Source organism: Actinoallomurus sp. CA-150999, assembly GCF_050942425.1.
Lineage (GTDB): Bacteria > Actinomycetota > Actinomycetes > Streptosporangiales > Streptosporangiaceae > Actinoallomurus.
Genome location: NZ_CP192063.1, coordinates 9,144,443 through 9,202,113 on the forward strand (window position 1 = coordinate 9,144,443; position 57,671 = coordinate 9,202,113).

The window sequence follows — 57,671 nt, forward strand, 5'->3', positions numbered from 1 at the left end:
GTGAGAGTGGTCGTGCGGCTGCGCTCGGAGCGGTTACCGGAGCGCTCCCCGGCCATCGGCATCAAGGGCATGCCCTCCTCCGCGGCCGCCGCTTCGCTCGCCTGGATGGCAGCCGCCTCGCGCGCCTGGATGAGGCCCGCTTCCTCGGCCGACCCGATCACACCCGCCATGAAGGGATTGAGGGCTGGAATGCCGTTACTCGGTCCGAGCGGCACCGCGCCGGTGAGGGCCGGATTGCTCGTGAGGCCACCAAGCAAATTCGCGGGATTCAGCGCACCGGCCAGGACCGTACCATTGCCCGCAGTGGTGCTGTGTTCCGAGGTGGCGGACTTGGCCGAGGTGCCGTGCTTGGCCGAGGTGCCGTGCTTGGCCGATGAGCTCGCCCCTTGTTTCGCGATCGGCATCATCTTGAGTACGGCAGCGCCGATCTCAAGGGCCGCGACGGCAGAGGCGGCCCCCGTGATCGCCAGGTCCGCAGCCGCCTCGGGATCGCGCGACCCCGGCACAGGAGTGGGATACACCTTTCCCTGGAAGGGCTTCAGCGCCGCACCGTACGTGACGAGAGTGTCGCCAATGGTATTGAGTGCACTCTGAATACTGCCGCTGGACACCGTCAGATCGGACATGGTGTTCTTGGCTTTGCTCGCCGCGACCCCGCTCCACGTCGTGTCACCCGTAAACAACTGCTGGTGGGCGGTATCGATGGTGGAGCCCAGGGTTCCGTACAGGCTTGATATTTCCTTGATGGCGCTACCACACCCGATGATCGCGTCCGAGTTGATCGCCGCGAATAGCGACTCCGCGACTTCCGCGATTGGCACGAGCGAACCTCCTTGGAATCGTTCGTCTTACGGGTTGGGGATAATGGACTCCAGATGAGATATAATGGCGCAGTTCTCGGCCTCGGTCGCGTGGTACCGTTTCCCGGCCTCGGAAATATTGTCGGCGGCGGTCTGAACGCTTTTGGCGTGATTCTCATGCGCTGCGGCCGCGACTCCAAGCGCCATTCCGATAGCGGCTGCGAGCTCTATTCCGGTGGGCCACATGCCGACGAGGGCTTCGGAAACTCCGAGACCTGCCAGCTGATTCGAGGTGCCGGAAAGAGGTTCGAGGCCGTCTGACACGGTGCTCGCCGCACCGTTGAAGACCGACCGATCCGGAAACTGCAGTTTTTCGCGTTCACTCATCGCGTCATCCTCGGGTGATCATCAGCTCCCGCTGAGACTGTGCCTGCGTTCCAGGGACCATCGTAGTCTCTAACACACAGTCTTGTCTGTAAGAGGGTGGCCGACACGGGCCTTCGAGTGCCGGCCCACGCCACGCTTGGGCTGACTCTGAGGCGCGAGTCACGGCGGGACTGCCCGCTCCGGTCACACCGAAGATCGCCGGCTTCGTGCCGTAGGTGCCCGAGTAGGAGATCCCGGCCGCCTGGTCGAGATCCTGACCTGCCTCGACCGCCGCCCGCTCAACACTCACCTTCGGTGCCGCGTCGGACCGGCGAACTCGACGGCCGTCCGGTCAGGGAAGGTTTCCGCGAACGGTATCGCTCGACCGCGGATTCACCTGTTGGTGTTGGTCGCCCATGTCACATTGTGGCCGTTGTAGATCACCATGTTGTCGTCGGCCTGGAGCACCAGCGTCGCGCCATCGTGGCCGGACGTTCCCGACGCCCAGACCGCCTGTCTGCCGTTGACGTAGACGACCAGATTGCCGTCGCTCTGGAACTCGGCGTACGCACCGGCGTGATGCGTCCCGCTGGACCAGATGATCTTGCTGCTCGTGTCGCGCAGCACGAGGTCGCCGCCCGTCTGCATGGTCAACGCGAGGCGGTTCGTGCGCAGGGTCTTACCCACGTTGAGGTCGTACGGCGCATGCACTTCGAGTGCAAACGGATTCCCGCCCGACATCGGCTTCTCACTCGCCGGAACGCCCTTGCGGGCGGCTTTACCCGAGGGACCGCCCTTGTTGGCCGCATGGGCGCGAGGTGAGGGTTTGCCGGAGGCCTTGGGCTCGGCGCTCTTGGGGGCCGCCGACTTGTCCGTCGCGTGTGCTGAGGGTGTCGGGGTCGGGGTGGCCGACGGGGACATGGAGGTGTACGCGCCCGGCGGAGGCTGCTGGCCGTTACCGGCCAGCACCCTGTCGGCAGTCCCCGAGGCGGGGTGCTTCTTGGCGTGGCGCGAGCCCGTGCCGATCAGCAGGATCGGGACCGCGAGCAGGACGGCCCCGCCGATCGCGACCGCGGCCAGCACGGGTTTCTTCGGCCGGTCCGGCGGCATCTCGTCGGCGTTCGCCGCACCGGTCTGCGGGGCGACCTCCACCGCGACGTCCGTCGCCGGGGCGGGGTCCTCCTGCTCCTTCGCCGCCGACGGTGTGTCCTTCGGCCGCTCTTCGGTCTCGTCGGCCTTCTTCTCGTCGGCCTTCTTCTCGGCGGGCTTCTTCTCCTCGACGGCCTTCTTCTCCTCGGTGGCGGACCGGTCGCCGTCGTGGGCCGACTCGGCGCCGCCGGCCGGCGCCAGGTCTCCTGCCTCCTCGATGTCCGCCTTGGGCAGTTCCACCGGCCGGCGGATACCGAGCGACTCCACGCGTTCGCCGGGTCCTGACTGCGAAGACAAGATCGCTCTCCTTAGGTCTGAATCAGATCGCGGGCGGCATCGGGTCCAGCGGCGCGCCGACCGGGTGCTGCGGGACGTCCCTCCCGATGAGGGCACGTGCCGGCGCAGCGCTTCGTCGAGCCGCTCCAGCGTGGCTCGGTCGGCGTGGTCCAGAGCCCCGGCCCGGCCGGTCCCCGGTCCGCATCCTCCGGCGGGTCACGATCTACCTCCGGTGACGGATTCGGTCGCGGCGAGAGAGAGGGCGGTCGTCCGTGCACCTCCTCCACGCGACGGCGCGGCGGTCCAATGTCGGCCCCTCGCCCCGTACGCAGGCGGTATCGGCGGTAGGCCGACCCCTCGGTAAGGCATACGAATCCCACCGTGTTCGGGTTCACCAACGGACGGCTCCATTTTCGGGCGAATACCACCGATCTTTCCCGAGTACGCCCGGCGGCTTCGCGCTGCTCGACGACGCCGTCGCGGCGTACGGGTGCGCGTCTTCGGTCGAGACGACCTGGTTCAGGAGCCGCGAGTATCGGGGGCGACGGGGATTGGTACGCTCGCGGCCGGCATGGAATGACGCGAGGTGCCCCTACGAGGGGAGAATCGGGAAGCCGGTGAAATTCCGGCACGGGCCCGCCGCGGTAACCGGGGAGCCGCCGTCCACGCGCGCACGCGCAGCCACTGGCCGCCAGGCCGGGAAGGCGGATGGTCAGGCATCGATCCGGAAGTCCGAAGACCGGCCTCGCTCCACCGGCCACCGCCACGGTGGCCTGACGCAGCGGGAGCCTGCCCATGAACGCCGGCATCTACGACGTGGTCCACCGTCGCCGTGACGTGCGCGCCCAGTTCACCGGCGCGCCGATACCAGAAGACGTCCTCCACCGGATCTTGACGGCTGCGCACGCCGCGCCCAGTGTCGGGCTCTCCCAACCCTGGGACTTCATCATCGTGGAGGACCCGGCCGTACGGCGCGCCTTCCATGACCACGTCCAGCACGAACGCACCACGTTCGCCGCCACCCTCACCACGGCCGCCGCCGACCATTTCGCCCGGATAAAGATCGACGGTGTACTGGAGAGCAGCCTGTCGATCGTGGTCACCTACGATCCCGACCGGGGCAGCCCCGCGGTCTTGGGCCGACACGCCATCGCCGACGCGGGACTGTACTCGGTCTGCCTGGCCATCCAGAACCTATGGCTGGCCGCCACCGCCGAGGACCTGGGCGTCGGCTGGGTGTCCTTCTACCGCGAACCGCACCTGCGTCAGCTGCTCGGTATTCCGACCGGAATCCGGCCCGTCGCCTGGCTGTGTGTAGGGCCGGTCACCCATCTGGAGGCCGTGCCGGATCTCGAACGGCACGGCTGGCGCCACCGTCGCCCCGTGGAGGCGGCGATCCATCACAACCGCTGGTGAGCCCCGCAGGGCGTCACCGGAGGTCACCGCAGGTTCGTAGTGCCCCACGCGCATGGGTCATGTCCCTGGATGTGGTGCACGAAGGGAGCGCAAGGCGCGTGGGCTGGACGGCCTTCGGCTCCACGCCGGCTGCCGGTACCGGCGTCGCCGCCCCGTACCGTAGGTCATGCGGCCGGATCGTGGGGTCGTGCTCAGCCCGTTTCGGCCTCGGTCCGTGGTGCTCGAGTCAGGGTGAGAGCGCTACCTGCCACGCCGATAACGATGATCGCGATGGCCACGCTGATCCCGCCCTCATGGTCCCAGTAGACGTCCTTGAGCTCGATCAGCAGGGCGGCCTCGTCGACGACAAGAGCGAGCCCGATGCCGAAGGCCAGGCCCATCCACATGCGCCAGCGAGGGGAGCGCTCGACGAGTCCGCATGCTCCCACGGCGATCAGCGCCAAGATGCCCCAGATGTAGTGGTGGATGTGCACGCCACCGACCCGGACATTCCCCAGGCCGGCGACGTGGACGTGGATCGCCCAAGTCAGCAGGCGCAGCCCGGCGAACGTCGCGGTGAATCCCCACCAGGCCAGCACCAGTCCCCGCCGGGTCGGATGAACGTCCCGCAACCGGCGTGGGCGACGCTGTTCCAAGCGGCGGGCCTTGTGGTCTCGCGGCACCTGTTCGGTCACTCGGCGAGCGTACTTCGACTCATCGGCTCTTCGCGGTCACGGTGGCCGGCTGTACCCGGAATGACGTAGGGCCGGGAAGCTCTCAGTCCTACGGTGCGGGTATGACCTCCGAATCCGGCGTCATCATCCTTGAGATCGATGGCATGAGGCTGATCGGGGGCCAGACTGTAAAGCATCGATCGGCGCGGATTCGGGGAGGCATTGGGTGCGAGACCATCCGGGGCGATGGTTTGTCATCCTGGTCGTGGCTGTCGCCGCGGCGTTCTGGGTGCTGAAACACGGCGGAGATGATTCCGGCGGCATGCGACCAACCGGGTCCGGCAGGTCCGGCGTCGCATCGACACCGAGTGGCAAGGCTCCTGGCCGATCGGATTCGACGTCGGATTCGAACGACCCCTCGCGCTTTGCCGCACAGGTCATCAAGCACGCACGCGAGGCCAGGATCAGCCCGAAACTGCTGATGGCGATCCTGTACAACGAATCGGACAAGCCACACGACCCGGGCTTCGAACGCGCCTGGCAGAAGATCAAGCCAGATGCCGCGTTCGGCATCGCCGACATGCACCGGCCTGCGTTCAATGAGGTCAAACACGGCCGCAGCTTCGCCAACCGGAGCTGGGAGGAACTTCCTGACGACCCCGACCTCGCGATCACTGCCGCGGCCTGGTATCTGCACGACCTGGCTACCGACTTGCCCGCCAAATGGTCCGGGCCGTACACCCGAAATGAGTTGCTGGCTCTCGGCTACAACGCCGGGCCCGGCACCATGAGGGCATTCGCCCGCGGTGCTAAACCTGGTGACGTCGCCCAGTCCTACCTGGACCGCCTACGTCAGAACTGGGCAACGGCCGAACGGGCCCTCCGCCGTTAGCAGCGAGCATTTATAGCCGTGTCCGGTGATGTTCAGGTGGCTCGCACCACTTGCGTCATGCCTTCGTCCTGGATCGGTTGTGGTGCGGGCCGTCGGGCGGTGTCGCTGACGCGGATGAGGATGGCGACGAGCACCCAGTTCGACAGCAGCGCTGAACCACCTTGGGCCAGGAACGGGGTGGTGACGCCGGCCGTCAGGGGAATGAGCCCGGTGACGCTGGCGATGATCAGGAAGACCTGAAGGGCGAAGATGAAGGAGATCCCGCCGGTGAACAGCTTCAGGAACGGATCGCGGGTGGTCAGCGCCGCCTTCATCCCGCGCTCCACGAGTAGCGCGAAGACCAGCAGGATCACCATGAGTCCGGTGAGCCCGAGTTCTTCGCCGAAGGAGTCGAAGATGTAGTCGGCGTAACTGACCGGGGTGAGGTACGGCTGGCCCTGCCCGAGCCCGGTGCCGAGCACGCCCCCTTGGGCGAGGGAGAACATACCCCGCATGGGCTGGCCGCTGTCGGCATAGTGCCCGCCCAGAGCGGCGCATTTGCTCACGAAGTCGCTCGTCTGCGATGTCGCGTGGATGAGGGCGGCCTGGGTCTGCTGGTTGATCACCTTGGCGCCGATGGCGCAGCCGCCGTCGAAGTACGCTTGCGGGTGCGACCACACGGCGAACCGTTGGTTGACATGGCCGAGGAAGGGCAGCTGGGTCGCGGCGTACGCACCGGCCGAGAACAGCCCGCCGCCGATCAGCACCCACGAGATTCGCTCGGTCGCGATGTAGAGCATCGCGATGAAGAGGCCGAAGAACAACACGCCTTGGCCGAGGTCCTTCTCCAGTACGAGGACGCCCACACTGATCAACCAGATGACCAGGATCGGGCCGAGATCCCGGCCGCGCGGCAGCGCCAGGGGGCCGATTCGCCTGCCGACCAGGGACAGCGCGTCGCGCTTGGTGACCAGGTAGCCGGCGAAGAAGGCGATCAGGGCGATCTTGGCGAACTCCCCCGGCTGGATCGAGAACCCGCCGAGCCGAAGCCAGACCTTCGCGCCGCCCGCGCCGCTGATGCTGGACGGCAGCAGACCGGGAAGGACCAGGAAGAACAGGCCGGCCGCACCGATGGTGTACCGGTAGCGCTGCAGCACCCGAAGATCACGCAGGACCAACAGCACCGCCGCGAAGGCGATGATGCTGATGGCGGTCCACATCAGCTGGTTCGCTGCCGAAGCGTTGATCGGGTAGCACTGCTCGCCCGCCGCCTTCGCCGCGACGCAGTTCTTGCTGTGCTGCAGGTCGAGCCGGTAGATCATGGCCAGCCCGAGCCCGTTCAAGAACACCGCGAACGGCAGCAAGAGTGGATCGGCGTACGGCGCGAACCTGGCGATGAGCACATACGCGATCGCCACCAGGGCGGCGAGCCCGCCGCCGTAGCCGAACATCCCGGCCGGCAACTGCCCATCTCGCGCCAGCCCCACCTGCGCGAAAGCGGCCAGCGCGACCGTCACGGCGAATCCCAGCATCACGAGCTGGGCACCACGGCGAGGACGACCCGTTATGTGAACTTCAGGCTCAGCATCCACTAGCACTTCCTCATCTTCCTGGCGGCGCGCCGGCGGAGGGCCGGTAAGCACGGCGGCCTTCATCGCCGACCAGAAGACCGGCCACGATGTACGGCACGCCATCGCCGGCCAGGCCCTGGGCGCCTCGCAACCGTGGTTCTCTCCAAGTGGCGCCCAGCAACTGCCCCATACAGCGACACAAGCCGCATGACAACGGATGTCCGCATCTCGGGGGAAGCTCAGGAGATCATGATCCCGACCCGTCACCGTACCCGAGGGGGTAATTGCCGTATGAATTGCCAACCTTCCTGCTGGATGGCGCGTCGGCGGCATAATTTAGCCGGGCCAGTGTTAACCCCAGGGAAGAGTCGGGTTAGCGAACGGTGACCAGACATCTGCGGATCGGCGGCTCGCGAGGCCGCGTGTTCGCCTTCGATGGTCTTGAGCTGCCATATCGGGTGGGACACTACCTTCTTATCCCGACAAGGTCAGCGACATATCTTAGATCGGCAACGGACGCATAATCCTCCGCTAACCGGGCGCTAATGACCGCTCCCCGAAACTGCCTTGTCATCGACCGCCCCTGATGGTGCGGTCTCCGAATAGATGGAGGACTCGTATGGCATTCGCGAAGAGAGCCGCCCTTGTCGTGACGGTCGGGGCGGGCGCGGCACTGGCGTTCGGCGCGCCGGCGATGGCCGCCGCGAAGCACGGCGTCACTCTCAAGGCGAACAAGGCCACAGTGAAGGCGAGCAAGGAGATCACCCTGCACGGAAAGTTCTCCCCCGAGCGAAAGAAGGTCGCCTACGTCGCCGTACTGAAGACCAAGGACGCCAAGGGACACTGGGTCCTCGCCAAGGGAGTCGCCCCCCGCAGGCTCGGCAAGGCCGGCACCTTCACGTTCGGCGTCAAGGCCGCCAAGCACCGCGGGACGGAGACCTTCGAGGTCGTCATCGACAAGGTCAAAGGCACGAAGCTCATCGCCGTCGCCACGTCCAAACCGGTGACGGTCAAGGTCGTCAAGTAGGCCCCTTATCGTGCGATCGGGGTCACGACCCCGGTCGCACGATCACTTGCGGCATATACCGGCGAGCAGCCATCCCGAGGGTTCGGACACGGCCCGGTCGGGCCGCCAGTGCGCGGGGAGAACCAGCCCAGGCTCGATCAGATCCAGCCCGCCAAGGAGGGCCGCGATCTGGGCTCGGTCGCGCAACGCCACCGGCACCCCGGCACTCTCGGCCAACCCGTTCAAGAACTCCAGGTCCTCCGGCCCCCACCCCTCAGAGGTGAAGTGACAGACCGCCAGGTGACTTCCGGGGGACAGGGCGTCGCTGAACGCGGTCACGATCCCCGCAGGATCGTCCTCATCGAAGACGTAATGCAGGACGGCGACCATCAGCACCCCGACCGGCCGGCTGAAATCGATCAGACCCGTGACGTCCCGGTCGGAGAGGATCTCCGCCGGACGCCGGATGTCGGCCTGAACCGCGGTCGCGGTACGGGAACTGGACAGCAACGCCTGGAAGTGGGTGACAGGAACCGGATCCTGATCGACATAGACGACCGTGGCCTCCGGATCCACCCCGTGCACCACCTCGTGCACGTTGCCGCGTCCGGGCAGCCCACAGCCGAGGTCCAGGAACTGCCGGATCCCGATCGAGAGCATGTAGCGTACGGCCCGCCGCATGAACTTGCGGTTCTCCCGTACCGCGTTGATCGCCACCGGCAACGCCGCCCGGATCTCCTCCGAGACATGCCGGTCAGCCGAATAATTATCCTTCCCACCCAGCGCATAGTTGTACATCCGCGCATCATTCGGCGCGGTGGGATCTACATCCTTCGGCAGAGGCTCACGGTCAGCGATGACAGAGTCCTTCGCGATCCAGAAACGGGATGGAAAGCCTAACGCGACCACGCACACGATGAGCACTCAATGACGATTTGTCCGATATGTCGTTAATCGCGCGGCACCAGCGTGGCGGATGGCGACGCTGCGCTGGAGCGGTGTGACTCAGCGGGCGAGGCCGTGCTGCCAGGCCCAGGCGGCGATCTCGACGCGGTTGCGGGCCTGGAGTTTTTCCTGGACGTGCATGAGGTGCGACTTGACCGTTCCGACGGTGATGGCGAGCTCGGTGGCGATCTCGACGTTCGTCCGTCCTCTGGCCACCTTGGCGACGACCTCTCGCTCCCGGGACGTCAACGCCTCCGCGGTCTGCCCGCCGCGCCCGTCCTCGCGGGCCGACGCCGGCGACCCGAATTCCGATGACGGAACGGCGTGCACGAAGCGTTCCAGCAGCCGTACCGTCACTGAAGGCGAGATGAGTGCGCCGCCGTCCACCGCAGCGCGTACCGCGTCGACGAGGAAGCGCGGACCGGCGTTCTTCAGCACGAACCCCGCGGCGCCCGCACGCAGCGCTTCGTAGACGTACTCCTCGCTGTCGAACGTGGTCACCATGATGATCTTGGTATCCCGGGTCTGCGGGGAGCTCAGCAGGGTACGAGTGGCGGTCAGGCCGTCGATCTTGGGCATCCGGATGTCCATCAGGCACACGTCCGGGCGCAGCCGCTGCACCAGCTCGACCGCCTGCGCGCCATCGGCCGCCTCGCCGACGACCTTGATCCCGTCCTGCGCCTGCAGGATCAGGCAGAACCCGCTGCGGACCATCTCCTGGTCGTCGGCGACCAGCACGCTGATGGGCACGCCGTCAGCTCCTGGGCAGGGACGCCGACAGCTCCCAGCCGCCCTCCGGCTGCGCCCCCCAGTACAGCTCGCCGCCGAGCCCCTCCACGCGCTCGGACAGGCCCAGCAGCCCGAACCCGCTGCTGGCGAACCGGCGTCCGCGGCGTCCATGCGCGGCACCGTCGTTGCGCACGGCCACCCGCACCGTGTCGTGATGCGCCGACAGCAGCACCCGGACACCGGTCGGGTTCCGGACGTGCTTCAGGACGTTGGTCAGCCCCTCCTGCACGACCCGCTGCACCGTGGTGGCCAGCTCAGGCGGCAGGGACGCGAGGTCGAGATCGGGGTCCAGATCCAGATCCGCCCTGGCCCCACCGCGCGCGAACTGCTCCACGTGCGTCTTGATCTGCTCGATCCCCGGGGTCTCGCGGCGCGGTGCCGGACCGGCCCCGTCATCGTGCTCGCGCAGCAGGTGGACCATCCGCCGCATCGCGACCAGTCCGTCCTGGCCCGCCTGCTCGATGTTGGTGAACAGCTTACGGGCCATCTCGTCCCGGACGAGTTCCTGGCCGGTCTGCGCCTGCACCACCACTGCGGTCATGAAGTTGGCGACGTGATCGTGCAGGTCGCGGGCCAGCTCCAGGCGCTCGAAGCGGCGCACGCGGTCGGCCCGCGCGGCCCGCCGGGTGTCCTCGCCGCGCATGTACGCACCCGCGATCACGGCGCCGAGGACGAGCAGCGCAATCGGCAGCTGCGTTGCCGCGCCGACCCACGGGTCGGAGATCCGGTTCTGCAACACCATGATCGTCACACTCAGCGCGGCGCCGACGACGAACGCCTGCACACGGCTCGCGCTCCGGCAGACCCCCACCAGCAACCCCAGCAGCACCGCGAACTCGGTCACCCCGAACGTCCGCTGCGCGACCGTCTCGTGCAGGACGTAGGTGAACGCGCAGGACAGCGCCACGGCGGTCAGCGCCACCCCGATGACCGGGACGTCGTACCGCAAGGCCGCGACCGCCAGTCCGAGCATGATCAGGCCCATGCTCATCAGCGCGATACCGGACGGATCAGTGGTCACCAGGGACGCGTCCAGGAAGAGGAGGCACACGACCCCGAACACGGCGGCGACCATCCGTGGTTGCGGGACGGCGACTCGGCGCAAGGAGAGCATGCGGCAACCTTAGAGCGCCGGTTCGGGATGGCGTATCTGACTTTCGGCCGAGTCGGACCCATCTGACTTTCGGCGGAGTCGACCCCAGCGGAATCCGCCCGGCGACCGATCCGCCCGAGCCCCGATGCGCGGCAGTCTCTTCCCATGCTCTCCCCCAACGCCGAACGCTGAAGGAGCGACCATGCCGACCACCGATTCCACCATTCCCACAAAAGCCGGTCGCGCGAAGTCCGTCGCCGCGAGAACCAGGACCGCCCGGCGGTGGCCCCTGAGGACGGCACTCGCCGCCCTCGTCCTCGCCGCCGCGGCGGTACCGGTCGCCGCCGGATGCTCGTCGCTGTTCGGCAAGACCCACCAGGTACGGATGGAGGTGACCGGCTCCGGATCAGCACAGGTCGCCTACGCCTTCTCCGGGGACAGCCTCCGCCCGCCTCGCCGGGAGAAGCTGACCTGGATCAAGAAGGCCGACGCCGGGTTCGGTTTCAACCGTCTCGACGTCTCCGGCGCGTCACCCGGCACCACCTGCCGGATCCTCGTGGACGGAAAAGAACGCGTCAGGAAGACCGTGGCCGCCGACGGAATCGCCAACTGCTTCGTCAGCGTCCAGAACCACTAGCCGACCGCGTTCGACGGCCGCTGCTTCACGCGGCCGTCCGGTCCGGTCTCGGCGAAGTCGATGACCGGGCGATCTCGGCGCCGAGCACGTCGACCAGCGACCTCACCCCCTACGTCGCGCCCCATCCATTGCCCGTCACGGAGGGGAATCATGGAAATCAGGTCACTTCGTTATGCGATCACGCTCGCGGAGGAGCTGCACTTCGGCCGCGCCGCCCAACGGCACTACATCGGCGCCCAGCCGTTCGGCCGCCACATCCAGAATCTGGAGCGCGAACTGGGCGTCCAGCTATTCGAGCGCACCAGCCGGCGGGTCGCCCTGACCCCTGAGGGTACGCGGGTCCTGGCCGAGGCCCGCGCAATCGTGGACGCGGTTGACGCGCTCACCGACGCGCGCCGCTAGGTGGGCGGAACACGGTCAGCTCCCGACAGAGCCCGCGCGTCATACTGCGAGCCCACTGATGTTGATGCCTCGGCCCCAGCCGCGCTCGATCATCTGGGGTGCGACAGCTCGCACACAGCGCAGGTAGCCCAGAACCCTGGTCTCCATGTCGAAGCGCAGGTCATCGTCGTTGAGGTCCATGAGACCTGTCGGAGGTCCGCCGGCCGCCTTGGCCGCGCCGTTGACCAATATGTCGATGCCACCGAACCGTTCAGTTGCTTCTGCGACCGCGGACTCGACTTTCCCAGGGCTCTCTTGCCGTCCAGTTTCAGGTCCATGATCGCTGCTCCTTTTTCGAGGAGGGTGGAAAGACGGCGATCCGGCCCACGCCGTCGGCGGGCCGGATCGTCATCGCTGTCCGTCTGTCAGATCAGACGTTCCACGTGACACTCTCGTTCTCGTAGAACCAGCGGGTGGCGACGGCCGGGTACTGCCCATTGACTTCCCGGTAGGCCACCGCCTGCCGGTAGGCGGTGCCGGGGGAGAACGAGGTCAGGTAGCACGTACCCGGACTGACCAGGCTTGAGTACAGGCCCCGACTATTCCCGTAGGGAGAAATCTGGAAGTACTCGTTGGTCGAACTGACGTTGCAGAACGCGAAGTATCCGCTCGCCTGCGCTGCCGTCGGCGCGAGCGACGAGGCGGCGATGCCCGCGGCCGTCAGTCCCAGCAGAGCCTTGATTCTGAAGCCCATGTTCGAAGTCTCCATTATTCGGCATCCGCACGATCAGAGGTCCACTCGGGTGAGCGGCCGGTGAAGGCGATGAACCGATCCAGGGGCGAGGCATCGTCGGCGACGACGATCTCCGGACCGAACGGCATGCCCTCCCCCCGGTACTCGGGCTGGACAACCGGCGCCAAGGCCGCGAGCGTCTGTTCACAGATCGCCGCGTCGGGCCGCCAGGGCTGGCCGGTGGCTTTGGCCAGATCCCATCCATGGCCAAGAACCTCGGCGGTGAGCATGCTGATGACCAGGGCACCAGGAAGGACACCACCGAGCTGCGGCACGTTCACCGCACGGCCCTCGACGCCGTTCTCCAACGCGACGCCGACCACGTCGGAGAGGTAATCGATTTCAGCCGCGGCGACCTTCGGATCCGTTGGCCCCTCATAAACCGCAGGATCCGGGCGCTCGTGTCCGTCCGGGTCTGCCAGGGCGACACGGAACAGGTCCAGCCACCCGAGCAGATGCCGCTGAAGAGCGGCGACATCGAACTCAGCGCAAGGGGTGGGCAGCGACGCCTGACCGGGAGCGATATCGCGAACAACCCCCGCGATATCGTCGAGCACAACGAGCACGGCGGCCTCGGCCTTGCTTTCTGTCATGGTCATCTTCCTGTTCTTGGGAGGCTCAACTATGTGATGGGGAAATCAAAATAGGTGTCTGGGTAGGGTTCGTCATTCAGGGTGTAGTGCCACCACTCGCAGTCGTATCGATTAAAATCGCAGGCCTCCATGATGGAGCAGAGGTGTTGGCGGTTTCGCGTTGCGACTGGCGTGATTCCTTTTGCGCCATGGTGTGAGATCGGGTCCATCAGGTCATGGTCGCCGCCCATGGCGGCGAGTTCGCCGGTAGTCAGGTGATAGAGCGTCAGGTCGACGGTGCTGCCTCGGCTGTGGCCGGACTTGGCGGCCACGTATCCCTGTTCGAACATCTCGGGCCTGTCGATGTTCGGGTAGTGCCGCGGCTTCGTCCGGCCGTCTTCCGGCTGTTCCGACCAGCGCAGGAAGCAGTCTACGGCGCGTTGGGGGCGGTATCCGTCCCAGAGAAGCAGGCCGAAGCCAAGGGATGCGGCTTTTTCTTGTGCTCTCTCCAGGGCCGCGCACAAAGCTCTCGTGCCGACGATTCGGTTCACCGCGTATCCGTCGACGGGTTTGCCGGTGAAGTTGTCCCAGGTGGCGTACTTAGCGTCCCACCGTATTCCGGGTACAGCCTCGTCTACGAAGACGAAGTCGTCTTTCATCGGGCTTTCCCCGTCAGTGCCAGCGACACGATCTGGTCGATCACTTCGGTGAGTGACAGCCCGGCGGCTGCCATCATGCGCGGGTAACGGCTGTATGAGGTCAGACCGGGCAGGGTATTGACCTCGTTAAGGACCACTGTCCCGTCTTCCTTCAGGAACATGTCGACTCGCGATAGCCCCCGGCATCCCAGGGCGCGGTAGATGGCCTTTGCTGTCTCCTGGACGAGCGAGCGCTCCTCTGCCGAGATATCGGCGGGCACGATCGGTGTTGAGTTTTCGGAGCCGCTTTCAGGCTCGTTCTCCTGGTGGATTCTGAAGAAGCCGTGGGATAGGGCGATTCGGTCGACCTCGCCGGCGACCAGGTCGAGGTCGTTGCCCAAGATGGCGCATCCGATCTCGCTGCCGATGACGGCTTCTTCGATCAGCACCTTCGAGTCGTACTGTCGTGCGGTCTCCACCGCGCTCAGCAGTTCTTCTTCGCGAGATACCTTGCTGACGCCGAAGGATGACCCCGAACGGGCCGGCTTGACGAAGACGGGGTAGGTGAGCTGGCCGGGGTCAGGGTTCTCGTTCGCCGTGACGGTCCAGAAGTTCGGCGTTGCGATTCCCGCGCTTCTGGCGACGATGTAGGCGAGGGACTTGTCCATGCACAGGGCGGAGCTTTGGATATCGCAGCCGACGTAGGGGATGCCGGAGAGTTCCAGCAGACCCTGCATCGCGCCGTCCTCGCCGAGTTTGCCGTGCAGGACGGGAAACACGAGGTCCAGGCTGATCGCTTCGTATCGCCCCTTTTCCAGGACGAGCAGTCCGTGGACGTTTCTGTCCGGTGACAGCACGGCCGGTCGGCAATCGCCGTTTTCCCAATCCGTGTCGGGACCGTCGCAGAGCTTCCACGCCCCACTCTTCGTGATCCCGATCCAGAACGGTTCATACTTTTCGGCGTCGAGGCTGTTTGCGACCTCTTGGGCGGATTTGACGGAGACGGGGTGTTCTTCGGAGGCGCCCCCGAATATGATTCCGACCTTCAACTTACCCATGCTGCTTCCCGCTTTCGAAGTTCAGGCAATTGATGAGGCTGTTTTCGATCGTGTCGCTCAGAGCGTGGTCTGTGTAATAGGCGATGTGCGGGCTGATGAGCACGTTCGGCAGTTGCTGTAGTCGCAGCAACGATTCGTTTTCTATGGGCTTGTTTCTGAGGTCGGCGTAGAATATTCCTTCCTCGCCTTCGAGGACGTCCAGCGCCGCGCCGCCCAATCTGCCGCTTTCCAGTGCCGGGATAAGGGCTTCGGTGTCGAGGAGTGAACCGCGCCCGGTATTGATGATGAACGCGCCGTCTTTCAGCTGCGCAATGCGTTGGCGATTCAGGAGATGGCGGGTGTCCGCGGTGAGTGGGGTATGGAGCGTGACGATGTCGCTCAGCCGTAGCAGCTCATCGAGAGGAACGTAATCGGCAGCGGCGGCCTTAGGGCGATTGTCATAGGCCAGTATTCGGCAGCCGAAGCCTCGCAGCCTGTCCATGACCGCGGCGCCAATGCGTCCTGTCCCGATCACCCCGATGGTCAGATCGCGTAGTTCCTTCCCGCGTACATCACTCAGTCTGTAGTCATGAGTATCCGCACGGCGGATGATTGATTTCGCGTTGCGTACCGACATCAGCATGAGCATCAGCGTGTAGTCGGCCACACTGTCGGGCGAATAGACGACATTCCCAACGGTAACGCCGACACTCTCCGCGTACTTCACATCGATATGGTTATAACCGATGCTTCTCGTGGAGATGTACTCCACGCCGGCGCGGCCGAGTGCAAGAAGAGTGGGATTCGTAACTCGAGTCTTATGGCCGACGCTGATGCACCGGTTTCCGAAGGCCAATTCAATATTGGCTTCAGATACCGCCGCGTCTGTGATGGTCGGCATTACGCCAAAGCGAGGCGCCATCTCTTCGAACAAGACGGCCTCGTCCTGCCCACATCCATAAATCGTGATTCCCGTTACCGGGAGGGCCGGGGAGGACGCGGACGCCAGCGCTCGGGTGCGGCGGGCCGCTGTTCGTGCCGGTTCGCTGTACCAGTCGGGTGAGCGGCCCGTGAAGGCGATGAACCGATCCAGGGGCGAGGCGTCGTCGGTGACGACGATCTCCGGGCCGAACGGCATGCCCTCGCCCCGGTACTCGGGCTGGACAACCGATGCCAGGGCCGCGAGCGTCTGTTCACAGATCGCCGCGGCGGGCCGCCAGGGCTGGCCGGTGGCTTTGGCCAGATCCCATCCATGGCCAAGAACCTCGGCGGTGAGCATGCTGATGACCAGGGCACCGGGAAGAACGCCGCCGAGCTGCGGCACGTTCACCGTACGGCCCTCGACGCCGTTCGCCAATGCGACGTCGACCACGTCGGCGAGATAATCAATCTCGGCCGCGGCGGCCTTCGGATCCGTCGGCCCCTCATAAGCCGCAGGATCCGGGCGTTCCTGCCCATCCGGGTCCGTCAGCGCGACGCGGAACAGATCCAGCCACCCGAGCAGATGCCGCTGAAGAGCCGCGACATCGAACTCAGCACAAGGGGTAGGCAGCGACGCCTGACCGGGAGCGATATCACGAACAACCCCCGCGATATCGTCGAGCACAACGAGCACGGGGGCCTCGGCCTGGCCTTCCGTCAATTTGAGCACCCTTCGAAAATGAGGACAAGACCACGTACTCGCGGGCGCAGCATTAAGGCGCCCCGTCCGGGTGTGCGGTAGCACGTCCGTGGGTGAGGATCGTGCCGTCACACAGCAACACGCGGTATCCAGCCGTGACAGTTGTCACCCGTCACATCGCCATTCCAGGAAAGCATGGACAGGACGGACGATCATCAGCCGAAACGGTTGTGATCCGGCTTCTCACTCACCGATACTCATCGATCACACCGCTGGACACGGTGCAGCCGAGCGGCACCTGACACCAGGAGACCGCGGTCCCATCGCCGTAGTGGCTCCTGGGCTGCGGGCCGGCCGGGGCATCCTGCCGCCAGGCCGGGCGACGCGGATCGCCCGGCGCAAGGCCGTGTAGATGCAGACGGCGCTGGTCCACTAGGGGCGCGCTCGAAGACCTGGCGGTCCGTAAGCGGATACATGACCGCCAGGTCTTTCAGCGAGGGTCGGATCTCAGCAGGGAGTAGACGTACACGTCTCGGCGTTCGTCTCCGGCGGACCACCAACGGCGGAGGAGTCCTTCACGTTGGTAGCCGACCCGCTCGGCAGTGCGCCAGGAGGCTTCGTTCCAGGGCTCCACGTACAGCTCAAGGCGGTCGATCCCGGGCAGCGTGAACGCCCACGCCGACAGCATGCGCAACGCATGTCCTGCCATCCCCTGGCCACGCTTTCGTTCGGCGAGCCAATATCCGACGCTTGCTCGCCCGTTCTGCAGATCCTTCAATCCCAGTCCGATATGCCCGACAGCGTTGCCGGTTTCTGCGTCCGCGATGGCGAAGTAATATCTGATGCTTTCGGTGTAGTGGCTTCGCGCTATGTCGATCAAGGCCTGCATTTGATCAATATTAGATGTTTCCTGAATTGCCTTGCTCTGAACAAGCACCGGATCGATCGGAACAATCAGCGGATCGCTGGAGACTTCTTGAATGAATTCCGCATCGCCGTCCGAAAAAGCCCGCAGCACGAGCGGACCGTCTTCGATTCGAGGGAAGGGAGCGAGCGTTGACATGACGGCAATCTCCCACACGTTGACTAGAACGGGTGATCTCAACTGGGGTAATGCTGATCGGGCTACAAGGTATACCCGACGTCGAAATTGGGCGTGGTCCCACTGGGGGGTATTCGTTAGCCGCCCAGGTAGTGGGACCAGAACTTTTTTGGCTGATGATCAGGCGCTGTGGTCGTGCTGTCATGGAACGGGTACACCTCCTTAATGCCGCATTGGCCGGACGAAACGCTGGGTGACAAGGAGCAAGGCGGAAATGGGCATCGAGGAAAGCCGCGTCGGCGTCGTCGGGGGTAGCATCGCCGGCTGCGCGGCAGCCATCGCCCTCCGGCGGGCGGGCTGCGAGGTCACCGTCTTCGAACGCAGCCCCGACCGGCTGCGGGACCGCGGCTTCGGCATCGGCCTGCCCGTGTCGCAGCGCGATGAGTTCGCGGCGGCCGGGTACCTCGATGCTGCGCTGCCCGCACACCAGACCTGGGAACGCCTCTGGATCGTGGATGACTCTGGCTCGCCCAGTGCCTCCAAGACCGGACGGATCGCGGGGCGCCAGCCGTTCGTGGCCGCGCTCAACAACTGGGGCATCCTGTGGCGCAGCCTGCGTGCGGGCGTGGCCGAAGGGGCATATCGCCAGCCGGTCACGGTCACGGACGTCGAGGCCGACACTGACGGGGCCACGATCGTCACCGACTCCGGGCATCGCCACAGGTACGACCTGGTGGTGGGCGCCGACGGCTATCGGTCCGGCGCCCGGCGCCGTGTAGGCCACGGGACCGGGCCCGACTACGCCGGTTATGTGCTCTGGCGCGGCAGCTACTCCGAGAGCAGGCTGCCGGGCCCGCTTCCGAGTGAGTTCGAGCACGCGATGTCGATGGTGTGCTTCCCGGGCGGCCACGGGGTCTTCTACCTGATCCCTGACTTCGGCGGGGAACAGCGCCGGATGAACTGGGCGGTTTACGGCGCCCTGCCGGAACGGCTGCGCTTCGACGATCCCACGTCCTTGCCGCCAGGGTCGGTGGGCGACGACGTCGCGGCCGTCCTCGACCACATCCTCGCCACGTATTTCCCTCCGTACTGGGCGGACGTCGTCCGTCGCACCACCCGGGACGAACTGTCCGCCCAGCCCATCTACGACGTGACGGCGTCCACCTACGTGGCGGGCCGGCTGCTGCTGATCGGCGATGCCGCCGCTGTCGCACGACCGCACACCGGCGCGGGCGCGGCGAAGGCGCTTGCTGACGCGAGGGCCCTGGAGCGCGCCTGCCGCGAACACGACACCTGGGGGCGGGCGCTCGCCGCCTACGACGAGGAGCGACGCGCGGCCGGCGAGGCCCTCGTCGAGCTCGGGCAGCGCTTGGGCGCGGCCCTGGTGGAGCGGACGCCGCCCTGGGATTCACTGACACCCGGCGAATTCGAGACGTGGATGCGGGCGATTCATCTCACGCCCTACGCCCGCTGAACACGGACCGCACACGATCCGAGGGAAACCGCCGGTCATCCCTCACGGTACGGAACCGGACGGAATCAGTCCCTGACCGCGCAGCTGCCCGGCAACGCGCGCACGGCACGCACGGCGTTGTGGACGCGGGACTTGACCGTGCCCGGCGCGAGGCCGAGAGCGGCCTTGGCCTGCTCCACGTTGTCGCCGAGGTAGTGGGTGCAGATCAGCACCTCGTCACCGTTCACGAGCCTCGACCGAACGCCTGAGGAATACCGGCGGCAGAACGTGTACGTCACCCCGGCAGAAATATTCCGTCAAAAGCAACCTCTATTGCTCCAACCCGACGGCCAGGCATTACTTGTCGCCTCAAGGGGTGCGGCTGTTTCCAGGGCAGCGTGACCGCAGCCGGCAATCATCAAACGAAAAAGTTGTGATCCGACCTCCAGAGGATCGCGCGGAGTCGCACTCCTTAGCAAGCGGGCAAATGTATCCCTTGCGAGCTGTGGAGGGGAATCATGGACATCAGGTCACTTCGTTATGCGATCACGCTTGCGGAGGAGTTGCACTTCGGCCGCGCCGCCCAGCGGCACTACATCGGCGCGCAGGCGTTCGGCCGGCGCATCCAGAATCTGGAGCGTGAACTGGGCGTCCGCCTGTTCGAGCGCACCAGTCGGCGGGTCACCGTGACCCCGGTAGGCGCGCAGGTCGTGGCCGAGGCCCGGGCCATCGTGGAGGCGATGGACGCGCTCACCGACGCGCGCCGTTGGGCCGAATCCGACGAGGAAGGTCCGACTACCGAGGTCTTGGGAAGTGTGGTCGACAAGGCACCGGAATTAACAGAACTGACCGCGATTGTGCCACACGGGTTTCCGGGCCTGACCTTCGTCGGCGAGGACGCGAATGAACGCCGCGCTAAACGCACTTTCCGCCGTATACCCCAGCCCGGCCGCCGGCGTGCCGACTGGCGGCGATCGCCACTCGGCATGCCGGAAACGGGCCCCGCTCAGGCCGCGCGCATCCTCGACCATCCCGCTACGGACTGATGAGGATGGAATCAGCTCAGCTGTTGGGGTCGTCCGGGGTTTTGGCCTCGTCTGATCCGGCCCAGCGGCGCGGGGCGGAGAGCGCGTCCAGCGCGGCCAGGATGACCCGGGCCTCGGCCACGACCCGCCTGCCCGCCGGGGTCACGGTGACCCGCCGGCTGGTGCGTTCGAACAGCCGGACCCCCAGTTCGCGTTCCAGCTCCTTGATGTGCCGGCCGAACGGCTGCGCCCCGATGTAGTGCCGCTGGGCGGCACGGCCGAAGTGCAACTCCTCCGCAAGCGTGATCGCGTAGCGAAGTGACCGGGTGTCCATGCATTCCTCCGTGAATGCGGCTGAGGTCAAGGTTGCGATCGGCGGCGCCGAGTACCGCGGAGGGACACAGGGATCCGGCCGACCGCGCGGCAACGGGAGGAATCCAGCGCTCTGCGGGGCCTGGTGCCGGCGCTCAAGCGCGTCAGGTTTCTCGGAACCGCGGACAGGCCGGGGACGATTTCAATCGCCGCCTTCCTCCGAAAACCGCGGCCGCCTTGCGAGCTCACTCAAGGTGCCTGAAGCTCGATGAGTTGGACCAGCGCTTTGGCGTCCGCCGTACTGTGCCGGGCCAGTTCGGTAAAGAAATGCGCCACGTGGTCGGTGGTCAGGTGGACCCGGAACGCGTCGGTGTCGGCGTAGACCTCATAGAGGTAGAACACCCCAGGGTTCCCGACGTCATGGAACGCCCGGAATTCCACACAGCCCGGCTCCTGCCGGACCGCGGTGGTCAGCGTCGCGACGGCGGCGGCGAGTTGCTCTTCGTGACCGGGGACCGCCCGGATGACGGCGATCATGGGGCGTGGGCCGGGCGGGAGGTCGTCGTTGACCTGGGGCATGAATTCCCGGCCGTCGGCCGGTGCGGCATTCACGGGACCGTCACCGGGGTCCCGGGCAGGACCAGCCGGACGTCGATGTCCGGGGCGATTCTGGTGACCGCCTCGGCGTAGTGCCGTGGGTCGCGGTCGGCCTTGGTGATCATCTGGTCGCCCAGCCGGCCGCTGTGGAAGGCGTAGTGGTGCGGCACGGCCAGCGTCGGCCTGAGCGCCGCTGTCAGCTCGGCCGCTTGTTCGGCGTCCATGACCACTTGCCGCAGGTTCATCGGTCGGATGCACAGGCCGTTGATCGGCAGGATGGCCAGGTCGATGTGGCCGAATCTGTCCGGAATGGCGTCCAGTTCCGGGACGCGTAGTGAGTCGCCGCCGAAGAAGACGGTGCGTCCGGCCGCCTGGATCACGAATGTGACCTCGTGAACGCCGTGCTTGCCGGGGGTCGCGGTCACGGTGAGGTCGCCGACGGCGGTGCCCTCCCATGCCTCGATGGCGCGGACGTCACGGAATCCCTTGTCCCGCGCGATGGCCGCGACGGTGCCCGGCCCGATCAGGGGGACGTCGAGGTCGAACCCGGCGGCGGTCAGGGCGTCGAGGTCACAGTGGTCGTAGTGCTCGTGGCTGACCACGACGGCGTCGATGCGGCCCAGGGTCTGGACCGTCGCGGCGACCGGTTCCCCCTGGTAGTAGGTCGCCGTCTGGGTGAACCACGGGTCGGTGAGGACGCGGAGCCGGCCGATCTCGATCAGCTGGCAGGCGTGGCCGATCCGGGTCACCGTCAATGGAACGCTCATGAGGGAGCCTTTCTCTCTTGGTCGGGATGTCACAGGTCGCCGAGGTCGAGCAGCGCGCCGAGCAGTTCCTCGGGCGTCTCCACCTGGGGAAGGTGGCCGGTGCGGGGCAGCAGCGTGAACGTCGCCATGGGGATCGCGGCCGCATATGCGTGGCCGTACTCGGGGTCGACGATGCGGTCGCTTTCGCCCCACAGGACGTGAACGGGGAGGTCGAGGTCCCTGAGCCGTCCGGCCAGCGTCGGGTCGGACATGGCCCGGCCGGCGTAGCCGATCAGCGCCTGCACGTCCGGGCTCGGCCCGGTGCCCGCGGTGCTCGGCGGAGCGGGTGCCTTCCTCGCGTCATGGAAGGAGTACGAGAGGATCTCGGCCGACGACAGGCCGCTGACGTCGGTCATCGGGTGATCCTCGACCTCGATGCCGATCCCATCGATGATCACCGCGCCGCTGACCCGCGGGCTCTCCTGCAGGGCGATCTCGGCGGCGAGCCAGCCGCCGAAGGAGTTGCCGATCACGGTCACGTCGGTGAGGTCGAGCTGCTCCATCATCGCGACGTACGCCCGGGCCAGCTCGGTGACGCCGGTCAGCCCCGCGGCCTTGGGCGTGCCGCCGAAGCCGGGGTGGGTGGGCAGCAGCACCCGGGAGTGGGTGCGCTCGGCGAGCAGGTCGGCGAACCCGGTCATCGTGCGCACGCCGCCACCGCCGTGCAGCAGCAGGAACGGCCGGGTGCGGTCACGGTCCTGGACCGTCACCTCGACCGGGCCGATGGAGTCGACCTGGAGCGTACGGGTGTCGGTGCGGGTGGGCCGGAGCGTGCCGGCCGTAGTGGGAGTGGTCATCGTTCCTTCTCTCTGTGTGGTGCCCCAACGGGCCAACCTTCATCAGGAACCTTATATAAGGTTCCTGATCTAAGCAACCTGAATCGATTGGCTATGATCTCTCGCATGAGCTACCGCCCGGCTGATGTCGCCTTGGCCGTCAAACGCCTGCAGTACCGTCACCACCGCGCGCTGAACCGCGCCCTGACGCCTCTGGGACTCTCGCTTGTGCAGTGGGACACGCTGCGTCACCTGCACCGGCAGCCGGACGCCTCGCTGCACGACCTGGCGGTGCTGACCTTCCAGACCGACCAGTCCTTCGGCTCACTGGCCACCCGGATGGCCGACCGCGACCTGATCGAACGGGTCCCCGGGCCGGGGCGAGCCGTCAAGCACCGGCTCACCGAGAAGGGCGAGCGGCTGCGCGCCGCAGGCCAGGACGCCGTGGACGCGGTCTTCGCGTCCTCGTTCCAGAATCTGTCGGCTGCCCAACTCGACCAGATCGGAGCGTTGCTGGACGCCGCCCTCGGCCCCGACCCGACGGCCTAGCTGACAAGTCGGGTGATGGTCCGGTCGTGGCCGGCGACGCGGCGCCGGGCGGCGCGGGTGAGTCATGATGCCTCCTACGATGTGGCGGTGAGTTACTCGACGGATCCGCGTGCGGCGCGTAGCCGGGAGGCGATGCTCTCCGCGGCCCGGGAGTTGCTGGTGGGCGAGGGGCCCGGCGCGGTGACTCATCAGCGGGTCGCTCAGCAGGCGGGTGTGGGTCGGGCCACCGTCTACCGGCACTGGCCGCGGCCTGAACAGCTGCTGCTCGATGTCATGAGCGGGGCCGATCTGCCGCTTTTCAAGGATCCGGAGACGCCGGTCCGGCCGTGGCTGCATCGACAGCTTCGGCAGATGGCCGACGAGCTCGCCGTACCCGCGGTGGCCGGCGTCGCTCTGACGTTGCATCAATCGGCGGTCTGGGACCCGGCGATCGCACACCGGCGTGATGAGTCCATTAAGACGATCAGCGAACGGATCTACGCCGCCGTTCGCACGGCAGTGGCGAACGGAGAGGTCGAGACCGACATCGGTTCGGCAGATCTGTCGGCGATGCTGGTCGGGCCGATCGTCTACCACACGACCATGCAGAGCGGCCTGGTCTCCGATGACCTCATCGACCGGCTCATCGACAGCGTCGGGGCCTGGCACGGCTAGCTCGCGCCGCTCGCTTCGGCGATGACGACGATGGCGAAGCCGAAGTGTGCGGCCATCGCCGTGACGCGGATCCAGTCGGTGTGCAACAGCCGTTCGATGCCGCCCCGGTCGGCGGTCTGCCGAAGGCGAAGCTGGAGCGGCACGTCCACGAAGGCGCTCACCGCCCACGAGACGGTCAGCGCGGCAAGGCCGGCCCACAGCGCCCACGACGGCATGCCGTCCGGCGCGACGATGAGCAGAACGATCACCAGGGCGGTGAGCGCGAACTTCGGGATCACGTAGACGGCTCCGCTGCCGTGGCCCTGAGCGGTTTGGACGGCCCTGAACTCCTCAGCGCCGACGGCCCTCCAGCCCGAGAAGACGGCGAAGTGCTCCATGAGGCAGCCGGCCAGGCAGTACGCGGAGAACATGCCGTACACCAGCAGCCACGTCTCAGTGGACAACGGGGATCTCCTCAAAAGACGGCGACGGTCCGGCCGGCGTACGCCGGACTCTCGATCTCGGTGACCATCGCCGCGGCGACATCGGCACGAGCGACCTTCGGCGGCATGAAGCGCCAGGACCGGTCGAGGACGTCCAACGGCACGACCCTGGCCCTGCCCGTCGCCGGTCCGTTGGTGAGCATGACGGGATGAAACACCGTGGTCCGCTGACCGGCGACCACCGCATCCGCGGCCGCCTTGTCGGCGAAACCGTCGCCGAGGACGCGACGCAGGATGACGTCGTACAAGAGCCCCGCCCGGTGGCGGGACTCCCCCGCGCCGAACGAACCCATCCAGGCGACGCGGGACGGCTCGGCCTCGGCGACAGCGCGGGCACCGGCCGACAGGGTGTCGGCCGGTTCTTTCCTGTTGCCCAACGCGCTGATGACCGCGTCGGCGTCCCGGCAGGCCGAGGTGACCGTGCCGGGAACATGCACGTCCGCCTGCCTGACCTCCAGACCCTCATGGACGACGTCGGACAACGCCTCGGGACGTCGAGCCAGCGCGACGACCTCGTGACCCCGCTCGAGCGCAACGCTCAGCACATGACGGCCAGTGGCTCCGGTGGCACCCAAAACGACGATACGCACAGCTCTCCTTTGTGAAGATATTTTCTATGAGACGAGATGTCTCACTGAGAGTCACGCTTCCACACGGAGCATCTGTGAGTCAACTCGTCTCATAGATGGCGCGCGCCGCCTCGTCCGGCCGCGGAACGCCGGCCGATCACGTGGCCACTGTCACTTGTGTGCTGGCCGGAAAGCGCGTCCGAATGGTTCACCACAGCCACGAAAGCCGTGACCCTATCCGCCGGACTACTGTGTCGGGAGCTGTGGGGGATCCGTAGAAGCCGCCTAATCTATATCCGCAAAAAGCGCCTAATCTTCGCGGCTCCCGGAACGAAGTCCGTGGTCAACGGCCTCAGCGGCGTTGCCGGCACCGTCGGACCCGAACGGCCGGTACCGTCGGCCCCTATAGTCGAAGGGCGGTCGGCCGCGCCGGTCCTGAACGGGACACCCAGAACACAACCTTTTCGCCTGATGATTGTCTGCCGGGGTCATGCTGTACTGAAATGGTGATCGAGCCTCAGCGCTCCCATCGTCCGGAGCGCTCGCCCGACGGCAGGGCCCAGTCTCGGAAAGATCCCGGTCGTACTGGAGGTGCTTTACCTCAACCCTGTAGGTAGCCCACTCGCCGTCGACGCACCCGACCCGGGTTGCTCGCTCCAGACGGCGTGGGCTGCGGTATTTCTGCCAGGGTGCCGCCGCGAGGACGTGGTGCGTGGCCCGTTCGACAGTGATGACTTCGCAGGAGAAATCTTTCATGGCTAACGGGGAGCTGTGGCAGACGATCTAATACTTCATGGATTGGATCGGCATTTTCGCGTTCGCGTTTTCTTCCTCACCGCGCGCAAGCGCACCGCGGTGAGGCCCTGCTTCCGCGCGTGCGGCGCCTCGCGATCGCGCAACAGGTAGCGAAACTCCAGCCATAGCGAGCCGACTGCGACCGATGTCGCTCGATCGTGGTGAGACGGGCTACGTGCAGAGCTCTCACCACCGTCGCCGTACTGAGCCGTGTGGCCACCATTTCGGGCGTCGGATGGACATCTCAAATCCGCAAGGCGGCGCCTCGCATCAAAGGAGATACTGTGCAATACCGTTCCCTATTGGCCCCCACCGCGATCCTCACCGCCGCGGCTTTGACCGCTACCGCGTGCGGCAGCCGTGGCGGTGACGCCGCCGGCGGCAGTGACAAGAACGCCGTTGTCATCGGTGTCGATGCTCCACTCACCGGGTCCCTCTCGGCGATCGGGCTGGGCATCAAGAACTCGGTCGACCTCGCCACCAAGATCGCCAACAAGAACGGCGAGGTCCCGGGAGTCACGTTCAAGGTCCAGGCACTCGACGACCAGGCGCAGCCTTCGGCCGGTCAGCAGAACGCCGCCAAGCTCGTGGCCGACTCTTCCGTCGTCGGCGTGGTGGGGCCGTACAACTCCGGTGTCGCGCAGTCGATGCAGAAGGTGTTCGACCAGGCGAATGTCACCGAGGTCTCGCCCGCCAACACGAGCCCCGATCTCACCCAGGGGCCGAACTGGAAGAGCGGCGCGAAGACCCGCCCGTTCCACTCCTACTTCCGCACCTCGACCACCGATGCCCTTCAGGGTCCCTTCGGGGCCAACTACGCCTTCAAGCATGCGCACAAGAAGAAGGTCTTCCTCATCGATGACAAGCTGACGTACGGCGTCGGCCTGGTGAGCACGTTCAAGACCCAGTTCACCAAGCTCGGCGGCCAGGTCGTCGGCCAGGACCACGTCGCCGAGAAGCAGAAGGACTTCTCGGCCACCGTCGCACGGGTGAAGGCGTCCGGCGCCGACTTCGTCTACTACGGAGGCCAGTATCCCGAGGCGGCGCCGCTGAGCGCTCAGCTCAAGGCCGGCGTCCACATCCCGGTCATGGGCGGAGACGGCATCTTCGACCCGACGTACATCAAGCTCGCCGGCGCCGCTCGCGCCCAGGGAGACATGGCCACGTCCGTCGGCACGCCGCTGGAGACCCTCCCCACCGCCAAGAAGTTCATCACCGACTACCAGTCGGCGGGCTACAAGGAGCCGTACGCCGCGTACGGCGGGTACTCCTATGACGCCGCGTGGGCCATCATCCAGGCGGTCAAGGCGGCCGTGGCCGCCAATAACGGGAAGCTGCCCGAGAAGCCGCGTCCGCAGGTCCTGGCCGCGATGTCCAAGCTGTCCTTCAAGGGCGTGACCGGCAAGGTCGCCTTCGATGAGTTCGGGGACACCCTGAACAAGCAGCTCACGATCTATCTCGTCAAAGGCGGTCAGTGGGCGGCCGTCAAGTCCGGCACCTTCACCGGCTGATCCCGCACGAAAGCCGCCGGCCGCGTGGGAGAGCCGCTTTCGGGCTCACCACGCGGCCGGCTCGACTGAACCGGCCACCTCGCCGGGCTCCCCCGCGAACACCGAACCATTCGGAGGCCCTTGCGGTGCACGAACTGCCGCAACAGCTGGTGAACGGGCTGCTTCTCGGCTCGATGTACGGGCTGATCGCCGTCGGCTACACGATGGTGTACGGCATCGTCCAGCTCATCAACTTCGCCCACGGCGAGATCTTCATGACCGGGGCGTTCGGCGCCCTCACCGTCTATCTCTGGCTCCCCCACGGCATGAGCCTGTGGATCGCTCTTCCCCTCATGCTGATCGGGGGGATGGCCGTCTCCGTCTCGATCGCGGTGCTGGCCGAGCGTCTCGCCTACCGGCCGCTGCGCGGCGCTCCTCGCCTCGCGCCGCTCATCACCGCCATCGGCCTGTCCATCGGTCTTCAGCAGGTGGTCTGGGCGTTCTATCCGGGCGCCAAGTCGCCGCGAACCTTTCCGCAATTCTCCGGAACGGGCCACCACCTGGGCCCGGTCACCGTTCAGACCGCGGACCTGTTCCTGATCGTCGCGGCGGCCGCCTCGATGATCATGCTCGGCACCTTCGTACGGAGCACGCGCACCGGACGCGCCATGCAGGCCACGGCCCAGGACCCCGACACCGCCAAGCTCATGGGCATCAACACCGACCGCATCATCGTCATCGCCTTCGCCCTCGGTGCCGCGTTCGCGGCGATCGCCGGAGTCGCCCAAGGGCTGCGGTTCGGGCAGATCGACTTCACCATGGGCTTTCTCGCCGGGCTCAAGGCCTTCACCGCGGCCGTTCTCGGCGGTATCGGCGACATCTACGGCGCCATGCTCGGCGGTCTGGTCCTCGGTGTCGCCGAGGCCCTCGCCTCGACCTACATCCAGGACATTCCCGGCATGAGTCAGCTCGGGGGCGGCGCTTGGCAGGACGTGTGGTGTTTCGCCCTGCTCATCCTCGTACTGCTGCTGCGCCCCCAGGGCCTGCTCGGCGAACGCGTCGCGGACAGGGCGTGATGATCGCATGACGACCACACAGCACCACCGGTCCACCGGCACGCCCGTACGCCACGCCGCGGGGCCCGGCGCAGCCCTTCCCCTCTCCCCCGCGGTGGCCCGTGCGCTCACCACCACCGGCGGCCTCCTCACCGCCGCGAGCGCGCTGCTGTCGTGGACCTGGACCGCGCGCTTCCCTGGCGACCTGACCATCAGCGGCTACCCGGGCGGCCTGCAATGGCTCACCGTCACAGCCGGAATACTCACCTGCGTCTACGGCCTCGCCTGCTACCGCGTCCGCGGACTGCGCTGGCCGGCCCCTGCCGCCGCCGGCGCCCCGGCGCTGCTGCTGGCCATCGGAGGCCTCTGCACCACGTGGTTCACCCTCGGTGCGATCAGCATCGAACTCGGCGGCCTGGTCAACCTGACCGCGGGCGGCTGGATCGCGGGCATCGCCGCGCTCATCCCGGTCATCGGTGCGCTCGGGCTTCCCTTCGACGAGCCCGTGCCCAACGCGCGAAACCGCGCCAAAGCCCTGTGGCATCACATCACGCACCGCCGCGAGGCGATACCGGCGCGCCCACTGCCCGCCTACGCCGAAGCCGGGGTGGTCATCGCCGTGGTGGCCGTCGGCCTCGCCGTCTTCACGTACGGCATCGACACCTCGTACGACGAATTGTTCATCGGATTCGGAATCTTCGTCGCCTTCGGGGCCTGGGCACTCCGGGCCTCCGGAGTTCTCGAGCGGCTGTCGGCCATCACCGAACGCCGGCGCGCGGTCGCCATGTTCGCGAGCCTCGCCGCCGCGCTCGCCTTCCCCTTCACCCAGAGCAGCGACGAGTACACCAGCGTCGGCGTCAACATCTTGATCTTCGCGACCGTGGCCCTCGGCCTCAACATCGTCGTGGGTCTCACCGGCCTCCTCGACCTTGGATATGTCGCCTTCCTCGGCGTCGGCGCCTATACCGCCGCCCTGGTCTCCGGTGCGGCCACCTCCTCGATCCACGTCGTGTTCCCGTGGTGGGCGGCCGCCCTGACCGGGGCCGTGGCCGCCATGGTCTTCGGGATCGTCATCGGCGCACCGACCTTGCGGCTGCGGGGTGACTATCTGGCGATCGTCACGCTCGGCTTCGGAGAGATCTTCCGCATCGCGGTGAACAATCTCGACGGCACGTCGGGGCCTAACGTCACCGGCGGGCCGAACGGCATCCCCAACATCCCCGACATCTCGATCTTCGGTTACAACCTCGGTGAGTCCCACGATGTCGGCGGCTTCACGCTGGGCCGGTTCGCCAACTACTACCTGTTGATGCTCGTCTTCACGGCCATCGTCGTCCTGGTCTTCGGCCGCGCCCGCGATTCGCGGATCGGCCGAGCGTGGATCGCCATCCGCGAGGACGAGACCGCCGCCCAGGCCATGGGCATCAACGGCTTCCGTTTCAAGCTGCTCGCCTTCGCCCTCGGAGCGGCCCTGGCCGGACTCGCCGGAATGGTCCAGGCCCACGTCGCCTTCAGCGTCGTACCGGACCCCTACCAGTTCACCGGAACCGTGCCGCCCAACTCGGCCTTCCTGCTCGCCGCCGTCGTCCTCGGCGGTATGGGCAGCGTCAGCGGCCCGCTCCTGGGCGCCGTGCTCCTTTACCTCATCCCCGCCAAACTCCAGTTTCTTCAGAACTTCCAGCTCCTCGCCTTCGGCATCACCCTGATCCTGCTGATGCGGTTCCGGCCCGAAGGCCTCATCCCCAACCGGCTCCGCCAACGCGAATTCCACGAGTTCGAGGACGGCGGCGACCTCACCACGGCAGGAACGGTGACCCGGCCATGACCCGCGTACTCCTCCACGCCAGCGACATCGTCATGCGCTTCGGCGGCCTCACCGCGGTACGCGGTGTCGACCTCACCGTGGGCGCGGGCGAGATCGTGGGCCTCATCGGGCCCAACGGCGCCGGAAAAACGACGTTCTTCAACTGCCTCACCGGCTTGTACGCGCCCACCGAAGGCCGCGTCACCTACCAGGGAAAAGTCCTGCCCGCCAAGCCTTTCAAGGTCGCCAAGGCCGGTGTCGCCCGCACGTTCCAGAACATTCGGCTGTTCGGGAACATGACCGTTACCGAGAACGTCCTCGTCGGCCGCCACACCCGGACACGCGAGGGCCTGTTCTCCGCGCTGGTGCGTGGCCCCGGGTACCGCCGCGCCGAGACCGAGGCGCGGAGCCGGGCGATGGACCTGCTGGAGTTCGTCGGCCTCTCCCACCGGGCGGGCTGGCTGAGCCGCAACCTGTCCTACGGCGAACAGCGCAGACTGGAAATCGCCCGGGCCCTGGCGAGCCAACCGGGCGTACTCCTCCTCGACGAGCCGACCGCCGGCATGAACGCGCGGGAGACGAAGGAGACAGAGGACGTCGTCCTCGCCATCCGCGAAGCGGGCATCGCCATCCTCGTCATCGAGCACGACATGCGTTTCATCTTCAATCTCTGCGACCGCGTCGCCGTCCTCGTCCAAGGCGAAAAGCTCGTCGAAGGCACGCCGGAGACCGTCCAGAGCGACGAACGTGTCATCGCCGCATACCTCGGCACGCCCGTCGAGGACACCCGGCACCCGGCACCTCACCACGACGGCCCACCCCAGACGAGCCCGCGTTCGGTGCGATGGCGGGCAGGCGCGCAGGAGCACAACCGATGACCCCCCTCCTCCAGGTCGAGGACCTTCGCGTCGGCTACGGCAAGATCGAAGCCGTCAAGGGCATTTCCTTCACCGTCAAAGCCGGCCAGATCGTCACCCTCATCGGCACCAACGGAGCCGGCAAGACCACGACCTTGCGTACCCTCTCCGGGCTGATCAGGCCGACGGCGGGTCGCATTCTGTTCGACGGCAGGCCGTTGGGAGACATCCCCGCCCACAAAGTCGTCGCGCTCGGCCTTGCCCACTCCCCGGAAGGCCGCCACATCTTCCCTCAGCTCACCATCGAGCAGAACCTGCAACTCGGCGCCTACCTCCGGAAGAACACGGCGGCCATCGCCAGAGACAAAAAACGCGCCTACGCGCTCTTCCCGATACTCGGCGAACGCAGACGGCAGGCCGCCGGAACCCTGTCCGGCGGTGAGCAGCAAATGCTCGCCATGGCGCGCGCCATGATGTCACAGCCGAAACTTCTCATGCTCGACGAGCCCTCCATGGGACTGAGCCCCATCATGATGCAGACGATCATGTCCACGATTCAGGAGCTCAAGTCGCAGGGAACCACCATTCTGCTCGTCGAGCAGAACGCGCAAGCGGCGCTCTCGCTCGCCGATCAGGCCCATGTGATGGAGGTAGGAAGAGTCGTCCTGTCCGGCACGGGACAAGCCCTCCTCCACAACCAGTCGGTCCGCAAAACCTACCTCGGCGAGGACTGAGTGGCACTGCATGCGTCGGCGAGGTTTCCGGCGATATGAAAGCGAAGATTGATCCACTGTACGCAGTGGCGATAACCACTGCTGTTCTCGCCGTCTCGGCCACCGCCCCTCTGACGGCCTTCGCGTCAGCGCCCGCCCTTGCCCTGGCATTCTGGAGGAATCTCCTAGGGTCAGCGACAAATGGTGCCATCGTCGCCGCACTTCGTCGGGGTGAGTTCCGCCGCGTATACTCCGGTGAGCGTCGAGTCGTACGGCGCGAGCAATACCGCTTCTTGATTCCGGGCGTCCTGGCATCCCTTTGCTTGGCGGTGCATTTCGCCGCGTTCATGTCAAGTGCCAAGCTGACGTCCGTGGCCATGTCAACGGCCCTCATCGCGATCCTGCCCGTCTGTCAGGCTCTGATCTCGGTCGCACAGGGACAACGCCTGTCGCGTCGTGTCTGGATCGGCCTGGCCGTGGCCGTGATCGGGGCGGCCGCCGCAGGTGGTCTCGACATCCGGTCCGGCGGTAACGCGCTGCTCGGGGATCTCCTCGCCGTGGTGGGAGCCGTGGCACAGGCCGGCTATACCTCCCTCAGCGAGCGCGCACGGAGCGGGCTGAGCACCCCTTTGTACTCCGCGTTGAGTTCCTTCGTCTGCGCGATAGGGCTGCTGGTGGCCTGCCTGGCCACCGGTACGCCACTCATGCATTTCGATCGGAACACCGAACTCGCACTCCTCGGCCTGCTCATACTGCCCCAGCTTCTCGGCCTGGGTTCGCTGAATTTCGCTTTCGGCAGGGGATCTGCGACGACCACGAGCGTGCTGCTCCTGCTGGAGTCGCCGGTAGCCGCGGTCGTCGCGTGGCTGTGGATGGGCCAGGCGCCGAAGCTGTCGACTCTGCCCGGCCTCCTGCTCATCATCGTCGGTGCCGCCGTGGTGGTCACCAGCAGCGCCAAACAGACTGAAAGCCTCATAAGCCGACATTCGGGAGAATTTCCCCTACCCTCGTTCGCCGCACATGATCCGTTCGCGGCGGCCGAGCGTGACACGCGTGCCATGGTCTCGGCCTCATCGTGGCCCGTCGCCCCGCCGCAGCAGCGGGAGAACCTCATCGCGGACCGCATGCTCGCCACGCCCGACGGCAGTCGGTGGCTGTTCGGCGCCTGGGGCCGCTGGTACCGCTGGACCCCTGCCGACCGTCAGTGGTGCCTCTTCCCACCGCCGCAACTGCGCATCACCCGCGTGTCCGCGAACCCGCTGCGCCAGGGCATGCCGGTCCCGCCGATACCTCCGAACGTGGTGCCCACGGGCCTCGACCTCGCGTACGACCCGCCGTCCCCGCCGGCGTTCGTCGACGCGGGCATCCGGCCGGAGGTCACCGCTCGCGTACGCGCGGCCGTCGAGTCCGCCGCCGCCCTGCCGGCGCCGGACTACCCGCACTGGTGGGAGCTCTTCTCCCCGTCGACGCCGAGTACCGTGCCCGTCACCTGGGGAGTCATGCTCTGGTGCGCCACCGCCCCGGTCTTCGACTCGCGCCTCGACGGGCAACTCCTCGACCTCTGGTCCGCGCACCGCGCACGCCCCCTGGCGGACATCGACGGCCCGCGCTGGCTGACCCCGCCGCCGCTGGAGTCGCTGGTCGCCCTGTACGCCGGACGGCTCCGCGCGGGCCGCGTCGACGCGGCCGTGGTCATCCTCCGTACGATGTCGGCGATCGCGAGCGCCATCCGTGAGGACGCACGCTTCCAGCCGCGCGCCGACGCGCTGCTCTCGATGCTCGACACTCCCCTGCAGAACCCCACGGTCGACTACGGCGTGCTCGGGTACGGCGACCAGGCCGTCGTGCAGCAGTGGCTGACCCGCTGCCCACCGGCGCTGTCCCCGTCCCTGCGCGCGGAGGCCTCGGCGGGCGAACACTTCCGTAACGCGTACTACGACCTCGCCGCGGCCGTGACCCCGGTCGCGGGCAATCCGTCCTCGCGGGGTTACCTCGAGCCCCGGCTGATCGCCGCCGCGCTCCTGGCAGCCGATCTGGCGGTTGTACGCCAGGACGTGTCGAGCCAGGTCATCGGCTGGCTCGACCCGCAGATGAGCGAGGTCATGCGGGCGATGCTGATCCAGCGCGACCATCCGCTGCGCGCGCTGTGGCCGGAGGGCGGCCGTCTGCCCCGCTCGCTCCAAGAGCGGATGGACTCGGTGGAGCCGTCGGTACGCGGCACGCTGCTGGCGACGATGTACGGCGCGGACCTGGCGTGGTGCCGGCTCGGCGGCGGCATCCCGGCGAGGCCGCGTGGCTTCCCGTCGCCGGTGGCGATCCTGTCCGAGATCATCGGCCCTGGCCGTGCGACGTCCGGGTCGTCATCGGAGCCGGTGTCGCACGCGCCGGGCATCGCGCCGCTCGCCCACCAGTACCCGCCCGACCCGAACCATCCGGGCGCGACGTCGATCGACAGGGTCGACCGCTCGAAAGCTGCGACCGCGGCTGCGAGCGCGGGAGAAGGTCATCAGACGGAAGGGTTGTGATCCAGGGCGCGTCTCTTGGCCTACCCGTTCATCCGCGCGAGCCGGCGTCTTTCGTATCAGGCCCCGGCCGTACGGATGCGGGCACGATATATGTCCGAAAAGAGGCGAACCACGGTCACCAACGGCCGGGTTCGGGCCTTGCCTCGTCCGGACTGTTCACCGGCCAGGGCGGTACGGTTGCCGCGACCACACGCAGCCGCTGCGCACCGGCCCGGAATTGGAACGTCGTGCCCAGTGGAATGGTCAGGCAGATACCCGGCTCCAACACCGTGACCTCCTCGCGACCGCCCTGGCTACGCCATATTTCACCTGCCCCGGAGGTGACGAACCAGATCTCCTCGACGGTGGCGTGGGACACCGCCTTGGCCGTCTCCCCCGGCGCGAGCTCGAATTGGGCGAAGCTCGCCGCCCCCGCGAGTACGCACAGCGGCCGCACTGCCGAACCGTCCGGCGCGGTCACCTCAGGAGCCTCGTCGAGACGTACCGTACTGAAGCGCTCTGTCATAACCTCCACGTTAAGGAAGTCCACAGCCGAGCGCGTGCGGTCATCTATGCAAGATCACAACCTTTTCAGCTGATGATCGCCTGCTGCGGTTGTGCTGACCTGAACCGCTTCGCCCTCCTAATGTGATTCAATTTATCCGACCCAAGAGAGCCATAACTCGGGCTGCCAGAGCCTCGACGAGGAGGCGTGACGATGTCGCTGACGGTGGACGAGGCGGGCCGGATGCTCGCCAACCCAGGCGCGTACGCCGACGACCGGCGGTTCCACGAGTCGCTGGCGCTGCTGCGCCGCGAGTCCCCGGTGCACCGGGTCGACGACGTGCCGGCTTACAACCCGTTCTGGGCGATCACCAAGCACGCGGACGTGCTCGAGATCGAGCGCAATCATCAGTTGTTCCTGAACGCGCCGCGCCCCGTGCTCGCCACCGCCGAGTTCGACGAGCTGAACCGGCAGCGAGAAGAGCAGGGCGTCGCGCTGCGCACGCTCATCCACATGGACGATCCCGACCACCGGGTCATCCGGGCGATCGGCGCCGACTGGTTCCGGCCCCGGGCCATGCGCGCGCTGGAGCCGCGGGTCAAGGAGCTGGCCAAGCGGTACGTCGACCGCATGGTGGAGCGCGGCGGCGAGTGCGACTTCGTCCAGGACATCGCCGTGCACTTCCCGCTGTACGTGATCCTGTCGCTGCTCGGGCTCCCCGAAAGCGACTTCGACCGGATGCTCAAACTCACCCAGGAGCTGTTCGGCGGCGACGACACCGAGTTCCAGCGCGGCACCACACCTGAGGAGAAGCTGCAGGTCCTCCTGGAGTTCTTCGCTTACTTCCAGGAGCTCACCCAGGCCCGCCGCATCGACCCGACCGACGACCTGGCCTCGGCCATCGCCAACGCGAGGATCGACGGCGAGCCGCTCAACGACTTCGACACCGCCTCCTACTATGTGATCATCGCCACCGCCGGGCACGACACCACCAGCTCGACGATCTCCGGCGGGCTGCACGCGCTGATCCAGAACCCGGGCGAGCTGGCCCGGCTGCGCGACAAGCCCGAGCTGATGCCGCTCGCGGTGGACGAGATGATCCGCTGGGTGACGCCGGTGAAAGAGTTCATGCGCACCGCCACCAAGGACTACGAGCTGCGCGGCGTCACGATCCGCGAGGGCGATTCCGTGCTGCTGTCCTACCCTTCCGCCAACCGGGACGAGGAGGTCTTCGCCGACCCGTTCCGTTTCGACGTCGGCCGCGACCCCAACAAGCACCTGGCGTTCGGGTTCGGCGTGCACTACTGCCTGGGCGCGGCGCTGGCGCGCATCGAGGTCCGCGCGTTCTATGAGGAACTGCTCCCGCGGCTGCGGTCGATCGAGCTCGCCGGGGAACCGGAGAACATCGCGACCTTGTTCGTCGGCGGGCTCAAGCGCCTGCCCGTCCGCTACGACATCGCCCCCTAGTAGAGCCTGTCTCGAAGTCCCGCTGTCCTACTGCGCGGTGTCCAGGCAGCATCTGGACACCACTCGCTACGAACGGAGACCTCGGGACAGGCCCTGAACGAGATCGGTCGTCACAATCTGATATTGGACGCCCTCGCTGTGTCTGCGCACCAAGATCCCTTGGGATCAATCATCTAATACGCGCTCGACGAAATCCGAGCACGAGAGCTGATCAGGTACGCCGGCACCACCGCGTATCGAGCGGTTTTACCACCACCACAACGCCCAGCCTCCGCTGACCTGCTGGCAGTTGAATCCGTGGAGCTTACCCTGCTGAGCGAGAACATTCCCGTCATACTGACAGGCATTGTAGGTGGGGTAGACCACACCTTGACGCGGAATCCAGTCAGCGGACGCGGCTGAGGCACCCGCGAGACTGAACGTCATGGCCGCAACAGCAATACCGGTGGCGACGCCCAACCGGCGGAAAGTAAGGGACCGCAATGCATTCTCCCTTCAATCAAGCTCGGGGATCACCTAGCCCGGCGATGAAAATCACCTACCAAAGCAAAGGAGGATTAGCGAATTATGAAGGAGAATCGAGTACCTGGCCGCCGATGGGCAGACGCCGAACTCGAGACGGCACGACCGCAACAAGAGATCACCAGGCGGAACGGTCGTGAACCAGGGCGCGCCCCTTGACCTACTCGTTCATCTGCGCGAGCCGGCCAGGGTTTCGGCCTCGTCGGGTTCGGCCCAGCTGCGCGAATCGGTGAGCGCGTCCACCGCGTCCACGATGGCCCGGGCCTCGGCCACGACCCGCGTGCCCGCCGGGGTCAGGGTGACCCGTCTGCGGCCGAGATCGGCTCGTGCAGAAAGAGAATCGTGCAGCCCGTCCTGCTGAAGGTCTGATGCTCGATGGGGTGCGGGTAGTCGACGAAGTCACCCTTGGCCCGGTGCGCCGTGTGCCGGTGCCCGTCGGGAAACACCAGTTCGTCGTCGGCCTCACCGTCGAGGAACAGGAAGCGGTGTGCCGTCCGGTGCGGATGCCGGGGTGAGGAGGCGCCCGGCTCGAAATAGGACAACCCGACGACCCGTTCGTCGAATTCTTCGTCGAAAGCGACGTCGAGGAGCAGCCGGAACCACTGGCCCGGACCCGACTCCTGCCATCCCTCCGGGCTGAACACGTCATCGGCTGGGGCTCCCAGCCGCTTGCCGGTCAGTACGAGGGCCAGGGCGCCGTCAGCGCTGGACACGACGGCGTCCCCGTTCCCGGGCATCGCGGCATACGCCCCACACCGATGGTCCGTGCGGGGACCGGTGCCAGCGGCCGCAGTCGAGAGCCGGCCGTCCAGCACGAGAATCCGGTCGTCCGCGGACCCACCGATGGTGCATTCGCTTCCAGCGGCGAGCCTCAGCAGCGAGAACGAGTCGCCTTGGGCGGAGTTCAACAGCACCTTCGTCCAGATTCCCGGCACCCGCGCGCCGTCGCTGCGGAGCGCGGCCACCCACCTGGCGGGGCTGAAGCTTGATGTGTGGCTCGGCATTTCTCTCCTCCGCTGGTTCGACGACGCTGCCGGATTGCTCCTGTTGATATCCGCCCAAGGCAGTTACCTCGTCCACGAGCGCGGCGAGCGAGGTGTCGGCCGGGTAGCGCAAGGCCGCGGTCCGGAGCCGAGCGACGAGCATGGTCTCGAAGCCGGCCCCGCGCTCGACGGTCCGGCTGACCCGGCTGGGCGCACCGCCGAAGGTGCGCCACGCGAGGTTCCCGTCCCAGGGGTGCGCGGTCGGCTCCCCGCACCCCAGTGCCGCCCACGCGCTGTTCCAGGCGACCACGTTCCACGCGCGTCGCACAGGAGCATCGGAGTGGGTCATTGCCAGGTGTTGCTCGCCCATATCGCGCTGTCGTTCTTGTCCTTGATCACCAGATTGGCGTCTGGCTGCAGCACCATCGTCGAATTGTCGTGGCCCTGGCATCCCGCGCCCCAGACCGGCCGATTGTCCGTGGTCGAGATGACCAGGTTGCCGTCGGTCTGAAGCGTGGCGTGGGACCCGGGCCGGTTGGTCCCGGTGGCCCAGATGGGCTTGCCGCTCTTGTCGCGGAGCACGAGGTTTCCGTCGGTCTGCATGGTCAGCACGATGCGATTCGTCCGCACGCTGCTGCCCGGGGTCAGAACGTACGGGGCGTGCAGCACGCGGGTCGTCCACGGCGGCCCGCCCGCCGACGGCAGTTCGGCCGACGCGGTCTGGGCGTCGGCGGGCTTACGGTGTGGGACCGAGGACTTGGTGCTCGCCGCGGCCTGCGGTTTGCGGCTCTTGCTCGGGGAGACCGTCGGGTGCTGCTGCTGGTCACCGGGCTGCGTGGTGGTGGCCGTGGCCGTCACCGCCGGGCTGGTCTGTGTCGCCGCCGGTCTCAGCTTGATGACCCCCGTAGCCGCGGCCACACCGGCCGCGAACGCGGCTACGGCGATGGTGGCCGCCACCGGGAGCACCCACATGCGGCGAGTGCGCTTTCCATCGCCGGTTTTGTTATCGGGTCCCTTCTCGGCGGCCGGGGGCGCCGTGGGGGTGGAGGCCGACGGTGTGCCCTCGGCCACCTGGCGGAGCCGCTCGATGACCTGAGCACCGCTGGGCCGCTGTTCTGGGTCCTTGTCGAGCATGGCCATGATCAGCGGGGTGAGCGGCCCGCCGTGGATCGGGTCGGCCGGCCGCGCGTTCATGATCGCGTGGAAGGTCGCCTCCGGGACGTTGCGCCGGAAGGGTGAGTAGCCCTCGACCGCCCTGTACAGGACGACGCCGAGGGAGAAGAAGTCCGACGCGGGCACGGCGGCCCTTCCCAGCACCCGCTCGGGGGGAACGGTCTCGGCGGAGCCCACCAGGGTGTTCGTGGCGGTGAGCGCCTGCTCCCCCTGAATCTGGGCGAGGCCGAAGTCGGTGAGGACGACCCGGCCGTCGTCGGCGATCATGATGTTGTGCGGCTTGACGTCCCGGTGCAGCACACCCACCGCGTGCGCGGCGACCAGTGCCTCCGCGACCGGCAGCGCGACCTTCGCCACCTGCTGGGGCGACAGTAGGCCCTCGTCCATCAGGTCGGCCAGATTCCGGCCCTTGATCAGCTCCATGACGATCAACGGCCGCCCGGAATCGCGGACAACGTCGAGGATGTCGACCACGGCCGGGTGTGAGATCTGTGCGGCGGCCCTCGCCTCCCGCTCCAGCCTCGCCACCATGACCTCGCGGCTCTCGCCCCCTAGATGCGGCGCGAGGTGGGGTTCCTTGATCGCGACGTCCTCACCGCGAACGGCGTCCCATGCCCGCCAGACGGTACCCATGCCCCCCTTGCCCAGCGGCGCCACGAGCCGATACCGGCCCGCGATCATGGGCGCCGCCGCATCCTGTGGCGCCCCTTGCCCGTCCACGGATGTCTCGTCCGACATGCCTTCATCAGGGCGGTCTTGTGCGGAACTCATGAATCTGGTTTCTAACGCAGCGAGGCGCGCTGCCGTCGTTCGGTCGTCTTCTGGTCGCTCACGGGTTTCTCCTTGATGGGTCGGAATCGGGCAATGGCCGCTCAAGGGCGGCCCGGATGATCGTGCCGCCCGCGGCGCGCACCGCGTCAGGATCGGTCTGAACGACCCACACCGGCCACTGCCCTACAAGCGCAGAAACTGGACCAGTTCAGCACAACCACGACAGGGGATCATCAGCCAAAAAGGTTATGACCGCCCGCGCGCTACCAGGACGCCACCATCCGGGCAGGGGCCCCACCGGAGCGCTCGGCGGGTCTCCGAGCCGTTGCCGAGCACCGTGACGTGCCAGGCGGACCGGCGGCGTACCGGGCGCAGCCGAGGTGGCATGCGCCATTCCGCGCGCAACCATGACTATCCAGCGAAGCGCCAAACAAAGCGCCAGTAAATAACGATATATTGGCGCGGTCGATTTCTGTCATATCAGGAGATGATTTCTGCTCTCGTTGGGCTCCTGATTTACTCCTAGCGATGCCGGCGGGCTCCGGTTCCCCGGATTGATACCGGTGAATTGGGCGGCAGGCCGGATGTCCGATGCGCGGATGGACCACTCGACCTGGTGAGGCAGAAATGACGCTGATGACCCGACGCTCCATTATCGTCGCCGGTACCGCCACCATGGGGGCGCTGCTGTGCCGTCCAGCGATCGCCGACGTCGCAGTGCCCGAGAGGACGCCGGAGACGGATGAGATCTCCGTCAGACCCGGGCAAACCTATGTGGTCCATCGGACGACGCGAGCCAGGCTCGTCACCATCGCCAAGGGCGGCACGATCACCGCCCCAGACGGACACAGCCTGACGATGACCATCGACGGCGTGGAAACCGGTGGCGTGCTCACCGAAGCCGGCGGCGGCGACACGAAGATCGCCCCCGGGACGTACCGCGGGAACATCGTGCTCACCGTGGCGAAGGCCAATCCCGTCACTTGGAACGGGGTGTCGAAGACGTTCGTCTTCCCATTCCGCCAGGCGCTGTTCGTGGACGACACGGGCCTGGTGGCGTCCACCTCCGTCCTGGCCGCCGCAGTCGGCGGGCGGGTCACCGCGCACGACGCACGCGGCGTGTCGATCGTCTCGACCGGGGAGGTCTTCGACGGCGTCTACGTGACGGATGGCACCTACACCCTGCGAAACACCCGGATCGCGCTGGACGGCAACGGCCGCTGCGACTTCGTCGGCTACGGTGCGGCGATCGTGGGCACCGGCACCGCGACGAGGCTGGTCGTGGACCACACCCAGGTGACCAACCGAGGCGCGGTACGCAGCGGTGTGATCGCCGACGGCGGCGCGAACGTGGTGGTCAAGAACTCCCGGATCCACACCCGCAACGGCGTGCTCCCCTCCGGCTACGTGCCGACCGTCGACACGGCGTACATGGAGTCGGCGCCCTGGATGCTCGGCATCTCCGGCAACGTGCGCGCCACCAACCTGCTCGGCGACGGCACCCGGGCGTCCTACATCAACTCGTCCATCTCCTCGGAGGGCTGGGGCGTGCTGTCCAGCGACAGCGGCACCGATTGCACGCTGACCGCGATCAACTGCACGGTCGCCCTCACCGGCCAGGACGGATACGGCTCCTACGCCATCGGCAACGCGACCGAGCGCTTCCTCGGCTGCCGGTTCGACGTCGGCACGTACGCGACCATCAACCGCGGCGGCGCCGTCCACTACGGCGACAGCACCCACGAGGAGGTCGCCCGGCTCAACGAGGAGTTGGAGATCGGCCTGACCGCCCGGGAGATCGCCGCCCTGCCCGAGCGCCGTACGGTGGTCGAGTCGCGGAGGTTCGGCTTCATGTGGCACGGTGCCGGATCGCTGGACATCGACGGCGGCACCGTCGTCGACTCGGCGGAGACCACCTTCCTCGACAAGGGCCAGCAGGTGGCGATCACGGTCGACGGCTCCCGCGGCGCCCGCCTCAACCCGAAGAACGGGATCATCCTCCAGGTGATGGAGAACGACGACCCCGGACCGGTGATGGTCGACGGGAAGGTCGTCAACGAGGGTGTGTACCACGAGCCGACCGGTGATCCCACGAAGGTCGACTCGTTCGACGTCACCGAGGCGCACGGCACGGACGCGGTCGCCACCTTCGCCGACATCGCCCTGAAGGGCGACTTCTACAACGGCATTCGGGGCGGCGGGCAGTCCTCCGGTCCGGGCGGGCCCGGAGAAGGCGGGCAGATCGCCGGGCTGAACATGGTGCTGACCTTCGACCGAGCGAAGGTCGAGGGCGTCATCTCGGCGACCCGGACCAAACATCGCGTCGACACGATCAGCTCGGCGAATTACCTGCAGCTCGGTGAGGTCGGCAACACGGCGAGCCCGGTCGTCAACAATGGCGTGATCGTCCGGCTGAACAATGATTCGGCGTGGACGGTGACCGGCACGTCGTACCTGAGCAAGCTGGTCGTGGCCCAGGGCGCCACGGTCGTCGCACCGAACGGCCGCACGCTGTCGATGACGGTCGACGGCAACGCGACCGCCATCACCCCGGGCCACACTTACACCGGCGTCATCGCCATCAAGGTCACCTGACCGTCAACCTCAGGTACGCGCCCGGGCTCCGACACGCTGGCGTTCTCGGTCAGCCCGTTCAGGAAAGCCGGTCACGGTCAGGCCCTCAGCGGGTGAACCAGGGGTTGCCGCCGCCGAGGGTCCAAACGGACACCTTGGTCACGCCGTGGGAGACGAGCAACGCCAGCTTGCGGTCCATGGCGGTCTGGTCGACGTAGTCGTAAAGGGTGCCGTTGGCGGTCCAGCGGATCTCGCCCGACGACGGGTCGCGCCGGCTCTCCACGGTGGCCGGGTCGGCGGAGAACCCGGGCTTCTGCTTCATGTCGTTGAAGTGGATATTGCCGGTGACGGCATCGGTGTCACAGGGGGAAGGGGCGCTGTAGCCGTAGGAGGGCAGCGCCATGATCAATTTCGAGGTCGCGACCTTGCTCTGCGCGTAGGTCGTCACCTGCTCAAGCCAGCTGTAGGGCGCGATGGGCAGGCACGCTTCTCCCTTCGCGGTGTCGTATTCCTCGTCGTAGGCCATGATGACCAGGTCGTCGACGCCGGTCGCGGCGACGGCCGCGTAATCGTAGAAGGCGGCATCCTCCGTCATCGCCGGGGCATCCACCTGCAGGCGCTTTTCCTTCGAATGCAGGGAGGTCGCGAGTTCCTGGAGGAAGGTCTTGTAGTTCGTGAAGTCGGCTGTGCTCCAGGACCAGTAGTCCTCCAGGTCGACATCGACTCCGCTGAGTCCGGCGCTGACGACCAGCGAGGTGACCTTTTCGATCGCGGCGGTCCGCTTCGCCTCGCTGCTGACGAGGGCGCGAACGCTCGCGGTGTCCATGCCCGAGAGAGTCGGGTACTGATGGGCGGAGTGCGCCTTCAGGTCCGCGACGTTCTGCGAGCTATAGGTGTTGCACGTGCCGTCGGCGGTGGTCTCCAGCGTGACCGAGCCGCTCGACGCCACCGACCAGTACTCCGGGTTCAGGGCGCCGTTCTTCACGCGGTCGTCGGCGTATTCGGCGGCGGCGGTGCATACCGGTTCACCCGGGCCGCCGGGGTAGAGCCAGGTCTGGAACTGCACGTTCGGCTCCGCTGCGACCCGGAACGAAGCGGATTCGGCGGCAGGAGCGCCGTGCATGGCGATCCCCGCGGTCAGGGCGGTCGCCGCGGTCAGGGCGGTCGCCGACGCGAGTGCGACACCGACAGAGAGCTTGCGAAACAGCATTTCTTAGTCCCCTGCGATTGACGGCATTAACGGTCGAGGAATGCTTTCCCGTCGCCGCATGACGATTCGAGGCCACCCCTCAAAACCGGCGGAGGGTGCGAGAACCGGAATGAGGGGCGGCCATACCCCCGCATACGAAGCGCACGGCATTCGGTTCACGCTGGTGTCAAGGCCGCGTCTGAAACCCTCGCAGCGCGCAACCCGGCCAAGCCGCGATCAGCCGGCCGGACCTTCGACTACTTGCGCGAGCGGGTCAGGGTTCTGGCCTCGTCGGGTCCGGCCCAGCGACGCGGGTCGGTGAGCGCGTCCACCGCGGCCAGGATGGCCCGGGCCTCGGCCACGACCCGCGCGCCCGCCGGGGTCACGGTGACCCGCCGACTGGTGCGTTCGAACAGCCGGACACCCAGTTCACGCTCCAGTTCCTGGATGTGCCGGCCGAACGGTTGGGCGCCGATGTAGTGCCGCTGCGCGGCGCGGCCGAAGTGCAACTCCTCCGCGAGTGTGATCGCATAACGAAGTGACTGGAAGTCCATGCATTCCCCCGTGAATGCGAGTGAGGTCCATGTCGAGGTCGGCGGCCCATACCAGGGCGACACAGGAATCCAGCGGACCGCACAGCGGCTAGAGGCATCCAGCACGCTGCGGCTTTAGCTTCTCCCCGACCGAACGGCCGTCACGATCCCGCACGGGGTACGCCTGTGGTACAGCCAGCACTACCGGCCCGCGGCACCTGGCGTCGGCGTTCGGACACGTGCGCTCTCGGGTGATCTGTCCGCGGTGTCCGGCGAAGACGGGGGTCGCCGGTCTCGGCGACGGTGAACCAGGCGCTGTACATGAAGCCGGGCCGTACCGGTGGGACCCGAGCGCATAACTTTTTCGGCTGTTGATCGTCTGTCGCGGTCTTGATGTCCTGGAACCGACACACGTACAGCTCCGAGTGACAACGATCCCGATTGTTGATCATGTTCATCAGAGGCAATGGCAAGAATGGCCGGCTCTCGACCTATCAGGCGGATGTCGAGCGATGCACGTTGAACGGAACGTCAATGGACATTCGTGTCTATGCCCTTATCGCTGATGGAAGCGCGGCTTGCGGCCGGCGTTCCGGTCGTGGAGCCGTATCAGCGGTCGAGGTCAAGCAGTACCGCGGCTGGTCCCGACTGACGAATCGTGACGAATGAGGTCGCCTCCCATGACGCGCAGCCACGTGCTCGACCAGCCACGAGCCGTCGCCCGGAGAGCCCCCGCCAGGCGAGGGCATGACGTCGCGTACGCCCCGACCCCACAACGCGACCCCGCGCACGACGACGCCTTCTCGCGCACACTGTACGAGCGGCACGGCGCAGTCCTCCTGAGCTTCGCGGTCCAGCTCTGCAAAGGCGACCGGCACCAGGCCGAGGACATCGTCCAGGAGACCGCCCTACGGGCCTGGCAGAACCGGGCCATCCTCGATCCGACGACGGACCGGGTACGCACCTGGCTCTTCACCGTCGCTCACCGGATCGCGATCGACCATCACCGCGCATGGCAGGCCCGGCCGAAGGAGGTCGGCTACCACGAGGCCGACGAGCCGACCGTCCCCGACCCCGCGGAGCTGGTCGTCACGCTGCGAGCGGTGCTCCCGAGCATGAGCAAGCTCAGTGAGCAGCGGCGCGAAGTGCTGCTCTACAAGTACTACCTCGGCCACAGCGTGGAGCAGACCGCAGCCGCTCTCGGCCTCGTGCCGGGCACGGTCAAGTCCCGCGCCCACTACGCCATGCGCGCGCTACGCGCATCGTTGCGCGCCCGCGAGGTCATGAACTGAGCTGGGGCGCCGTACGACGTCGGCGCCGTCGCTCTCCTCGACGTCAGGGTCGACGTCGGCGGACGTCGGTGGGCGGGATGTCGTCGCCGACGATGGCCGGGCGGGCGGCGTCTTCGTCCGTGTCGCTCGGCGGCACGCGATCCAGGGCCTCGAGGAGCATGCCGGTGTCGACCGTCATGCCGACCAGGGCCGAGGGGTTGAGGTAGAGAACGTGGTCCTCGGGAAGCCGGTCCACCAGTGCCCGTACGCTCATCAGCTCGAACGCCAGCCGACCGGCGGTATGGAGGTACAGCGGCGAGGTGAAGACCGGGATGACGCGGGTGGTGGCGTCAGGCGCGGTGGCGGGCAGCGGGTCGCCCTCGGGGGTGATGAAGACGGCCACCTCCGGCATGGCCGCCAGCGCCTCGGTCACGGCCTCGCCGGGGCCGTAGCCGGTCACCGCGAGTTGCACCGCGGCGTCCACGTCGTCGGTGGGCTCAGGCCACCCCAGCGCGGACGGCGACGGCCGGTACTCCTCGTTATCGCGCCATTCGACGATCTCGCCTTCCTCGCTCGACCGCCACTGCCCGACAACCGCCCACGCCGGCGGTTCACCGCCGCCGCTCCAGGTGGGATCGACCGTCCCGATCCAATGATCGGGCGCGACCCGGGCCGCCTCCCGAATCGAGTCCGGAACCGGAGGCATGCTCTCGGTGGCACCCTCGATCAGTTCTTCGGCCACCTCATCTCCTTCCACGATCGATCACTCTGGCCCATCGCCGTAGATCACGCCAAAGCTCTTACAAATATCCGGCGTACGCAAGGGTGAAGTAGGACATAAACTCTGCAGCCGTAATCGGCTGAGGGTCTCCCCCACCCCCAGGATTGCGCAAATAAATCCTGCCCCAACCGTCAACCATAACGACCTCATAGGAATGCGCCTCGAGCAAACCATTCGGCATCGGCGGCTCATTCACATTCAGGCCGCGCGTCCCGACTATGAGCGGCTCATTACTGTAAAGAGCATTGCTGAACTCAGCGATTACCTGCTGTTCGGGACTGCGCCCGTGCCGGTCGATTTCGCGGGAGAATCGCCGAACCGCGGCAGGACGACCGGTCAGCTGGGTCAGCACTTCGGCAGCGGGCCAGAGTCCCTCTATCTCGGGGAGGCGCGCGTATCCCATAGGAGGGTCTCCTCCATTGCCTATCAGATTCCAGAGGTCCGCCCATTCCTGCATTCGGTCGCTGTCCCAGATCAAATCGATTCCAGCGAACGCCTTCTCCAGGATCGCCGCCCACGCGGCTCCCTCCAAGCAAGCGAAGGCGGGTGCGTCAGGATTATCGGCAAAGATCGGAACGTTCGGTGTCACCCTTAGGGTGCGACGGCGCCCCGTCGCCACATAGGGTTGACCCACGCCCGAACGCCTAACTTCATACAACTTTACCTTGTAGTTACCGTTACGTTCTCGGATGGAGTTGCTTATCGCTGCCGGATCGTGCGCAGCCAGCGCGCCCAGGGTAGCCATTAGCCAGCAATCTCCAAGCCAACCTTGCCTGGCCTGTTCGCGCACTGGAACACCGTTGAAAACTGGTGCGTTCACGCGCTGGATAGGCGTTCCATAACCGTGGGGAACCCGGCCTGCCTCGTGCGATCGAAGCTGGAAGACGGGATAATCCACCGTGGCGTCGATGCTGGACTGCTGGGTAGTGGAGCTTCGTCCGTGGCTCCAGATAGGGTTGCGGAGTTCCGGGCCGGGATAGTGCGGCCGGTCGCCCCCGGCGTCCACGGTCTCACTGGGCACGAGCCGTACGCCCATCCGCCGGGCCGCGGGCTCTAGGGCCGCCACCATGGCCGCCTGTGTCTCCGGAGTCGCCGGCATCGTCTCCATCGCCAGCCGGAACCGCTGCACACGGTCAATGCTCAGAAGGTCCTGGGGTTCAAGCAACGGGATACCGGCGTTCTCCAGCTCGTCGGTGTGGACCTGCACGCCGTTTTCGATGAGCGGTGCGGAGGCGGGCAGATCATCATCGGTCAGCTCCGTGACCAGCCGCTCATACGGGGTACCGTCCAGCGCGCGCGCCAGCGCCCTGCCGAACTTCTCACCCTCCCTCGGCCGCACCGGCACATCCACAAGAACCCCATCAGCCGGATCGGATCCGACCGAGAGCCAACCGGTCTCATCACCCCGCGGATCCGGAAGAGTGTGAGCCGCCAAACCTCCCGTACCCGGATCGAGACCGAAAGCGGTCTCCCACTCAGGCACATGGACACGACGGCCCGTCAGCTGATGAATACGCGTGGCGAAGGCCAAGGTGGCGTGGCGGTCGACGGCCGGGCCGATCTGACAGGACCACAGCATGAGGTCGGTGAATCCCTCCAGCCGGTCCCTGACCAGACCGACGAACTCCTCGGCACCCAGCGAACGGGTCCCACCATCAGCCGTGGCAGCTGTGGCAGCTGCGACCTGACCGGCGGCGCCGTGGGAGAACCAGTGGAGAGTACGCGCGCCCGAACCGCCCGGCAGCGGCCGCACGACCGGCACCTGCTCTCCGTCAGCCCCTTCACTCCAACCGAAATAGGAAGTGAGAGTCGATACCTCCGACATGGCGGGCCCACGCTTCCGCAGTTCCTTCTCCGGATAGGAAGCCAGCCCATGGAATCGGCCATCCGCATCACGAATCTCATGCAGCACGATCTCGGCGTGCCAGTCAGAAGGCTCGGCGACCCGCGTCTGCCGTGCCGGTACACGAACCTGCGGCTCGCCGAAGAGGCCGCCTTCGCCCGGGGACTGCGTGCGCCCGGCGGGCAGGTCCCCCCACGACTTCGCTTTCTTGCTCGCGGACTGCCCGGCGAAGGGGTCGGCGTCGAGGTTGGCGATCGGTCCCTGTCGGCCGGTCCGCTGCGGCCTGGCCACAGGTGAGGGCATTCCCGGAGACCGTGATTCCGGCGATGATGATCGCGTTGGTGACGCGCCCGGCGAGGACGAGGACGCGACGGTGTCCGTCAGCGGCCGGGTCGCGGCCCACGTCCCGGTGTACGGGCCGGACGCCGCCAGCCGTACCAGGACGACCCGGCGACCGGAGGGCGCGCCGTACTCGACCTGGGTCCCGTCCGGCCACAGTACGGCGATCCGCAGCCCCAGGACGGCGGCCGCCGCTGCCAGCACCGGCTCATCGGCACCGGAGTCGCCGCCCGGCGTGGTAAGCGCGGCCACGAGGGCACGCCGCTGGTCGTCCGTCGGCTCCTGCCTCCCGTCGGCGGTCCCGGGCTCATCCGAGACCGGCCGGTCCAGAAGCGGCCACAGCCGCCGCTGCCCGGGGTCGAGGGCCAGATCGGCCGTCAGCGCGCCGGCGAGATGCGCACGCAACTCTCCCGGCGTCGCGGGCCGTGCACCACCGATCGCGGAGATCTGCTCGGCCGGGGCCCCCGCCAGCAGCGCGTGGACGGCGGCGTCCTCGACGGCCAGCACGTGAACGGGGCCGAGCTCCATTCCCGCGAGCGCCACGACCTGCGCACCGCTGAGACCATCACTCGCCGGCGAGTCCACACCGGGTGCCGGACCGGCCGGCGGCGTGCCGGGAGCCGGGGCCTGCGCCTTCTCCGGTTCCGCCCACTCGGACCGCCGCGGCTCGCCCGGCCCCTCCAGGATCAGGTCCTCCTGCCCCGATCCCGGCGGCGGCAGCACCTTAGGTGGTGCCGGAATCTCTTCGTGACCGTCGCCCTGGCCGGCGGGTCCCCCATGGGATGTCGCCGAGGACGGCTCCTGCGCGGCGGACGACGGCTCGTGCGCGACTTCCTGAGCCGCCGAGGCGACGCTCGGCCCCGCTGTGGGCTCGGCCCGCTGCCCGGTCGACGCGCCGGCCTCGGAAGGAGGCTTCTCCGTGGCTCCGCCGTCCCGGACCCCGGGTCGCTCGGCGGCCGGAGCCTCCTTGACCGCGGCCTTCCCCGCATCGCCCTTCGTCCGCTTGTCGATCTTCTCGAGGAGGTCCTTCCGGTCCGCGAGGGCCTTTTCCAGGACGTTCTTGGGAATGTTCAGGGCGAGGGCGCCATCCTCGGTGGCCGCGATGTCGACGGTGCCCTGGACCGTCGTTCGTCTTCCTCCGGGGAAGGTCAGGGTGAGAGAGAAATCGGCGACCACCTTGTAGAAGGTGGCCATCTGGCGTTGCCAGATGCGCGACTCGGTGTTGCTCACCTCGGAGGCCACGGCGGCCTTCGATCGGGTGTAGTTCCCGCCCAGATATCCGACGCCGCTAAGCGGGATGCCAGGCTTGTGGCCTTTGCCTTTGGCGAGAATGCTGAGGTTCTTCCGGTCGGTCGCGGAGACTTCCTGACCGATGGTCTTGGTCTCGTGGTCGTAGTTCTCGAACTCGCCTCCTGAGGAGGCATAGATCCGCCGCGCCGTGAGCGAGGTGAGCTCTACGTTCGCACCACTGCGGAGCGCGACGGTCCGGCCGCCGCCCGTAACGGCATCGTAGGGACCTGATGAGTCGAGTGCGAAGAAATCCGATCCCAGGTTCTCGCGGGTGAGAGGGGTGTTGTCGGTGGCCGGGGGGACGTCCCTGCCACCGGCCGATTCAAATGCGGCCACCAGGTTCTTCATGACGCGGAAATCGGAGGGGATGATCTCCTCGGTGGCCGACGGTCTGACGTTGAGCGGAATGTTCACCGCTCCCGTTTCGACACCGTCGAGCGTGAGCCCCTCGAGCGGAAGATGGTAGGAGACGTTCTCGGCCACCTCTCCCGTGGCCTTGTCCCGCCCTCGCACGGAGTCGAGCGAAGCGATCTTCCCGTTCTTCAGGAACTTGAAGGTGATCAGCGTCGGCTGCTCGAATTCCGCGAGCTTCTTGGGGCGGTTTCCCTTCATCACGAGCATGTTCCCGGCCGCCCGCTCGGTCTCCCCTTCGGTCGACTGTGTCGTCGCGGTCCCCCGTACCGAGATCGGGACACCTCCCAGGGACGATGGTGTCGCCCAGGTGAACTGGTACTGCCTGCCGGACCACTTCCCGTCTTTCTTGTCGTCGATGAGGTTGGTGCGCTTGTAGGTCTTTATTCCACCTCCCGAAAGAAGCTCCTCGAATTCAGCGGGCGCTAGTTCGGTCGCTTCCATGACAAGGGTGTATTCGGTGGTGCCCACTCTGAACGTACGGCTCCAGCCGCCGTCCCTCGCCTCGGGCATTCCCATCGGGATGTCCGCCAGGGCGGATGCGACCTGGCTCGCGAGCTCGGCCCCGTCCAGCTTGTACGCCACGTGCTTGATCTCGTCACCGAGATCCTTGAACTGCCCGATCTTGTTGCTGTAGCCGGCCTCCCCGACCATTCCATTGCGGAATGCGTACGATGGGCTCAGCGCGAGATCGGGTTTCTTTTGTTTCGCGGCGAGCTCACCGGCCTTGCCGGTCAGATCCTCCCATTTGGCACTCCACTCCGGATCCGCGAATATTTTATTCGGCCAGAATGACATGACCACTTCGCCATCCTGCTCGATGACCTTCCCGTTCGGCAGCAGGATCGAGTGGCGGACGGCGGTGCGGACGAGCGCCTTCTCCGACGTCTCCGTCAACGTCCGATAGTTCCCGTCGGTACGCCCTGCGGAGTTCGACGTCACCGCTCCCCGGCTGGCGCCCTTCGTCACGAGCGCGTTCCCCTCCGAGGTCCCGGACATGTCGGGATAGTGCCCTCCCCCGAGGGTGACGTTCCGTTCCTTACGCTCCTCCGCGCCCTTCGTCCGCCCGATCTGCGCCTCTCGCGTGCTCTCGACGTACGCGGCGGGAAGCTTGAGGATCTGAGGTCTGCCGATCGGTACGGCGGACCATCCGGCCGTCTTGCCGCCGATGCTCACGTCGGTGCCCGCTCCGAAGATCCGGACGAGATCGGTACGGAAACGCGAGTTCGTTACCTGCTTTCTGGCATCACCCGCCGCGTGGCCGCCGAGAGCGGCGATCACCTTGTCCTGCAGCGCGTCCAGCCGAGTGGGAGCCGCGGATCCGGCGATGACCTGCCCGTTCAGCGGCGAATCCGCGGTGAGGTCGAGTGGCCGGTGCGGCGTCGGCGTCTCGCCGTCGAGAAGGTTCTCGGGGTACCAGATGCGCACGCCACCCCGTACGGCGCCCTTCTTCTCTTCGCCACGCCACCTGTCGTACCGCACCGGCTGACTGATCAACGCGGTGTAGCGCCCGTCGCTGCGCTGGTAGACGATCGTCGTCATGGAGGTGGCGTCACTGATCTTCTTGGCGCTCTGCCGGATACGAGTGCGGCCGGCGTCTCCTCCCGCGTTGGGCTTCCCGTCCGCGTCATGCGCGTAGTCGGTGCCGAATGCCTCGACGGTGGTCGCCTGCTGGAAAGCGCTCGTGCCCGTCACCGTGGTGGTGTGCGTGCCGACGTTCACATCGATCGGCATGTATTCGTCCGAGCCCTGATGGGAGTCCCCGTCGAGGCGCGTCATCTTGATCCGGATCGGCACGATCTCGCCGTCCTCGCCCTCGAACTCGACGAGCGCGCCGGTGCCGGCCAGGTCGTCGATCTGCCGGGACAGGGAAAGGTCCGATACCTGCTCGACCAGTGCCTTCCAGTTGCGGTGCGGCCGGTCATCGACCGTCAACTCCGCGCCGGTCTTGCTCAGCGTCTGCAGGTGCTGCCAGGGCGTACGACCGACCGGCCCCAGGGCGGCGCGGGGCAGCAGCCCTGTCGCCACCTCGTCCCGGACGATGGCGTTGTACAGGTGATCGAGCTCCGTCAGCTCCTCGGGCGTGCCGAGCCCCAGTCCGTATTCGTTCCGCATCCACCAGGGGGTCTTGAGCACCGGCGCGTTCGGTGATGCCGAAGCCGCGGGCGCGGCCTTGGCCTCTCCCTCGGGCAGCGGTGCCAGCTTGGTCCCCTTGAGCTGGGACTCCCTGAACCGGATCTGGACACTGCCGCTCACCGGATCCAGGGCGGGCGTCGTCGCGGCCCCATCGCCGTCCGTGCCGAAGGCGAGGAACAGGTGGTACTGCGAGAACATGCGGTAGACCTGGGACAGATCCTTGGCGCGGATCGCCCGCTGAATGGTCTGCGCGTGCGAACTCGACCCGTAACGTTCCCGGTTCCAGCTCAGATCCAATCTGGCACGGCCGGCGAGGATGCCGAAGAGCAGTTTCGCCTTACCGAGCGCGATGAACTTGAAGGTCGACTTCTTGCTGACACCGGCTTCGCTCTTCACATAGAACTGCTTGAGCCGGTCGAACTGCATGTTCTTGCTCGGCACGCCGACTTTCTCGGCGCCGTACGGTTCCGCGCCGAAGGCGATATTGAGGTATCGATCCCCCTGCCGGAGCATCAGGCGCGGAAGCGACTGCCAGTCACCCGTCGCCAGCGCCGTATGCGCACGGATCACCAGCGAGGCGAATGCGTCCTTGTTGATGAACTCATCATGGATCGCCGGCTCCCAGAACAGGTATTCCTTGTCGCCCATGGCCGCGCGCAGGGCCCGCAGTATCTTCCCGATGACCGCGGTGCCCTCGACCAGATGATGCTTGTTCGCCAGGTCGAGTCCTGCGATGTCATCGCCGGCGAGATCGATCCGATCCCGGCTCGCGGGTTCGCCCATGAGGTGCTCGGGCGTGTAGAGATGGACAGCGGTGATCTTATGCTGGCCCCCAACACGCCATTCTTCGTACCGCCATCGGCCCGTATCGACCTCGCTGATCCTCACCGACCAGCGCACCGGTACGACGATCTCCTGCGAATCGTCGCCCGGTTTCATGTAGTTGAAGGTGCCCTGAGCTGTTCCGTACGCGTGGCTCTTCTCACGGCCGTAGCCGACCCCGCCGCCGGCGTTCAGCGAGACGGAAGCGATTCCGTTACCGACCGAGAACCCTCCCCGGCCCTCTGCCCCGACCGTCCAGCCGGCCTTCTTGTTCCACCCCTGGCCGATGTCGACGGACATGTTCTCCCGCTTCTCCAGTTTGACCTTCGCGGGAGATCCCTCCTTGCGCGGCTCCTCGGTGGAGTGCATGTTCGGCTCGACGAGGTATTTCTTTCCGCCGATCTCGACCCGGAGCGGCGCACCGCCGTCCAGCATCGCGCCCAGACTTGATCGCAGGGACTTCAGCAGCGTCGCCTTGCTGATCGCCGCGCCCGGCAGTACGTCGTTGACCCACTGGTGAAGAGCGGCGAGGTCCTCGGGCGACATCTTCTTGAAGTAGGACAGGCTGGGGACCTTCTCGTTGGAGTCCCTCCCCTCGTCCAGCGGGTCGCGGCGATTCGGGTCGCCGCCCGCGAGTGGGGCGTGCCACCGGCTCTCCTGGACGCTGAGTCGCAGGTCCGCCCGGTCCGGCAGCGGCTCAGACGGCAGCGCCCGTACTCTGAGGTGGGCCGCGATCTCGCGCAGGTTCTGCGGTGTCGGCTCCGCCCCGGACAGCAGGTCACGGGCCATCGCCGTGTAGTGGCCGGCCAGATCGAAGGGCGCCGGGCGATCGCTCGTCGGGTAATCGCGCTCCTGGAGTTCCACGAGCCTCGCCACGTGTTCCGGCCGTAGCGCCGAAGACGCCGTGCTGAGCCGGACCCACAACGCCGCCGCCTTGACGGCCCTCGCGTGATCTCCCTCGGTGTGCGCCGCCATCATCGCGACCGTCGCCCGCCATGCCCGTACCGCCTCGTGACCGTCCATCGCGGCGGCGAGCCCCGCCATGGTCGGCGAGCCGACGGCGGACGCCGCCCTGATCAGCGATTCGATGAGCTCCCGGCGTGCCGGGGCGTCATCGACCACGCTCGGGCCTGCCAGCGACTCCAGCAGGGGCGCAAGGTGCTCGAGGCGAACCCGGCCGTCCACCTGCCGGTACTGATCGGCGAACTCCTTCCGGAAGATCTGCAGCAGGGCGCCGATCCCCAATCCGGACGCCGCCACCTCCTTGTCGCCGTTCGGAAAGCGGCCGTGAACGTCGTGAGCCAGGCCGCTGACCGTGAGCTCGTCAATGTCGGCGGGGACGCTCCCGTCGGTGGTGAGCCGCACCGCCCGTTGCCAGCCGCTGTCGATCAGGAGTTGTCTGACCTCGGCCAGTTCGCGCTGCCGCGCCGTGCCGACGACGAGAGTCCCGGTGGCCAGGTCGAGATCCGGAATGCTGTGCTTCTGCAGTTTCGTCACGACCGGCGGTGCCACGGACCGCGTGAGCGCCTGCCACCGGGCGCCGAGCCTGCCACGGTAACGGGTGAACGCTCCCGCGCCCGCGGGCACGTCGCGGGTCGCCGGAACCTCACCGAGACCACGCGGACCAGCCGCGTAGTGGGCGCGCAGCTCCGAGAGGGTCGGCGGTGCCCCAGCGCTCATCAGCTCGCCCCACCCGGCGCCGATCCCGGTGATGACGTCCTTGCTGATCTCGGCGCGGCCGGTCACGTCCTTGACGAGCCGCTCCAGTTGCGGGACACGGATCGGCCCCTCCAACGCGGCCACCCGGCCGGGGTAGAGGGTCTTGATCGCGTTGACGACCTGCCGGAACGGGTCGGGATGGGCGGCCGGGATCCCGGCCGCCACGGCCGGAAGATCGCTGCGCAGCCCCTCGACCTCGGCATCGAAATCGCTGAGGTAATCCTTGCCCAGGTCCCGCCGGAGCGCGTCGTACGCCGCGACCTCGCGCATCGCGGCAGGCGTCACCGGACCATGCGCCGCCGCCTTCCCGGCCAGCTCCGCGAGTTCCCGTACGCTCGCCGCGGTCGCGGGCCGCCGCAGGATCTCCTGGCTCAACCCCTCGAAGTCACCCAGCCGCACCGGATCACCGTGCCGGCGCGCCCCCGGCTCGCTGGCATGCAACGCGTCCACCAGCGCGTTCAGTGCCATGTACGGGATGCTCTTGGACCAGTTGTCGGGCGAGGCCGCCGATATCTCCGTGGAGATCTCGGCCGTCGGCACCACGTACAAGGCAGCCGTCATTGCCCCAGTGGCCGACTGCTCCGCGGACTGCGGGGCCGGCGACTCCGCAGCCACGTCCGCCGGCGCCGCTGATTCCTCGGTCACCTCCACAGACCGCGTGACGATCATCGTCGAGCTCAGCTCGCGGTTCAGGGCGGACACGTCGCGTGCGCGCCGCGACCCGCCCGGCATCAGCCCCTTCCAGCCCAGCATCGTGAAGCGCCGCCACGGATTCGCCGACGGGACCGACTCCATGGCGTGCTCGGCCTTGACCGCCGCAACGGTAGGCGTCCCGGCCTTCCGGACGAGCTTGATGAGCTCGGCGGCAGCGTCGGTGACACTCGCGGGCGCTTCTGCGCCGAAGACATCCGCGGCCACGTGGCTCACGTCGGCCGCCTGGAGCGGAGACAGCGGGCCGGCACCGTCCTGCCTGCCGTCCCGCAGCAGCTGCCCGAGAAGGTGCAACTCGGCGATACGCCCCCGCCGCCCCGGTGCTGCCTTCCCGTCCAGCAGGTTCTGCAGGGCGACCGCGTCCGGGGTGACCTTGCTCAACGTCAGCCGTTTCGACGCCTGGAAGCTCAGGTCGACCTTCCGGGCACCGATCTGGACCGTCCGCGGCTCCCGGCCCGCGGTCGCGACCCGCCCGCCTGCCTGCTCGATGAGGTGCCGCGCCCACGTATTCCGGTCACGATCCGGCGACAGCATCGTCTCCAGGTTGGCGAACGTCACCTCGCGGCCCTGCCCCTGCAGCCTCCGCGCGGCCCGCCCCAGGTCCTTCGCGTGTTGCAGGGTGACCTCGGCGGCCTGCGGGTCCAACGTGCGCTTGACGACGGGGAGCAGGTCCGCGCGCTGGATGTCCGGCAGGGGCTCCCCATCGCGCGGCTCCCCGATGATGAGATCCGCGTACTCGTCGCGGACCAGTGCCACCACCGTCTCCAGACCGCGCAACGTTTCCGCGGGGTTCTCGGCCGGATCGGTGATCTCCTCACCGAACAGCCTCTGCATCGCGGCCTGCTCCTCGGTCGCCCGCGCGTCCTCCCGCGCGTCGCGCCTGAGCTCGACCATGGCCTGGGTCCCTACCGGATGCTGAGTGGAGATCCAGTGGGCACGCCGCAACCCGGTCAGGGTCAGCCGTCCCTTGCCGAGGTCGGCTTTCACAGCGGCGGTCGCCAGAGTCCTGATGTTCGCCGCCCGGTCGCCGCCGGCGGTGGAGCCGAGGGCCGGCTTCAGCACGTCGAAGGACCGCAGGTCGAGCGGACCGCGGCGGGATGCTCGCGGATCAAGGGAATGCACGAGATCGGCCAGCCGGTACAGCCCCGTCAGCTGATCGCGCCGGCCCGGATCCATCCGGCCGTACACCTCTGCTTGCAAGGCGAGAAGCTCGGTCGCGCGCCCGTACCCGAAGCGCGGCGGGAACCCGAGAACCGACCGGACCCTCGCCTGCTCGGCGAATCCGATCCCGTGCTTCACGGCCAGCCGGTCCAACCCGGCCCGCCGCTGCACGGTCTCCACTGCGACCGGCTCGTGCTTGGCGAACCGTACGATCTTCGCCACCTTCTGCGGCAGCTTCCCGTCGGGATCGGGACCCAGCACATGCTCCACGAACGCGCCGAGGTCCTGCCGGGTGAGCGGCGGATGAACGTCGTCCTCGCCGCTCCACTGCCGGATCAGACCTCCCAGGACGTGCAGATCGCGCAACCGCCGGCCCTGGGTCAGGTCGACCCGTTCATCGACCAGGTGCTGTAGCGCGACCGCGTCGGCGACGGCGTCCGCCGCCGGAGCCAGGGAGCGCCCTGCCGGGTCCTGCTTGACGAGTTTCTCTCGCACCCCGGCGTACGCCTGCCACAGCTCCCGGTCGGCCTGCTCCGGAGTGAAGGTCCGCCCGCCGACCAGCCGGCGGGCAAAGGCGAGCCGGCTGCGGCCGAACCCTCCGCCGACGGCGGCGTCGGCCGGCACCGAGTACTGCTCCAGCGCCGCGACCGTCAGCGGATGACCGCTCCGTTCGACGGCCCCTGCCGTCTCCAGGAGGACCCGCACGTGATCGGCGGTCACCTGGCTCGCCTTCGCGTCGAGCGTCGCCCGCACCAACGGCAGCAGATCATCCCGGGTGACCGGCCGGCCGAGCTTCACCGCCGCCACCGGCCACGTCTCGCGGAACAGCGTGAGCAGATCGGAGAGATGACGCTGCGGGTCATGAAGGTCGGGAATCGCCCCGAAGCCCGCCTGAAGCTCGTCGAGAAGCCCCTCCGTCTCCCATTGCCGGAGCAGGTCGTGGGCGGTGACCTCGCCCCGCGGCCCGGCCGTCGCCCGCCCGGCGAGGTCCACCAGATCCCGTACGGTCCACTCGTGGTCCTCGCCGAACATGTCGGCCAGCAGCGGCGCCAGGTCCGCCTCGTCCTTGACGTTCGCGATGGAGTAATCGCTCCGCGCGATCCGGACGACCCGCGTGAGCCCGGCGAGAATGTCATCACCCGGCGTATCCGTGCCGTACACGGCGTTGGCCAAGGCCGCCACGCCGGATGCGACGGTAGAGCCGCTCGCGTGCGATGCCGCCGGATGGGACGGCTGCGTGACATCTTCGGCCAACGTCGCCGGCCGCGCCGCCCTCTGCTCGGCGGAACCCACCACATCGCCGTCCTCCGGATCGGCGTAGGCGTGGGAGCCGGCCTCTTCCGTCCCCGGCGGCGCGGAAGCGGACGACGGCG

The 57,671-nt window shown here is 67.2% G+C and carries 46 protein-coding genes, 3 pseudogenes and 1 riboswitch (2 of these 50 running past the window's edge); of the genes and pseudogenes, 18 read left to right on the forward strand and 31 right to left on the reverse strand.

Annotated elements, in window-relative coordinates; translation table 11 throughout:
- From ACQP2O_RS42255 to ACQP2O_RS42265, 3 genes are all read right to left on the reverse strand, one after another.
- Window positions 1-821: the 5' portion of a hypothetical protein gene (locus ACQP2O_RS42255; protein WP_433174834.1), read on the reverse strand. Its footprint begins 37 nt before the window's first position; the window shows 821 of its 858 coding nt (coding positions 1-821); it begins with the start codon at window positions 819-821; its stop codon lies beyond the left edge, outside the window.
- Between the two features lie 27 nt (window positions 822-848).
- The gene (locus tag ACQP2O_RS42260; RefSeq protein ID WP_433174835.1) at window positions 849-1,187 is read right to left on the reverse strand and encodes a hypothetical protein; all 339 of its coding nucleotides are present in this window, start codon (window positions 1,185-1,187) and stop codon (window positions 849-851) included.
- Between the two features lie 372 nt (window positions 1,188-1,559).
- The gene (locus tag ACQP2O_RS42265; RefSeq protein ID WP_433174836.1) at window positions 1,560-2,612 is read right to left on the reverse strand and encodes a hypothetical protein; all 1,053 of its coding nucleotides are present in this window, start codon (window positions 2,610-2,612) and stop codon (window positions 1,560-1,562) included.
- 546 nt (window positions 2,613-3,158) lie between these two features.
- A riboswitch (cobalamin riboswitch) is annotated at window positions 3,159-3,353 on the forward strand.
- A 33-nt stretch (window positions 3,354-3,386) separates the two neighbouring features.
- On the opposite strand from ACQP2O_RS42265, the gene bluB reads away from it, so the two are divergent.
- Entirely contained in the window at window positions 3,387-4,007 is a 621-nt protein-coding gene (gene bluB / locus ACQP2O_RS42270; RefSeq protein WP_433174837.1) for a 5,6-dimethylbenzimidazole synthase, read from the forward strand.
- A gap of 191 nt (window positions 4,008-4,198) precedes the next feature.
- Here the strand turns inward: bluB and ACQP2O_RS42275 are convergent, their stop codons facing one another.
- Window positions 4,199-4,681 (reverse strand): hypothetical protein, encoded by a 483-nt coding sequence (locus tag ACQP2O_RS42275; RefSeq protein ID WP_433174838.1) that lies wholly within the window; start codon window positions 4,679-4,681, stop codon window positions 4,199-4,201.
- A 205-nt stretch (window positions 4,682-4,886) separates the two neighbouring features.
- On the opposite strand from ACQP2O_RS42275, the gene ACQP2O_RS42280 reads away from it, so the two are divergent.
- Window positions 4,887-5,552 carry a transglycosylase SLT domain-containing protein gene (locus tag ACQP2O_RS42280; RefSeq protein ID WP_433174840.1) on the forward strand — a complete coding sequence of 222 codons (666 nt, stop codon included), beginning with the start codon at window positions 4,887-4,889 and terminating at the stop codon, window positions 5,550-5,552.
- A 32-nt stretch (window positions 5,553-5,584) separates the two neighbouring features.
- On the opposite strand, the gene ACQP2O_RS42285 is transcribed toward ACQP2O_RS42280, so the two are convergent.
- Window positions 5,585-7,063, reverse strand: a complete 1,479-nt coding sequence (locus ACQP2O_RS42285) for an FtsW/RodA/SpoVE family cell cycle protein (RefSeq protein ID WP_433191336.1) — start codon at window positions 7,061-7,063, stop codon at window positions 5,585-5,587.
- 658 nt (window positions 7,064-7,721) lie between these two features.
- Between ACQP2O_RS42285 and ACQP2O_RS42290 the strand changes: the two genes are divergently transcribed.
- Entirely contained in the window at window positions 7,722-8,129 is a 408-nt protein-coding gene (locus ACQP2O_RS42290) for a hypothetical protein (protein ID WP_433174841.1), read from the forward strand.
- A gap of 42 nt (window positions 8,130-8,171) precedes the next feature.
- Here ACQP2O_RS42290 and ACQP2O_RS42295 read toward each other — a convergent pair whose 3' ends face one another.
- The 3 genes from ACQP2O_RS42295 to ACQP2O_RS42305 form a co-directional block, all read right to left on the reverse strand.
- Entirely contained in the window at window positions 8,172-9,032 is an 861-nt protein-coding gene (locus ACQP2O_RS42295) for an SAM-dependent methyltransferase (protein ID WP_433174842.1), read from the reverse strand.
- Window positions 9,033-9,113: 81 nt separating this feature from the next.
- On the reverse strand, window positions 9,114-9,803 hold the full coding sequence (locus ACQP2O_RS42300; RefSeq protein ID WP_433174843.1) for a response regulator: 690 nt from the start codon (window positions 9,801-9,803) through the stop codon (window positions 9,114-9,116).
- Between the two features lie 4 nt (window positions 9,804-9,807).
- Window positions 9,808-10,956 (reverse strand): sensor histidine kinase, encoded by a 1,149-nt coding sequence (locus ACQP2O_RS42305; RefSeq protein WP_433174845.1) that lies wholly within the window; start codon window positions 10,954-10,956, stop codon window positions 9,808-9,810.
- Window positions 10,957-11,137: 181 nt separating this feature from the next.
- Between ACQP2O_RS42305 and ACQP2O_RS42310 the strand changes: the two genes are divergently transcribed.
- Both ACQP2O_RS42310 and ACQP2O_RS42315 read left to right on the forward strand, forming a co-directional pair.
- Entirely contained in the window at window positions 11,138-11,572 is a 435-nt protein-coding gene (locus ACQP2O_RS42310) for a hypothetical protein (RefSeq protein ID WP_433174846.1), read from the forward strand.
- 150 nt (window positions 11,573-11,722) lie between these two features.
- Window positions 11,723-11,974 carry a LysR family transcriptional regulator gene (locus ACQP2O_RS42315; RefSeq protein WP_433174847.1) on the forward strand — a complete coding sequence of 84 codons (252 nt, stop codon included), beginning with the start codon at window positions 11,723-11,725 and terminating at the stop codon, window positions 11,972-11,974.
- 39 nt (window positions 11,975-12,013) lie between these two features.
- Here ACQP2O_RS42315 and ACQP2O_RS42320 read toward each other — a convergent pair.
- The 8 genes and pseudogenes from ACQP2O_RS42320 to ACQP2O_RS42355 form a co-directional block, all read right to left on the reverse strand.
- Window positions 12,014-12,253 (reverse strand): annotated as a pseudogene (locus ACQP2O_RS42320) (SDR family NAD(P)-dependent oxidoreductase); the annotation flags it as partial.
- Between the two features lie 130 nt (window positions 12,254-12,383).
- Window positions 12,384-12,707, reverse strand: a complete 324-nt coding sequence (locus tag ACQP2O_RS42325; protein WP_433174848.1) for a hypothetical protein — start codon at window positions 12,705-12,707, stop codon at window positions 12,384-12,386.
- Window positions 12,708-12,721: 14 nt separating this feature from the next.
- Window positions 12,722-13,339, reverse strand: a complete 618-nt coding sequence (locus ACQP2O_RS42330; RefSeq protein ID WP_433174849.1) for a TIGR03086 family metal-binding protein — start codon at window positions 13,337-13,339, stop codon at window positions 12,722-12,724.
- A 29-nt stretch (window positions 13,340-13,368) separates the two neighbouring features.
- A complete protein-coding gene (vanX, locus tag ACQP2O_RS42335; protein ID WP_433174850.1) occupies window positions 13,369-13,977 on the reverse strand; it encodes a D-Ala-D-Ala dipeptidase VanX in 609 nt (202 codons plus the stop codon).
- The gene (gene vanA-Sc, locus ACQP2O_RS42340) at window positions 13,974-15,014 is read right to left on the reverse strand and encodes a D-alanine--(R)-lactate ligase VanA-Sc (RefSeq protein ID WP_433174851.1); all 1,041 of its coding nucleotides are present in this window, start codon (window positions 15,012-15,014) and stop codon (window positions 13,974-13,976) included. The genes vanX and vanA-Sc overlap by 4 nt, the downstream gene beginning before the upstream one ends.
- On the reverse strand, window positions 15,007-16,002 hold the full coding sequence (gene vanH / locus ACQP2O_RS42345) for a D-lactate dehydrogenase VanH (protein WP_433191338.1): 996 nt from the start codon (window positions 16,000-16,002) through the stop codon (window positions 15,007-15,009). Before vanH ends, vanA-Sc begins: the two co-directional genes overlap by 8 nt.
- A 66-nt stretch (window positions 16,003-16,068) precedes the next feature.
- Window positions 16,069-16,746, reverse strand: a pseudogene (locus ACQP2O_RS42350) (TIGR03086 family metal-binding protein); the annotation flags it as partial.
- A gap of 358 nt (window positions 16,747-17,104) precedes the next feature.
- Entirely contained in the window at window positions 17,105-17,677 is a 573-nt protein-coding gene (locus ACQP2O_RS42355) for a GNAT family N-acetyltransferase (RefSeq protein ID WP_433174852.1), read from the reverse strand.
- Window positions 17,678-17,930: 253 nt separating this feature from the next.
- Here ACQP2O_RS42355 and ACQP2O_RS42360 point away from each other — a divergent pair, with 253 nt between their 5' ends.
- On the forward strand, window positions 17,931-19,130 hold the full coding sequence (locus tag ACQP2O_RS42360) for an FAD-dependent monooxygenase (protein WP_433174853.1): 1,200 nt from the start codon (window positions 17,931-17,933) through the stop codon (window positions 19,128-19,130).
- 65 nt (window positions 19,131-19,195) lie between these two features.
- Here the strand turns inward: ACQP2O_RS42360 and ACQP2O_RS42365 are convergent, their stop codons facing one another.
- Window positions 19,196-19,357 carry a hypothetical protein gene (locus tag ACQP2O_RS42365; protein ID WP_433174854.1) on the reverse strand — a complete coding sequence of 54 codons (162 nt, stop codon included), beginning with the start codon at window positions 19,355-19,357 and terminating at the stop codon, window positions 19,196-19,198.
- Between the two features lie 270 nt (window positions 19,358-19,627).
- Between ACQP2O_RS42365 and ACQP2O_RS42370 the strand changes: the two genes are divergently transcribed.
- Complete coding sequence (locus ACQP2O_RS42370; protein ID WP_433174855.1) at window positions 19,628-20,155, forward strand: LysR family transcriptional regulator; 528 nt, start codon at window positions 19,628-19,630, stop codon at window positions 20,153-20,155.
- A 16-nt stretch (window positions 20,156-20,171) separates the two neighbouring features.
- On the opposite strand, the gene ACQP2O_RS42375 is transcribed toward ACQP2O_RS42370, so the two are convergent.
- The 4 genes from ACQP2O_RS42375 to ACQP2O_RS42390 all read right to left on the reverse strand — a co-directional run bounded on the left by ACQP2O_RS42375 (window position 20,172) and on the right by ACQP2O_RS42390 (window position 22,646).
- Window positions 20,172-20,468 (reverse strand): LysR family transcriptional regulator, encoded by a 297-nt coding sequence (locus ACQP2O_RS42375; RefSeq protein ID WP_433174856.1) that lies wholly within the window; start codon window positions 20,466-20,468, stop codon window positions 20,172-20,174.
- Between the two features lie 227 nt (window positions 20,469-20,695).
- Window positions 20,696-21,058, reverse strand: a complete 363-nt coding sequence (locus ACQP2O_RS42380) for a putative quinol monooxygenase (RefSeq protein WP_433174857.1) — start codon at window positions 21,056-21,058, stop codon at window positions 20,696-20,698.
- Window positions 21,055-21,810, reverse strand: a complete 756-nt coding sequence (locus ACQP2O_RS42385) for an MBL fold metallo-hydrolase (RefSeq protein ID WP_433174858.1) — start codon at window positions 21,808-21,810, stop codon at window positions 21,055-21,057. The genes ACQP2O_RS42380 and ACQP2O_RS42385 overlap by 4 nt, the downstream gene beginning before the upstream one ends.
- Window positions 21,811-21,839: 29 nt before the next feature.
- Window positions 21,840-22,646, reverse strand: coding sequence for an alpha/beta fold hydrolase (locus tag ACQP2O_RS42390; protein ID WP_433174859.1), 807 nt, complete (start codon window positions 22,644-22,646; stop codon window positions 21,840-21,842).
- A gap of 105 nt (window positions 22,647-22,751) precedes the next feature.
- Between ACQP2O_RS42390 and ACQP2O_RS42395 the strand changes: the two genes are divergently transcribed.
- Together ACQP2O_RS42395 and ACQP2O_RS42400 are read left to right on the forward strand one after the other, a co-directional pair.
- Entirely contained in the window at window positions 22,752-23,174 is a 423-nt protein-coding gene (locus ACQP2O_RS42395; RefSeq protein ID WP_433174860.1) for a MarR family winged helix-turn-helix transcriptional regulator, read from the forward strand.
- A gap of 87 nt (window positions 23,175-23,261) precedes the next feature.
- Window positions 23,262-23,828, forward strand: a complete 567-nt coding sequence (locus tag ACQP2O_RS42400; RefSeq protein WP_433174861.1) for a TetR/AcrR family transcriptional regulator — start codon at window positions 23,262-23,264, stop codon at window positions 23,826-23,828.
- Here ACQP2O_RS42400 and ACQP2O_RS42405 read toward each other — a convergent pair.
- Both ACQP2O_RS42405 and ACQP2O_RS42410 read right to left on the reverse strand, forming a co-directional pair.
- Entirely contained in the window at window positions 23,825-24,271 is a 447-nt protein-coding gene (locus tag ACQP2O_RS42405) for a hypothetical protein (RefSeq protein WP_433174862.1), read from the reverse strand. The two genes, ACQP2O_RS42400 and ACQP2O_RS42405, sit on opposite strands and share 4 nt — an antisense overlap.
- Window positions 24,272-24,282: 11 nt before the next feature.
- Entirely contained in the window at window positions 24,283-24,900 is a 618-nt protein-coding gene (locus tag ACQP2O_RS42410) for an NAD(P)-dependent oxidoreductase (protein ID WP_433174863.1), read from the reverse strand.
- Between the two features lie 1,058 nt (window positions 24,901-25,958).
- Here ACQP2O_RS42410 and ACQP2O_RS42415 point away from each other — a divergent pair.
- From ACQP2O_RS42415 to ACQP2O_RS42440, 6 genes are all read left to right on the forward strand, one after another.
- Window positions 25,959-27,185 carry a branched-chain amino acid ABC transporter substrate-binding protein gene (locus ACQP2O_RS42415; RefSeq protein ID WP_433174864.1) on the forward strand — a complete coding sequence of 409 codons (1,227 nt, stop codon included), beginning with the start codon at window positions 25,959-25,961 and terminating at the stop codon, window positions 27,183-27,185.
- A gap of 125 nt (window positions 27,186-27,310) precedes the next feature.
- A complete protein-coding gene (locus ACQP2O_RS42420) occupies window positions 27,311-28,240 on the forward strand; it encodes a branched-chain amino acid ABC transporter permease (protein WP_433174865.1) in 930 nt (309 codons plus the stop codon).
- A 7-nt stretch (window positions 28,241-28,247) separates the two neighbouring features.
- Window positions 28,248-30,044, forward strand: coding sequence for a branched-chain amino acid ABC transporter permease (locus tag ACQP2O_RS42425; RefSeq protein ID WP_433174866.1), 1,797 nt, complete (start codon window positions 28,248-28,250; stop codon window positions 30,042-30,044).
- Complete coding sequence (locus ACQP2O_RS42430; protein ID WP_433174867.1) at window positions 30,041-30,901, forward strand: ABC transporter ATP-binding protein; 861 nt, start codon at window positions 30,041-30,043, stop codon at window positions 30,899-30,901. The genes ACQP2O_RS42425 and ACQP2O_RS42430 overlap by 4 nt, the downstream gene beginning before the upstream one ends.
- Window positions 30,898-31,614 (forward strand): ABC transporter ATP-binding protein, encoded by a 717-nt coding sequence (locus ACQP2O_RS42435; protein ID WP_433174868.1) that lies wholly within the window; start codon window positions 30,898-30,900, stop codon window positions 31,612-31,614. Before ACQP2O_RS42430 ends, ACQP2O_RS42435 begins: the two co-directional genes overlap by 4 nt.
- A gap of 356 nt (window positions 31,615-31,970) precedes the next feature.
- Window positions 31,971-34,118, forward strand: coding sequence for a DMT family transporter (locus ACQP2O_RS42440; RefSeq protein WP_433191340.1), 2,148 nt, complete (start codon window positions 31,971-31,973; stop codon window positions 34,116-34,118).
- Between the two features lie 115 nt (window positions 34,119-34,233).
- Here the strand turns inward: ACQP2O_RS42440 and ACQP2O_RS42445 are convergent, their stop codons facing one another.
- Window positions 34,234-34,623: a cupin domain-containing protein gene (locus ACQP2O_RS42445; protein WP_433174869.1), complete on the reverse strand. Its 390-nt coding sequence runs from the start codon at window positions 34,621-34,623 to the stop codon at window positions 34,234-34,236.
- Between the two features lie 192 nt (window positions 34,624-34,815).
- Between ACQP2O_RS42445 and ACQP2O_RS42450 the strand changes: the two genes are divergently transcribed.
- Window positions 34,816-36,069: a cytochrome P450 gene (locus tag ACQP2O_RS42450; protein WP_433174870.1), complete on the forward strand. Its 1,254-nt coding sequence runs from the start codon at window positions 34,816-34,818 to the stop codon at window positions 36,067-36,069.
- Window positions 36,070-36,884: 815 nt separating this feature from the next.
- On the opposite strand, the gene ACQP2O_RS42455 is transcribed toward ACQP2O_RS42450, so the two are convergent.
- The 3 genes and pseudogenes from ACQP2O_RS42455 to ACQP2O_RS42465 form a co-directional block, all read right to left on the reverse strand.
- Window positions 36,885-37,595 (reverse strand): cupin domain-containing protein, encoded by a 711-nt coding sequence (locus ACQP2O_RS42455; RefSeq protein ID WP_433174871.1) that lies wholly within the window; start codon window positions 37,593-37,595, stop codon window positions 36,885-36,887.
- Window positions 37,596-37,665: 70 nt separating this feature from the next.
- Window positions 37,666-38,025 (reverse strand): annotated as a pseudogene (locus ACQP2O_RS42460) (hypothetical protein); the annotation flags it as partial.
- Window positions 37,920-39,485 carry a protein kinase domain-containing protein gene (locus tag ACQP2O_RS42465; protein WP_433174872.1) on the reverse strand — a complete coding sequence of 522 codons (1,566 nt, stop codon included), beginning with the start codon at window positions 39,483-39,485 and terminating at the stop codon, window positions 37,920-37,922. The pseudogene ACQP2O_RS42460 and the gene ACQP2O_RS42465, both read right to left, overlap by 106 nt.
- Before the next feature lie 660 nt (window positions 39,486-40,145).
- On the opposite strand from ACQP2O_RS42465, the gene ACQP2O_RS42470 reads away from it, so the two are divergent.
- Window positions 40,146-42,113 (forward strand): hypothetical protein, encoded by a 1,968-nt coding sequence (locus ACQP2O_RS42470; protein WP_433174873.1) that lies wholly within the window; start codon window positions 40,146-40,148, stop codon window positions 42,111-42,113.
- An 85-nt stretch (window positions 42,114-42,198) separates the two neighbouring features.
- Here the strand turns inward: ACQP2O_RS42470 and ACQP2O_RS42475 are convergent, their stop codons facing one another.
- A complete protein-coding gene (locus ACQP2O_RS42475; RefSeq protein WP_433174874.1) occupies window positions 42,199-43,302 on the reverse strand; it encodes a glycosyl hydrolase family 18 protein in 1,104 nt (367 codons plus the stop codon).
- 236 nt (window positions 43,303-43,538) lie between these two features.
- Window positions 43,539-43,835, reverse strand: coding sequence for a LysR family transcriptional regulator (locus ACQP2O_RS42480; RefSeq protein WP_433174875.1), 297 nt, complete (start codon window positions 43,833-43,835; stop codon window positions 43,539-43,541).
- A 659-nt stretch (window positions 43,836-44,494) separates the two neighbouring features.
- On the opposite strand from ACQP2O_RS42480, the gene ACQP2O_RS42485 reads away from it, so the two are divergent.
- The gene (locus ACQP2O_RS42485) at window positions 44,495-45,106 is read left to right on the forward strand and encodes a sigma-70 family RNA polymerase sigma factor (protein ID WP_433174876.1); all 612 of its coding nucleotides are present in this window, start codon (window positions 44,495-44,497) and stop codon (window positions 45,104-45,106) included.
- 43 nt (window positions 45,107-45,149) lie between these two features.
- Here the strand turns inward: ACQP2O_RS42485 and ACQP2O_RS42490 are convergent, their stop codons facing one another.
- On the reverse strand, window positions 45,150-45,827 hold the full coding sequence (locus ACQP2O_RS42490) for a type VII secretion system-associated protein (protein ID WP_433174877.1): 678 nt from the start codon (window positions 45,825-45,827) through the stop codon (window positions 45,150-45,152).
- A 58-nt stretch (window positions 45,828-45,885) separates the two neighbouring features.
- A protein-coding gene (locus ACQP2O_RS42495) for a phospholipase D-like domain-containing protein (protein ID WP_433174878.1) crosses the window boundary here: on the reverse strand, window positions 45,886-57,671 show its 3' end. The gene runs 20,668 nt beyond the window's last position; only the last 11,786 of its 32,454 coding nucleotides appear in the window; its start codon lies off the right edge, out of view; its stop codon occupies window positions 45,886-45,888.

Bases quoted from the DNA above. Each gene is read 5' to 3' on its own strand.
- ACQP2O_RS42360 (WP_433174853.1), top strand. From the start codon at position 17,931: ATGGGCATCGAGGAAAGCCGCGTCGGCGTCGTCGGGGGTAGCATCGCC.
- ACQP2O_RS42305 (WP_433174845.1), bottom strand. From the start codon at position 10,956: ATGCTCTCCTTGCGCCGAGTCGCCGTCCCGCAACCACGGATGGTCGCC.
- ACQP2O_RS42430 (WP_433174867.1), top strand. From the start codon at position 30,041: ATGACCCGCGTACTCCTCCACGCCAGCGACATCGTCATGCGCTTCGGC.
- vanA-Sc (WP_433174851.1), bottom strand. From the start codon at position 15,014: ATGGGTAAGTTGAAGGTCGGAATCATATTCGGGGGCGCCTCCGAAGAA.
- ACQP2O_RS42440 (WP_433191340.1), top strand. From the start codon at position 31,971: ATGTCAACGGCCCTCATCGCGATCCTGCCCGTCTGTCAGGCTCTGATC.
- ACQP2O_RS42445 (WP_433174869.1), bottom strand. From the start codon at position 34,623: ATGACAGAGCGCTTCAGTACGGTACGTCTCGACGAGGCTCCTGAGGTG.
- ACQP2O_RS42395 (WP_433174860.1), top strand. From the start codon at position 22,752: ATGAGCTACCGCCCGGCTGATGTCGCCTTGGCCGTCAAACGCCTGCAG.
- ACQP2O_RS42435 (WP_433174868.1), top strand. From the start codon at position 30,898: ATGACCCCCCTCCTCCAGGTCGAGGACCTTCGCGTCGGCTACGGCAAG.
- ACQP2O_RS42325 (WP_433174848.1), bottom strand. From the start codon at position 12,707: ATGGGCTTCAGAATCAAGGCTCTGCTGGGACTGACGGCCGCGGGCATC.
- bluB (WP_433174837.1), top strand. From the start codon at position 3,387: ATGAACGCCGGCATCTACGACGTGGTCCACCGTCGCCGTGACGTGCGC.
- ACQP2O_RS42260 (WP_433174835.1), bottom strand. From the start codon at position 1,187: ATGAGTGAACGCGAAAAACTGCAGTTTCCGGATCGGTCGGTCTTCAAC.
- ACQP2O_RS42465 (WP_433174872.1), bottom strand. From the start codon at position 39,485: ATGTCGGACGAGACATCCGTGGACGGGCAAGGGGCGCCACAGGATGCG.
- ACQP2O_RS42355 (WP_433174852.1), bottom strand. From the start codon at position 17,677: ATGTCAACGCTCGCTCCCTTCCCTCGAATCGAAGACGGTCCGCTCGTG.
- ACQP2O_RS42310 (WP_433174846.1), top strand. From the start codon at position 11,138: ATGCCGACCACCGATTCCACCATTCCCACAAAAGCCGGTCGCGCGAAG.
- ACQP2O_RS42375 (WP_433174856.1), bottom strand. From the start codon at position 20,468: ATGGACACCCGGTCACTTCGCTACGCGATCACGCTTGCGGAGGAGTTG.
- ACQP2O_RS42425 (WP_433174866.1), top strand. From the start codon at position 28,248: ATGACGACCACACAGCACCACCGGTCCACCGGCACGCCCGTACGCCAC.
- ACQP2O_RS42450 (WP_433174870.1), top strand. From the start codon at position 34,816: ATGTCGCTGACGGTGGACGAGGCGGGCCGGATGCTCGCCAACCCAGGC.
- ACQP2O_RS42315 (WP_433174847.1), top strand. From the start codon at position 11,723: ATGGAAATCAGGTCACTTCGTTATGCGATCACGCTCGCGGAGGAGCTG.
- ACQP2O_RS42330 (WP_433174849.1), bottom strand. From the start codon at position 13,339: ATGACAGAAAGCAAGGCCGAGGCCGCCGTGCTCGTTGTGCTCGACGAT.
- ACQP2O_RS42480 (WP_433174875.1), bottom strand. From the start codon at position 43,835: ATGGACTTCCAGTCACTTCGTTATGCGATCACACTCGCGGAGGAGTTG.
- ACQP2O_RS42485 (WP_433174876.1), top strand. From the start codon at position 44,495: ATGACGCGCAGCCACGTGCTCGACCAGCCACGAGCCGTCGCCCGGAGA.
- vanX (WP_433174850.1), bottom strand. From the start codon at position 13,977: ATGAAAGACGACTTCGTCTTCGTAGACGAGGCTGTACCCGGAATACGG.
- ACQP2O_RS42455 (WP_433174871.1), bottom strand. From the start codon at position 37,595: ATGCCGAGCCACACATCAAGCTTCAGCCCCGCCAGGTGGGTGGCCGCG.
- ACQP2O_RS42290 (WP_433174841.1), top strand. From the start codon at position 7,722: ATGGCATTCGCGAAGAGAGCCGCCCTTGTCGTGACGGTCGGGGCGGGC.
- ACQP2O_RS42390 (WP_433174859.1), bottom strand. From the start codon at position 22,646: ATGACCACTCCCACTACGGCCGGCACGCTCCGGCCCACCCGCACCGAC.
- ACQP2O_RS42385 (WP_433174858.1), bottom strand. From the start codon at position 21,810: ATGAGCGTTCCATTGACGGTGACCCGGATCGGCCACGCCTGCCAGCTG.
- ACQP2O_RS42475 (WP_433174874.1), bottom strand. From the start codon at position 43,302: ATGCTGTTTCGCAAGCTCTCTGTCGGTGTCGCACTCGCGTCGGCGACC.
- ACQP2O_RS42470 (WP_433174873.1), top strand. From the start codon at position 40,146: ATGACGCTGATGACCCGACGCTCCATTATCGTCGCCGGTACCGCCACC.
- ACQP2O_RS42370 (WP_433174855.1), top strand. From the start codon at position 19,628: ATGGACATCAGGTCACTTCGTTATGCGATCACGCTTGCGGAGGAGTTG.
- ACQP2O_RS42285 (WP_433191336.1), bottom strand. From the start codon at position 7,063: ATGCTGGGATTCGCCGTGACGGTCGCGCTGGCCGCTTTCGCGCAGGTG.